Annotated in this window: 51 protein-coding genes, 3 tRNA genes and 1 pseudogene; 33 read left to right on the top strand and 22 right to left on the bottom strand. The window is 71.2% G+C overall.

The genetic code is table 11. The features are described 5' to 3' along the window. The first annotated feature begins 109 nt into the window (after window positions 1–109). Both AB0M08_RS04335 and AB0M08_RS04330 read left to right on the top strand, forming a co-directional pair. The gene (locus AB0M08_RS04335) at window positions 110–868 is read left to right on the top strand and encodes an SDR family NAD(P)-dependent oxidoreductase (protein WP_364488187.1); all 759 of its coding nucleotides are present in this window, start codon (window positions 110–112) and stop codon (window positions 866–868) included. Window positions 869–883: 15 nt separating this feature from the next. Continuing rightward, complete coding sequence (locus AB0M08_RS04330; RefSeq protein WP_364488184.1) at window positions 884–1,669, top strand: SDR family oxidoreductase; 786 nt, start codon at window positions 884–886, stop codon at window positions 1,667–1,669. A gap of 822 nt (window positions 1,670–2,491) precedes the next feature. Here AB0M08_RS04330 and AB0M08_RS04325 read toward each other — a convergent pair. Further along, the gene (locus AB0M08_RS04325; RefSeq protein ID WP_364488181.1) at window positions 2,492–3,799 is read right to left on the bottom strand and encodes an MFS transporter; all 1,308 of its coding nucleotides are present in this window, start codon (window positions 3,797–3,799) and stop codon (window positions 2,492–2,494) included. Window positions 3,800–4,017: 218 nt separating this feature from the next. Between AB0M08_RS04325 and AB0M08_RS04320 the strand changes: the two genes are divergently transcribed. Then, window positions 4,018–5,280 (top strand): amidohydrolase family protein, encoded by a 1,263-nt coding sequence (locus AB0M08_RS04320; protein ID WP_364488178.1) that lies wholly within the window; start codon window positions 4,018–4,020, stop codon window positions 5,278–5,280. Next, complete coding sequence (locus AB0M08_RS04315) at window positions 5,277–6,113, top strand: alpha/beta hydrolase (RefSeq protein ID WP_364488175.1); 837 nt, start codon at window positions 5,277–5,279, stop codon at window positions 6,111–6,113. The genes AB0M08_RS04320 and AB0M08_RS04315 overlap by 4 nt, the downstream gene beginning before the upstream one ends. On the opposite strand, the gene AB0M08_RS04310 is transcribed toward AB0M08_RS04315, so the two are convergent. Together AB0M08_RS04310 and AB0M08_RS04305 are read right to left on the bottom strand one after the other, a co-directional pair. Continuing rightward, a complete protein-coding gene (locus tag AB0M08_RS04310; RefSeq protein ID WP_364488172.1) occupies window positions 6,114–8,561 on the bottom strand; it encodes a glycosyltransferase family 87 protein in 2,448 nt (815 codons plus the stop codon). Between the two features lie 122 nt (window positions 8,562–8,683). Beyond that, entirely contained in the window at window positions 8,684–9,061 is a 378-nt protein-coding gene (locus AB0M08_RS04305) for a hypothetical protein (protein WP_364488170.1), read from the bottom strand. A gap of 81 nt (window positions 9,062–9,142) precedes the next feature. On the opposite strand from AB0M08_RS04305, the gene AB0M08_RS04300 reads away from it, so the two are divergent. The 5 genes from AB0M08_RS04300 (at window position 9,143) to AB0M08_RS04280 (ending at window position 15,830) form a co-directional block, all read left to right on the top strand. Then, window positions 9,143–10,324: an AAA domain-containing protein gene (locus AB0M08_RS04300; RefSeq protein ID WP_364488167.1), complete on the top strand. Its 1,182-nt coding sequence runs from the start codon at window positions 9,143–9,145 to the stop codon at window positions 10,322–10,324. Next, window positions 10,321–11,070 (top strand): hypothetical protein, encoded by a 750-nt coding sequence (locus AB0M08_RS04295; protein ID WP_364488164.1) that lies wholly within the window; start codon window positions 10,321–10,323, stop codon window positions 11,068–11,070. Before AB0M08_RS04300 ends, AB0M08_RS04295 begins: the two co-directional genes overlap by 4 nt. A gap of 64 nt (window positions 11,071–11,134) precedes the next feature. Further along, entirely contained in the window at window positions 11,135–11,689 is a 555-nt protein-coding gene (locus tag AB0M08_RS04290; protein ID WP_364488161.1) for a helix-turn-helix domain-containing protein, read from the top strand. 35 nt (window positions 11,690–11,724) lie between these two features. Continuing rightward, the gene (locus tag AB0M08_RS04285; protein WP_364488158.1) at window positions 11,725–14,070 is read left to right on the top strand and encodes an MMPL family transporter; all 2,346 of its coding nucleotides are present in this window, start codon (window positions 11,725–11,727) and stop codon (window positions 14,068–14,070) included. Between the two features lie 863 nt (window positions 14,071–14,933). After that, the gene (locus AB0M08_RS04280) at window positions 14,934–15,830 is read left to right on the top strand and encodes a hypothetical protein (protein WP_364488155.1); all 897 of its coding nucleotides are present in this window, start codon (window positions 14,934–14,936) and stop codon (window positions 15,828–15,830) included. Window positions 15,831–16,147: 317 nt separating this feature from the next. On the opposite strand, the gene AB0M08_RS04275 is transcribed toward AB0M08_RS04280, so the two are convergent. The 6 genes from AB0M08_RS04275 to AB0M08_RS04250 all read right to left on the bottom strand — a co-directional run bounded on the left by AB0M08_RS04275 (window position 16,148) and on the right by AB0M08_RS04250 (window position 22,719). Further along, window positions 16,148–17,248: a glycosyl hydrolase 53 family protein gene (locus AB0M08_RS04275; RefSeq protein ID WP_364488152.1), complete on the bottom strand. Its 1,101-nt coding sequence runs from the start codon at window positions 17,246–17,248 to the stop codon at window positions 16,148–16,150. Between the two features lie 63 nt (window positions 17,249–17,311). Next, on the bottom strand, window positions 17,312–18,388 hold the full coding sequence (locus AB0M08_RS04270) for a glycosyl hydrolase 53 family protein (RefSeq protein ID WP_364488149.1): 1,077 nt from the start codon (window positions 18,386–18,388) through the stop codon (window positions 17,312–17,314). A gap of 97 nt (window positions 18,389–18,485) precedes the next feature. Beyond that, a complete protein-coding gene (locus AB0M08_RS04265; RefSeq protein WP_364488146.1) occupies window positions 18,486–19,502 on the bottom strand; it encodes a LacI family DNA-binding transcriptional regulator in 1,017 nt (338 codons plus the stop codon). A gap of 27 nt (window positions 19,503–19,529) precedes the next feature. Beyond that, window positions 19,530–20,357, bottom strand: coding sequence for a carbohydrate ABC transporter permease (locus AB0M08_RS04260; RefSeq protein WP_364488143.1), 828 nt, complete (start codon window positions 20,355–20,357; stop codon window positions 19,530–19,532). Next, window positions 20,354–21,337: a sugar ABC transporter permease gene (locus AB0M08_RS04255; RefSeq protein ID WP_364488140.1), complete on the bottom strand. Its 984-nt coding sequence runs from the start codon at window positions 21,335–21,337 to the stop codon at window positions 20,354–20,356. The genes AB0M08_RS04260 and AB0M08_RS04255 overlap by 4 nt, the downstream gene beginning before the upstream one ends. A gap of 68 nt (window positions 21,338–21,405) precedes the next feature. Continuing rightward, window positions 21,406–22,719 carry an extracellular solute-binding protein gene (locus AB0M08_RS04250; RefSeq protein ID WP_364488137.1) on the bottom strand — a complete coding sequence of 438 codons (1,314 nt, stop codon included), beginning with the start codon at window positions 22,717–22,719 and terminating at the stop codon, window positions 21,406–21,408. Window positions 22,720–22,917: 198 nt separating this feature from the next. On the opposite strand from AB0M08_RS04250, the gene AB0M08_RS04245 reads away from it, so the two are divergent. Further along, a complete protein-coding gene (locus tag AB0M08_RS04245; RefSeq protein ID WP_364488134.1) occupies window positions 22,918–25,218 on the top strand; it encodes a beta-galactosidase in 2,301 nt (766 codons plus the stop codon). Window positions 25,219–25,368: 150 nt separating this feature from the next. Here the strand turns inward: AB0M08_RS04245 and AB0M08_RS04240 are convergent, their stop codons facing one another. The 4 genes and pseudogenes from AB0M08_RS04240 to AB0M08_RS04225 all read right to left on the bottom strand — a co-directional run bounded on the left by AB0M08_RS04240 (window position 25,369) and on the right by AB0M08_RS04225 (window position 26,952). Next, on the bottom strand, window positions 25,369–25,569 hold the full coding sequence (locus tag AB0M08_RS04240) for a Txe/YoeB family addiction module toxin (RefSeq protein ID WP_364488937.1): 201 nt from the start codon (window positions 25,567–25,569) through the stop codon (window positions 25,369–25,371). A 62-nt stretch (window positions 25,570–25,631) separates the two neighbouring features. Continuing rightward, window positions 25,632–25,922, bottom strand: a complete 291-nt coding sequence (locus AB0M08_RS04235) for a type II toxin-antitoxin system prevent-host-death family antitoxin (RefSeq protein ID WP_364488131.1) — start codon at window positions 25,920–25,922, stop codon at window positions 25,632–25,634. 163 nt (window positions 25,923–26,085) lie between these two features. Continuing rightward, a pseudogene (locus tag AB0M08_RS04230) lies at window positions 26,086–26,250 on the bottom strand (PIN domain-containing protein); the annotation flags it as partial. A gap of 36 nt (window positions 26,251–26,286) precedes the next feature. After that, entirely contained in the window at window positions 26,287–26,952 is a 666-nt protein-coding gene (locus AB0M08_RS04225) for a TetR family transcriptional regulator (RefSeq protein WP_364488128.1), read from the bottom strand. 108 nt (window positions 26,953–27,060) lie between these two features. Between AB0M08_RS04225 and AB0M08_RS04220 the strand changes: the two genes are divergently transcribed. The 8 genes from AB0M08_RS04220 to AB0M08_RS04185 all read left to right on the top strand — a co-directional run bounded on the left by AB0M08_RS04220 (window position 27,061) and on the right by AB0M08_RS04185 (window position 33,235). Beyond that, window positions 27,061–27,996: an SDR family NAD(P)-dependent oxidoreductase gene (locus AB0M08_RS04220; RefSeq protein WP_364488125.1), complete on the top strand. Its 936-nt coding sequence runs from the start codon at window positions 27,061–27,063 to the stop codon at window positions 27,994–27,996. A gap of 144 nt (window positions 27,997–28,140) precedes the next feature. After that, window positions 28,141–30,135, top strand: a complete 1,995-nt coding sequence (locus AB0M08_RS04215) for a TRAP transporter fused permease subunit (RefSeq protein WP_364488122.1) — start codon at window positions 28,141–28,143, stop codon at window positions 30,133–30,135. After that, a complete protein-coding gene (locus tag AB0M08_RS04210) occupies window positions 30,132–31,127 on the top strand; it encodes a TAXI family TRAP transporter solute-binding subunit (protein ID WP_364488119.1) in 996 nt (331 codons plus the stop codon). The genes AB0M08_RS04215 and AB0M08_RS04210 overlap by 4 nt, the downstream gene beginning before the upstream one ends. Before the next feature lie 47 nt (window positions 31,128–31,174). After that, entirely contained in the window at window positions 31,175–32,542 is a 1,368-nt protein-coding gene (locus tag AB0M08_RS04205; protein ID WP_364488116.1) for an acyltransferase, read from the top strand. Beyond that, window positions 32,514–32,969 carry a sigma factor gene (locus AB0M08_RS04200; RefSeq protein WP_364488113.1) on the top strand — a complete coding sequence of 152 codons (456 nt, stop codon included), beginning with the start codon at window positions 32,514–32,516 and terminating at the stop codon, window positions 32,967–32,969. The genes AB0M08_RS04205 and AB0M08_RS04200 overlap by 29 nt, the downstream gene beginning before the upstream one ends. Continuing rightward, a tRNA-Leu gene (locus AB0M08_RS04195) sits at window positions 32,960–33,033 on the top strand. Before AB0M08_RS04200 ends, AB0M08_RS04195 begins: the two co-directional genes overlap by 10 nt. A 22-nt stretch (window positions 33,034–33,055) precedes the next feature. Continuing rightward, window positions 33,056–33,138: transfer RNA gene (locus AB0M08_RS04190), tRNA-Tyr, on the top strand. A gap of 26 nt (window positions 33,139–33,164) precedes the next feature. Beyond that, window positions 33,165–33,235, top strand: a tRNA-Cys gene (locus AB0M08_RS04185). Between the two features lie 21 nt (window positions 33,236–33,256). Here the strand turns inward: AB0M08_RS04185 and AB0M08_RS04180 are convergent. Next, complete coding sequence (locus AB0M08_RS04180) at window positions 33,257–33,871, bottom strand: hypothetical protein (protein ID WP_364488110.1); 615 nt, start codon at window positions 33,869–33,871, stop codon at window positions 33,257–33,259. Between the two features lie 183 nt (window positions 33,872–34,054). Here AB0M08_RS04180 and AB0M08_RS04175 point away from each other — a divergent pair, with 183 nt between their 5' ends. Next, window positions 34,055–35,347, top strand: coding sequence for a ferredoxin reductase family protein (locus tag AB0M08_RS04175; RefSeq protein WP_364488108.1), 1,293 nt, complete (start codon window positions 34,055–34,057; stop codon window positions 35,345–35,347). 159 nt (window positions 35,348–35,506) lie between these two features. On the opposite strand, the gene AB0M08_RS04170 is transcribed toward AB0M08_RS04175, so the two are convergent. The 4 genes from AB0M08_RS04170 to AB0M08_RS04155 all read right to left on the bottom strand — a co-directional run bounded on the left by AB0M08_RS04170 (window position 35,507) and on the right by AB0M08_RS04155 (window position 37,147). Further along, a complete protein-coding gene (locus tag AB0M08_RS04170) occupies window positions 35,507–35,866 on the bottom strand; it encodes a group 1 truncated hemoglobin (RefSeq protein ID WP_364488105.1) in 360 nt (119 codons plus the stop codon). Between the two features lie 24 nt (window positions 35,867–35,890). Then, window positions 35,891–36,076 carry a hypothetical protein gene (locus AB0M08_RS04165; protein WP_364488102.1) on the bottom strand — a complete coding sequence of 62 codons (186 nt, stop codon included), beginning with the start codon at window positions 36,074–36,076 and terminating at the stop codon, window positions 35,891–35,893. Further along, the gene (locus AB0M08_RS04160) at window positions 36,043–36,318 is read right to left on the bottom strand and encodes a hypothetical protein (protein ID WP_364488099.1); all 276 of its coding nucleotides are present in this window, start codon (window positions 36,316–36,318) and stop codon (window positions 36,043–36,045) included. The genes AB0M08_RS04165 and AB0M08_RS04160 overlap by 34 nt, the downstream gene beginning before the upstream one ends. Window positions 36,319–36,415: 97 nt before the next feature. Then, a complete protein-coding gene (locus AB0M08_RS04155; RefSeq protein ID WP_364488096.1) occupies window positions 36,416–37,147 on the bottom strand; it encodes a hypothetical protein in 732 nt (243 codons plus the stop codon). Between the two features lie 161 nt (window positions 37,148–37,308). On the opposite strand from AB0M08_RS04155, the gene AB0M08_RS04150 reads away from it, so the two are divergent. The 7 genes from AB0M08_RS04150 to AB0M08_RS04120 all read left to right on the top strand — a co-directional run bounded on the left by AB0M08_RS04150 (window position 37,309) and on the right by AB0M08_RS04120 (window position 45,146). Then, window positions 37,309–39,324: a prolyl oligopeptidase family serine peptidase gene (locus AB0M08_RS04150; RefSeq protein WP_364488093.1), complete on the top strand. Its 2,016-nt coding sequence runs from the start codon at window positions 37,309–37,311 to the stop codon at window positions 39,322–39,324. After that, entirely contained in the window at window positions 39,321–40,130 is an 810-nt protein-coding gene (locus AB0M08_RS04145; protein ID WP_364488090.1) for a TIGR02452 family protein, read from the top strand. The genes AB0M08_RS04150 and AB0M08_RS04145 overlap by 4 nt, the downstream gene beginning before the upstream one ends. A 170-nt stretch (window positions 40,131–40,300) precedes the next feature. Further along, window positions 40,301–40,750 carry a hypothetical protein gene (locus AB0M08_RS04140; RefSeq protein WP_364488087.1) on the top strand — a complete coding sequence of 150 codons (450 nt, stop codon included), beginning with the start codon at window positions 40,301–40,303 and terminating at the stop codon, window positions 40,748–40,750. 79 nt (window positions 40,751–40,829) lie between these two features. Further along, a complete protein-coding gene (locus tag AB0M08_RS04135; RefSeq protein ID WP_364488934.1) occupies window positions 40,830–41,018 on the top strand; it encodes a tyrosine-protein phosphatase in 189 nt (62 codons plus the stop codon). Window positions 41,019–41,174: 156 nt separating this feature from the next. Beyond that, the gene (locus tag AB0M08_RS04130) at window positions 41,175–41,624 is read left to right on the top strand and encodes a MarR family transcriptional regulator (protein WP_364488084.1); all 450 of its coding nucleotides are present in this window, start codon (window positions 41,175–41,177) and stop codon (window positions 41,622–41,624) included. A gap of 56 nt (window positions 41,625–41,680) precedes the next feature. Next, entirely contained in the window at window positions 41,681–43,255 is a 1,575-nt protein-coding gene (locus AB0M08_RS04125) for an MFS transporter (RefSeq protein WP_364488081.1), read from the top strand. A 259-nt stretch (window positions 43,256–43,514) separates the two neighbouring features. Further along, entirely contained in the window at window positions 43,515–45,146 is a 1,632-nt protein-coding gene (locus tag AB0M08_RS04120; RefSeq protein WP_364488078.1) for a methyl-accepting chemotaxis protein, read from the top strand. Window positions 45,147–45,166: 20 nt separating this feature from the next. On the opposite strand, the gene AB0M08_RS04115 is transcribed toward AB0M08_RS04120, so the two are convergent. Further along, window positions 45,167–45,625 (bottom strand): hypothetical protein, encoded by a 459-nt coding sequence (locus AB0M08_RS04115; protein WP_364488075.1) that lies wholly within the window; start codon window positions 45,623–45,625, stop codon window positions 45,167–45,169. Between the two features lie 53 nt (window positions 45,626–45,678). Between AB0M08_RS04115 and AB0M08_RS04110 the strand changes: the two genes are divergently transcribed. The 4 genes from AB0M08_RS04110 (at window position 45,679) to AB0M08_RS04095 (ending at window position 49,763) form a co-directional block, all read left to right on the top strand. After that, window positions 45,679–46,353: a hypothetical protein gene (locus AB0M08_RS04110; RefSeq protein ID WP_364488072.1), complete on the top strand. Its 675-nt coding sequence runs from the start codon at window positions 45,679–45,681 to the stop codon at window positions 46,351–46,353. A 164-nt stretch (window positions 46,354–46,517) separates the two neighbouring features. After that, window positions 46,518–47,582 (top strand): PfkB family carbohydrate kinase, encoded by a 1,065-nt coding sequence (locus AB0M08_RS04105; protein ID WP_364488069.1) that lies wholly within the window; start codon window positions 46,518–46,520, stop codon window positions 47,580–47,582. 136 nt (window positions 47,583–47,718) lie between these two features. Then, a complete protein-coding gene (locus AB0M08_RS04100; protein ID WP_364488066.1) occupies window positions 47,719–49,125 on the top strand; it encodes a 6-phospho-beta-glucosidase in 1,407 nt (468 codons plus the stop codon). A 281-nt stretch (window positions 49,126–49,406) separates the two neighbouring features. Next, window positions 49,407–49,763 carry a hypothetical protein gene (locus AB0M08_RS04095; protein ID WP_364488063.1) on the top strand — a complete coding sequence of 119 codons (357 nt, stop codon included), beginning with the start codon at window positions 49,407–49,409 and terminating at the stop codon, window positions 49,761–49,763. Here the strand turns inward: AB0M08_RS04095 and AB0M08_RS04090 are convergent. Then, window positions 49,753–50,907, bottom strand: coding sequence for an acyl-CoA desaturase (locus AB0M08_RS04090; protein WP_364488060.1), 1,155 nt, complete (start codon window positions 50,905–50,907; stop codon window positions 49,753–49,755). The two genes, AB0M08_RS04095 and AB0M08_RS04090, sit on opposite strands and share 11 nt — an antisense overlap. 37 nt (window positions 50,908–50,944) lie before the next feature. Next, the gene (locus AB0M08_RS04085) at window positions 50,945–51,997 is read right to left on the bottom strand and encodes a ferredoxin reductase (RefSeq protein ID WP_364488931.1); all 1,053 of its coding nucleotides are present in this window, start codon (window positions 51,995–51,997) and stop codon (window positions 50,945–50,947) included. A gap of 188 nt (window positions 51,998–52,185) precedes the next feature. Between AB0M08_RS04085 and AB0M08_RS04080 the strand changes: the two genes are divergently transcribed. Both AB0M08_RS04080 and AB0M08_RS04075 read left to right on the top strand, forming a co-directional pair. After that, on the top strand, window positions 52,186–53,325 hold the full coding sequence (locus tag AB0M08_RS04080; protein ID WP_364488928.1) for a helix-turn-helix domain-containing protein: 1,140 nt from the start codon (window positions 52,186–52,188) through the stop codon (window positions 53,323–53,325). Between the two features lie 81 nt (window positions 53,326–53,406). Then, window positions 53,407–53,946 (top strand): hypothetical protein, encoded by a 540-nt coding sequence (locus tag AB0M08_RS04075; RefSeq protein ID WP_364488057.1) that lies wholly within the window; start codon window positions 53,407–53,409, stop codon window positions 53,944–53,946. A 2-nt stretch (window positions 53,947–53,948) separates the two neighbouring features. Here AB0M08_RS04075 and ald read toward each other — a convergent pair whose 3' ends face one another. Continuing rightward, window positions 53,949–55,067 (bottom strand): alanine dehydrogenase, encoded by a 1,119-nt coding sequence (ald, locus tag AB0M08_RS04070; RefSeq protein WP_364488054.1) that lies wholly within the window; start codon window positions 55,065–55,067, stop codon window positions 53,949–53,951. Between the two features lie 156 nt (window positions 55,068–55,223). Here ald and AB0M08_RS04065 point away from each other — a divergent pair, with 156 nt between their 5' ends. Continuing rightward, window positions 55,224–55,691 carry an Lrp/AsnC family transcriptional regulator gene (locus tag AB0M08_RS04065; RefSeq protein ID WP_364488051.1) on the top strand — a complete coding sequence of 156 codons (468 nt, stop codon included), beginning with the start codon at window positions 55,224–55,226 and terminating at the stop codon, window positions 55,689–55,691. The last annotated feature ends 627 nt before the right edge of the window (window positions 55,692–56,318 follow it).

Here is a 56,318-nt window from a genome sequence, read left to right as displayed (position 1 = left end):
GGTCCCTCGGGCGGTCTAGCGTTGTTCCAAGAAACCTACTTTCATCTAGTGAGAGTGCGCAAGCATCTAGTGAAAGTGCGCAAGAGTCAACCGGGATGAGTGAGGGCCGATGACCGACTGGTTGCAACTCCGTGAGCGTCCCACGTTGGTCGTGGGAGCGGGCGGACTCGGCGGTGCCGGTGCGCACGCGCTCGCCCTGGCCGGGGCCCGCGTGCTCCTCGCCGACGTGGACGCGGCGAACCTGGAGACCGTCCGGCTCCGCGCCAAGGAGGCGGGCGCCGAGATCGAGACGATCCAAGCCGACCTGCGCACGCCGGAAGCCTGCCGTGCCCTGGTCGCCGAGGCCGCCGAGAAGCTCGGGGGGATCGAGGTCTTCCTGCACGCGGTCGGCCGCAACGTGCGCAAGCCGCTCGCCGAGCTCGGTGACGACGACTGGGAGTCGGTCGTCAACCTGAACCTGTCCACCGCGTACTGGACCGGGCAGGCGGTCGGCAAGATCATGGTCGAGCGCGGGTACGGCCGGATGGTCTACTGCTCGTCCGTCTCCGGTCTGCTGGCCCACGCCCACCACGCGCCGTACGCGGCCACCAAGGGCGGGCTCAACCAGCTGCTGCGGGTGATGGCGCGGGAGTGGGCCCCGCACGGCGTGACGGTCAACGGGGTGGCACCCGGGTACATCGAGACCAACCTGACCAAGGCGTACCTCGACAAGGACGGCAACCGGGAGAAGCTCGAGTCCCTGGTGCCGGCCGGACGCCTGGGCCGTCCCGACGAGGTCGCGGACACCATCACCTACCTCTCCTCCGACCGGGCCGGGTTCATCACCGGTCAGGTCGTGTACATCGACGGCGGCCGTACTCTCGTTTAAGGGGATCCCTTTCCAATGACCACTCCCGTTATCACCCAGCGCTTCCCCGGCCGGTCCGTCCTGGTCACCGGGGCCGGCACCGGCTTCGGCGCGGAGATCGCGTTCCGGGCCGCGCAGGAGGGCGCCCGGGTCGGCGTGCACTACCGCAGCTCCAAGGACGGCGCCGAGAAGACCGCCGAACGGATCCGCGCGATCGGCGGCGAGGCGGTGCTGATCCAGGGCGACATCACCGACTGGGACGACATCAAGCGGATGGCCGACGAGTCGTTCCGCGCGTTCGGCGGCCTCGACGTCCTGATCAACAACGTCGGCGACGTGGCCCGCGACCAGATGTCCTGGCGCGACATCACCGAGGACTCGATCGACCACGTCCTCGAGGTGGACATCAAGGGCACCCTGCTCTGCGTGCACGAGTTCGGCGCCCGGATGCTCGACCAGGGCCACGGCAACATCGTCAACATCGGCTCCACCGTCGTGGTCCGCGGCTCGGCCCGCGCCCCGCAGTACGCCGCCGCCAAGTACGGCATCATCGGCCTCACCAAGTCCTACGCGGCCGCCTTCGCCCCGACCGTCCGGGTGAACGTCTTCGCCCCCGGCTTCATCGAGACCGAGGCCACCCTGAAGCGCGACGACTGGAAGTCCGGCCGTGGCGACAAGCTCCGCAGCCTCACCCCGATGGCCCGCATCCCCGGCCCGGCCGAGCTCGCCGGTGCCGCCCTCTTCCTGGCCACGGACGACGCGGCACACATGACGGGCGGGTTCATGGTCGCCGACGGGGGCTACAACATGATCGGGGCGTGATGGGGGCGTGATCGGTCGCTGAGCCGCTTGGGGGGTGCGCGACGTAGGCGGTTTTGGGCGGGGCATCACTCACTCCGGGCGGTCAGGCTTGATCCCTGCGTGAGTGATGCCCCGCCCAAAACCTTGCCCTGGTTGCGGTGGGTGCCGCGGCTCACGGCCGGTCACTAGGGGGCTGGGTGGTGGGGGGCGGTGGGAGCGCCGGTTGCGGTTGTGGCTGGCGCTCGCGTGTGTGTCGACGTGGGGCGGGCACCCCTGAGCGCCAGCTGGCCGCGCCCGGCGGCTGGCCGCGCCCGGCGGCTGGCCGCGCCCGGCGGCTGGCCGCGCCCGGCGGCTGGCCGGGGCGTAGTGCGGTTCGGTTTTGGCTGGTTGTCACGGGTCCCTCAAGCCGTCGAGGCAACCGTGACCCTGCTGGTCACATCTGGACCACCCGGGCGGGACGCTGAATCCCGTGACTGGGCGCCCGCCCGAACACTCGCCGCCCGTGGATCGTCGACTCCGCCCGCCAGGGCTCGTTCGTGAACCGGCCGGGCGGCACCCCGCGGTCGGTGAGCTGGCGGCCCAGGCGCCTCGACCGGTCGGCTGGCGATCCGGTGCGCCCACGGCCGGTCGGCTGGTGGTCCGGGGTGTCTCGAGGGCTCGGAGAGAACCGTGAACGCCAGCCGCGCCGGGGGAGCTGGCATCCAGAGGTCACTCGAGACCGTCGAGGCACCCGTGGATGCCGGCGAGGAACGGCTCCGGTGGGGATTGCGCCGGAATGGGGCAGCGGGGTCATACCTGAGCGCCGGTCACAGAGGGGGGACCGGCGCTCAGGGAGGGAGTGGGTCAGCGGATGCGGCGGACGAAGAGGATCGTGATGGCGGAGAGGATGCCGAGGAGGGCGAGGACGGCGAAGAACGCCGGGTAGTTGCTCGATCCGCTGGCGGCCAGGACCGTGACGGCGATGATCGGGGCGCCGACGTTGGGGAGCAGGGTGGCGACCTGGTAGACGCCCATCGCCTTGCCGGCGTGGGCCTGGTCGGGGACCACCTCGGCGGCGATGGCGATGTCGACCGTCAGGTAGATGGCCTGGCCGATGCTGAGGATGATCCAGCCGGCCAGGAAGCCGTTCAGGGACTGGGTGAGGGCGGCAACGAGCAGGCCGGCCGCGAGGATCACCGCGCCGACGCCGACGAACGCCTTGCGACGGCCGAGGCGGTCCGAGAGGAAGCCGCTGAGCAGGAAGAAGACCACCGAGACCGGGGTGGAGACCGCGGTGAAGGTGGCGTACTCGGCGGTGGCGTCGTCGATGTTCAGGCCGACCGTGTCGGTCAGGTAGAACGTCGCGTACGTCTGGACGCCGACGTACGCGAGCCCGACCAGGAAGCGGCTGATCCAGTTCCAGGCGAAGTCCCGGTTCCCGTTCGTGCGGATCCAGTAGCTGCCGAAGAATTCCCGGACCCCGAAGCCCGGGTACGTGGTCTCGACCGGCCGGTCGACCCGGCTGATCACCCGGGCCAGGAACAGGACGGCGAGCACCGCCACCACGCCCGGCAGCGCCAGCATGATCAGCTGCTGGTGGATCAGTTTGCTGCCCAGGAAGACGCCGCTGACCACGGAGATCGCCACCACGAAGCCGATCAGGCCGGAGAGCCGGGCCCGCAGCCGGTCCGGCACGAACTCGGGGATCAGCGGCAGGAACCCGGAGAACGCCGCGCTGGCGCCGAGCGAGCCGAGCGCCCACCCGGCCGCCACGCCGGGGATCGACGGGACGCTGCCCGCCACGATCAGGCCGAGCAGCGCGGTCACGGCGCCGCCGACCAGCCACGGGCGGCGCCGGCCCCAGCGGCTCCGGGTCCGGTCGCTCAGCGCGCCGAAGAGTGGCAGCGAGCCGATCGACATGATCGCGCCGATCAGGATCACCGCGGAGAGCGCCGTGGTCTTGCCCGCCGGGTCGATTTCGTTCACCCGGACGGCCAGCGTGACGATCTGAGGGGTGAGGCTCGCGAAGTAGAGGCCGAACGCCGCGAGTACGAGGGCCGGTACCAGCAGCCGGGAGGACGGTGCGTCGGCGTGCAGGGCGGTCTCCAGATCTGCTTCCGGAGACGACGGGTCGTCGGGCGGAATGACCGAGGCGGGCGACATGTCAGACATCGGAGGACTCCCAGCGCTATTTTCACCAGGTGAAAGTTAGTTTCGATGTGATTGCCGCGACAGTAAGGCCGCCCGAGGCCACGTGTCCACTGGCAATGTCCTAGCGGTCCGAACTGTGGCTACCAAGGCGGTGACGGTTGACACAAGGACGAGGGCCGAGAAACACTCGGGTAACACGAATCAGAAAACGATTCTCGCCTAGTGAAAGTGGCAGTGAGATGGCGCGTACGGTTTTCACCAACGGACTGGTCTTCGACGGGTCGGGCAGCGCTCCCGCCCCCGGTGAGGTGGTCGTCGAGGGCGACCGGGTGGTCGAGGTCCGTACGGGCTGGCGCGACGAGCACGAGCCCACCGACACGGTGGTCGACGCGACCGGTTGCACGGTGATGCCGGGCATGATCGAGTCGCACTGCCACCTGACGTTCCCGTCCGCCGTCGGCCACATCGACCCGTCCTTCAACCCGCCGCTCGACGTGTCGTTCTTCAAGAAGATCGAGGGCCTGGAGTCCGAGCTGGCGCGTGCCGAGCGCAACGCCAAGATCCTGCTCGACCATGGTTTCACCTCGGTGTACTCGGCGGGGTCGATCCTGCCGATGCCGGTCGAGATCATCCTTCGCGACAAGATCAAGGCGGGCGTGATCGCCGGTCCGCGGATGCGCGCCGCCAGCATGGAGCGGGACAACCACCCGGTCCGGCCGGACGGCCACACCGAGCCGGACTGGCAGGGCCCGGACGCCTGCCGCCGCTGGGTGCGCGACATGGCCGCCCAGGGCTACGACAGCGTCAAGTTCCTGCTCAGCAACGACGACGTCTTCATCCCGGGCGGTTCGCAGGTCACGCAGTACTCGGAAGAGGAGGCGATGGCCGCCGGCGAGCAGGCGCGCGAGTCCGGCGTCTGGCTCAACTGCCACGCCCAGTCCGCCGAGTCGGTCAAGATCGCGGTCAAGTCCGGCTTCCGGTCGATCTACCACTGCACGTACGCCGACGAGGAGGCCCTCGACCTGCTGGAGTCGGTCAAGGACACCGTCTTCGTCTCGCCGGCCCCCGGCATCATCTACGCCAACGTGCACGAGGGCGAGGAGTTCGGCATCACCCGCGAGGTGGCCGAGAAGATGGGCTCGGTCGACGCCCTCGAGGGGATGGCCAAGGTCTACCCGGAGATCCGCAAGCGGGGCATCCGCGCGCTCCCCGGCGGCGACTACGGCTTCCCGAACAACCCGATCGGCCGTAACGCCCGCGACCTCCAGCTCTTCGTCGACGTGCTCGGCTACACCCCGCTCGAGATGCTGGTCGCCGCCACCAAGCTCGGCGGCGAACTCGTCGACTTCGGTGACCTCGGCATGCTCAAGCCCGGCTGGATCGCCGACGTCCTGGTCGTCCGCGGCAACCCGGCCGAGGACCTGACGCTCCTGCAGGACACGGCGAACCTGGTCGCCATCATGCAGAGCGGCGCCTTCCACAAGGCCCCGGTGGCGGCGTGACCGCGGTCCACCGTTCCGGTGGCGGCGTGATCGCGGTCCACCGGGAGGTCGTCTTCGCGCGGCGGCCGGGCTTCCGGCCGCTCGCGCTCGACCTGTACGTGCCGGAGAACCCGGCCGCCCTCTGCGTCTACCTGCACGGCGGCGGCTGGCGGGTCGGCTCGCGGACCGAGGGACCGGGCAACGTCAAGGACTGGAACCCCGGCTTCTTCGAGCGGGTGGCGGGGATGGGCCTCGCCGTCGCCAGCGTCGATTACCGCCTGAGCGGCGAGGCGGTCTTCCCGGCCCAGTCCGAGGACGTCGCCGCGGCGGTGGACTACCTCGCGGAGGCCCGTGACGGCTTCGGGATCGGCTCCGACCGTACCCTGATCTGGGGTGTCTCCGCCGGAGGCCACCTGGCCGCACTCGAGGCACTGGCCCGCGCCGGCGCCGCACCGCGCCGCCGGATCGACGCCGCGGTCTGCTGGTATCCGGCGACCGACCTGGACGCGCTCTCCCAGGACATCGAGGAGGCCGGCGGCAAGCCGGAGCGCGGCCCGGATTCGCGGGAGGGCGCGCTGCTCGGCGGGGCGCTGGACGAGCGCTTGGAGCAGGTGGCGGCGGCGAGCCCGGTCAACCACGTGCGGCCGGGCGCGCCACCGTTCCTGTTCCTGCACGGCGACGCGGACGTCGGCGTGCCGGCCCGCCAGAGCTTCCGGTTGGCGGAGGCGCTGCGCTCGGCCGGCGGCTCCGCCGAGGTCGAGCTGGTCCCCGGCGCCGGCCACATGTTCCCGGAGCTGGACGAGCCCGCGACGATGGCGGTCACCGAGCGATCGGTCCGTTTCCTGCTGTCGTAGTCACAGAGGGTTCATGGCATTTGCGGCGGTCCGGCGGGAATCGCCGGACCGGGTGGTGTGCAGCAGCGCCGGCAGCGTGCACAGGCAGAACGCCGCGCCGAGGACCGGTTGGGAGGCCGACGCCGCGAGCAGCGCCGCGTACCCGAGCAGCAGCGCGAGCCGGCGTGTCCCCGCCACCGCGATCATGAGCACGGTGGTGACGGCGACCGGCGCCCAGTAGTACCGCAGCACCACCGGATCGGTCAGTACCCGCAGCAGCGCCGCCGTGGCCGGTGCCGCCGCGACGACCAGCCTGTTCTCCCGGTATCGAGAGGCCACCCACGCCGTCGCGCCGCCCACGACGATCGCCTGCGCCACCCGGATCGGCCAGGTGACGGTGTCGAGCCCGGGCGCTACGAGCCGCAGCAGACTCCCCTCGGTGACCGGCCAGACATGCCCGAACATGCCGAAATCTCCGGCGAGGGCGAAGGGGAGATAGACGGCCGCCCCGAGCACTCCGGCCATGAGCGCGACGCCTACCGTTCCGGTCCATTCCGCGCGGCCGTTCCTCCCCGCGGTCCCGGCGAGCAGGCAGGGGAAGCCGAGCACCGCCCAGGGCGCGATCGCCACCGCCATCCCGAGCGCGATGGTCGCGGCCGCGAGCCGGTCACGCTGGTGGAGCCTTATCGCGTACGCCCACAGCCCCGGCACCAGGATCTCCGTGGGATGCCCGTTCCAGGGCAGCGGTGCCGCGAGCCAGAGCAGGACGAGGGCACCCACCGCCGCCTCGGTCACCGCCCTCCGCCGTCTGTCCTGCTCCCGCCCGGTGCCGGCGGCCGATTGCCCGGCGGCCGATCGCCCGGTGCCGGCGGCCGATCGCCCGGTGCCGGGTGACCGGCAGAGGGCCATCGCTCCGAGCGTCAGCGCGACGTTGATCGCGGCCACGACCGGCGCGGACGGCGTCCCGTCGGACCCGCCGGCCAGGAGAAGGCGGCTGACCACCAGCTGAAGCGGCCCGGCCTGGTTCCACCCGCCCGTGTAGATCCCGTCGAGGTGACCCGCGAGAAGCCGTCTCCCGGCCTCCGCGAAATCCACCAGATCCGGCGGCGACACCGGGATGGCCAGTCCCAGTCCCGCGGCGGCCCCCGCCGCGATCAGCCGGCGTCCGCGTAACGCCCGCTCCACGAGGCGTGCACCGTGTGTCGCCGGCTTGCCGCCTGATCCCGCCCGGCCGGCAGGAGCGCCTGTCTCACTCGCCGGACCACCGCCGTGAGTGCCGGCGGGGGGAGCCGGGAGCGGCGTCGTGGCGGTGGGGGAGGAGGGGGTGGCCAGCAGGGCGGTGAAGAGGAGGAGTTCGGCGAGGACGAACCAGGACTGGGCGGGGGCGCTGCGGCCTACCAGGAGTTCGACGTAGGGGCCCGGGACCGACAGCAGCGTGATCGCGAGGAGGAAGAGGCGCCACACGCGGTCGGGGGCCGGGCGCAGGGCCAGCAGGAGCAGGGTCGCGGCCAGGGCCACCAGCAGGTAGTGGATCTCGGAGATGCCGCCGGCGACCAGTGTCCCGACGAGCAGCGTCGTTCCCAGCCAGACCGGATCGGGGCCGGGACGAGGGCCGGAGAAGGAGGCCGGAAGAGGGCGGGAGAAGGGAACCGGAAGGGGGCGGAAAGCGGAGAACACCCGGAGGAACAGGAGGGCGGCGGCCATTCCGGCGGCTAGGAAACCGGCGGTCGGTGGGAGGGAATGGGCCTCGGACCAGCCGCGCAGGGAGAGGTTGTTGACCGCGTTCTCGCCGTGCAGGTTGGTGCCGGAAAGGGTGTATCGGAATACCGCGGGATAGGACGAGCCGCCCGGGATCAGCCATATTCCGAGGAGCAGTACCGCGGCCGCCGGGAGCATGGTGCGGGTCAGAGCGGACCACCGCCGGTGCAGGAGCGGGACCAGGATCAGCGGGGCCAGCAGCGGTTTGACCAGCAGGGATGCCGCCAGCAGGGCGCAACCCAGGGTCCATCGGCGACGGTGGAAGGCCAGCAGGGTCCCGACGGCCACCGGGGCCAGGAAGACCGTCACGTTGCCCAGGGAGAGCGAGCGCGCGGCCGCGATGCCACCCAGCAGGGCGAGTACCGAGGCGCCGGCGAAGACCGTACGGCGGGCCGGGGGTGCGGAGCGGGCTATCAGGTGGGCGGCGAGCAGGAGCGCCGCCACACCGGCCGCGATGTACCAGCCGAAAGCCGCGTACGGGGAGCCCAGCGCGGTCGGCAGGAGCAGGAGGACGGCGGTCGGCGGGTAGACGAAGAGGGGGTCGCTGAAGACCGGGTCGCCGTGCAGCAGGTCGGTCGCGGCGTTGCGGAGCGGGGCGAAGTCGATGCCCATCGCCAGGACCTGGAGGACCCGGCCGACCTCGCTGGCGGCGAGGATCGCGGCGAGCGTCACCAGCAGCAGGGTGAGCGCGCGGCGGTGAGTGGACTCCACGGGAAATTTATCGGCACATGGTGCGTTTCGTGAAGCCGGGGCATCCGTCCGGGGTCGGCCGATCGGGTGTATTCCGGGGCGCGGCGAGCGGCGCTACTAGTCGCCTGCATGACCGGATCCGATCACCCGGGAATGCGGACTCGGCTGGACAGCGTCGTGATCCGTCCAGAAACGATCATGGGTGCCGCGGTTGGCCGGGCGGGTTTGCGGCAACTAAGGTGAGGCGCATGGCGTCGACCTCCGTCGATCTCGATCGCGATGGCCGCGACCCGAGCCTGCGCCCGCCCGATTCGCCGCAGCATGGGCAGGAACTGTTCTGCGCGGCGATGGATCTGGCGGTTCGCGCCGCCCGGGCGTCGGATGCCGCCCTGGAACGGGAGACGGCGGCCTCCGGGGAGCATCCGGAAAAGCGCGACAAAGGGCTTTCGGATCGGGTCCGGCGCGAGGCCGTCCTCCGGCTGAGAGCCGGCGTGAGTGCCAATCCGGCTCTCCTGCCGCACCTTTCGCAGCGTGCCTTTTTCCTGTACGCCCGACCGGGTTCCCCGTCCACTCAAAAGGCGGCCCCGGAACGCGTACCCGAAATGCTCGTGAAGGAATGCGGGAGTGCCGATCGGAGCCGGACCGTCGCGGAGATCGCGGCCTCCGCGGTGGCGATTGGCGAGCGGGTGCTGGTCGCGGGCGTGGACGGCGCGGCGGTGGACGAGGCGCTGTCCCGGCTCCCGGCGGGACTGATCGTGGTGCGGGAGGACGCGGGCGGCACCGGTCCCCGCACGCCGGCCGGAGTGGCGTCCGACGTCCGGCAGCGGGCGCTGTCCCGCTCGCAGGCGACGGCCCGTGATCTGGAACCGTGGCTCGGCGACCCGTCACCGGCACAGGGCTGGCTGCGGCGGCTGGACGGCGCGCTCGCGGACGCCGACCGGACGGCGGGGGAGGCCGCGCGGATCCGGGCGGAGTGGCAGGCCGCGGCGGAGGCGGCCCGGGAACGGCTGTCCGGGGCGGTCGAGGAGTGCCGGGCGGCCCGGCGTGACCGGGAACGCGACCTGGCGACGGCCACCGCGGAGCGGGAGTGGGCCGCGGCCCACCGGCTGCGGCGCTGGTGGCGAGCGGTGCGCCGGGCGCTGGCCGGTCTCCGCCCGGCCCACGGCGTACCCGGGAAGGGTGTTGAGAAAGAAGGGGCGGCGGTCGAGGCGGCGTGCGAGGAGCTGGCGCGGGTGTCGGAGGTGCTCGCGGTGCGGGAGGCCGAGCGGGACGCGGCGGTGGCGGGCGATGCCGGGGTCAAGCGGGCGCTCGATCGCGCGGAGCTCGCCGACGTGGTGGCGAAACGGGCGCTGGAGGCGGCCGAACGCGCCGCGATGCAGCTGGCGCGGCTGCTGGAGGGCCTGGCCCCGGTCCCGGAGTGGAGTGCCGATCCGGCCGGGCTGGCGGAGTTCGCGAAGCACGGCCGGGACGTGGAGCCGGTGCTGCGGGCCCGGGCGGCGCTGCTCCGGGACTGGCGGCAGCGGATGGCGCGCCCGCCCGAGCAGCTCACCGCCGAGCTGGTGCGGTACGCGGACGTGGTCGGGGCGACCTGCCTCGGCGCCGGCCGGCCGGAGTTCGGGGACGGCGCGTTCGACCTGGTGGTGATCGACGGAGCGGAGTCGGTGCCGGTCGTCGACGCGCTGGTGGCCCTGGTGCGGGGGAGACGCGCGGTGCTGGTCGGCGAGGTGCGGGAGCCGGCCTCGGAGATCGGCACCGCGAGCATCCTGACACTGGTGGCCGGATGACCGTGGTGCCGCACGTGCCGCGCCGGGAGATCGTCGCGCGGGTCCGGGCGCTGCCGGACGTCACGCCGGAGCGGATCACCCCGCTGCTGGTGCCGATGTGGGAGGTCGACGTCGTCGCGACGGTTCGCGAGGCGTACCCGTACGACGTACTGGACCGCTACCTGGCCCGGGCGATCGCGGACGGGGAGCTGACCGGGCCCGAGGAGCTGGCCGGGTTCTACGGTATGGAGACCGGGCTGGTCCGGCGGGTGCTGGCCGGGATGGCGGTGATCGGGCACCTCGACGAGGACGGGCGGCTCACCGCGCTGGGGCGGCGGTCGGTCGCGGACGGGCGGCGCTACCTGCTGAGATCCGGGCGGCGGATGACGTTCCGGTTCGACGGGTTCGAGGGTGGGCCGGTGCCGCGGGTGCACGGGACCGGCTCGGTGTGGCTGCGGCACCCGGAGCTGACCCTGCGGGACGGGACGAGGTTCGCGGCGGTGCCCGGCGTGCCGTTGGCTTCCGGCGCTCTTGATCTGCTGTTGGCTCGCCCGGATCTATCCGACTTCTCGGGACAGGTGGTGCCGGTCTCGGCGGAGATCAGCCGGACTCGACCCGTGTGGCTGCCGGTCTACCTCGTGACATGCCGGGAAGCGCCGCCGCTCGCCTTCGTCAAGGCGGTGGACGGGCCGGACCCGTACCTCGCCGACCTGCTCGGACGGGTTTACCGGGGCACCGCGGGGGAACCGGTCGGTGAACATCAGTGAAGTGTGGGGACCGACACGGTCCCTGACGGACCAGGTTGGTCCATAACGGTCTACGGTGGTCCCCATGCCCCGTCCCACCAGACAGCAGATCGACGACGAGATCCTGGACGCCGCCGCCACGCTCTTCGCGCGGCACGGCTTCAAGGAGACGTCCGTGCAGCGCATCGCCGACGCGGTGGGCTACTCGAAGACCGGGCTGCTGCACCGCTTCCCGACCAAGGAGGCGCTGCAGAGCGCGGTGATCGACCGTTGCGTCACCGGCCTCCGCGAGGTCGCGGCGCTGGTGGAGGGGCAGCCGGTCGGCCCGGCCCGGGACCGAACGGTGATCTCCGGGCTCGCCCGGATGGCGATCGGACAGCCCGGTGTCGTCGCTCTCCTGCTCGCCAGCCTGCTCAGCGAGCCGGAGAGCGAGATCGGCTCGGCGTTCCACGTCATCGGGGAGGCGGTCGGCGAGGCCTTCGGCGACGGATTCCAGTGCGAAGGGGCACGGACGGTCCGGATCACGGGCGCCCTCGGAGCACTGGCCGTCGCCAGCGTGGCCCTGCGCGACCACCTCACCCCGGACGCGGTCGGCGCCCTGGTCGACGTCTCGTACGACGCCCTCGGCCACCGCGACTAGAACCGCCCACCCCTCACTGAACAAGGGAACCCCTCATGGCAACGCTGTTGCATCGCCTCGGACTCGGGTCCGTACGGCATCGCATCATCGTCACCGTCGTGTGGCTGCTCGCCCTGGCGGCCGTGGCCGTCGGCGCGGTCAAGCTCTCCGGCGAGATGGTCAACACCTTCCGGATCCCCGGCCAGGAATCGACGATCGCGCTCGACCTGATGAAGGACAAATTCGGCGCGGCCTCCGCGGGCGCGTCGGTGCAGGTGGTCTTCGCCGCCCCGGACGGGCAGAAGATCACCGACCAGGCGAACGCCGGGCAGCTCGCCCAGGCGGTCGCGTCGTTCGGCACGCTGCCCGGCGTGGTCGCGGTGAGCAACCCGCTCGACCCGCAGGCGCCCGCGGTGTCGCAGGACCAGTCGGCGGCGTACAGCACGGTCACCTACGGGGTGCAGCCGTCCGAGGTCACCGACGAGGAGCGCGAGGCGATCTTCGACGCCCTCGAACAGGCCAAGGCCGGCGGGCTCACCGTCGAGGCCCGGGGTGAGGCGCTGAGCAACGCGGCCGACATCGGCGGTGCCTCCGAGGGCATCGGTGTGATCATCGCGCTGATCGTGCTCGCGCTGACGTACGGCTCCCTCGTCGCGGCCGGGATGAACCTGCTGACCGCGATCGTCGGCGTCGGCATCGGCGTCGCCGGGATCACCACGCTCTCCGGGTTCGTCCAGCTCCAGTCGACCACCCCGATCCTGGCGGTGATGCTGGGCCTGGCCGTCGGCATCGACTACGCGCTCTTCATCGTCACCCGGTTCCGGCACGAGCTCCGGCGCGGCCTTTCGGTGGAGGCCGCCGCCGCGTACGCCGTGGGAACCGCCGGCTCGGCCGTGGTCACCGCCGGACTGACCGTGGTGATCGCGCTGGCCGGCCTGAGCATCGTCGGCATCCCGTTCCTGACCGAGATGGGCCTGGCCGCCTCGGCCACCATCGTGGTCGCCGTCCTCGTCGCGATCACCCTGGTCCCGGCGATCCTCGGCTTCATCGGCAAGCGGGCGCTGCCCCGCAAGCAGCGCGACCTGGCCCCCTCCGCCGGCGACGAGGTCAAGGAGGGCCGCGGCTTCATCCACGGCTGGGCCAACCTGGTCACCCGGCAGCGGACGATCAGCCTGCTGCTCGCCGTGGCCGCGCTCGCCGTGATCGCCATCCCGTTCTTCAGCATGCAGACCACGCTCGCCCAGCGCTCGCCCGAGGGCAGCACCCAGGCCGAGGCGGACGCGCTGATCGACCAGCGCTTCGGCCCCGGCGTCAGCGGACCGCTGCTGATCCTGATCGACGGGAAGAACGCCGTCGCGTACGCGGCGACCGTGCAGCAGCAGGTCCAGAGCCTGCCGGATGTCGCGTACGTCGCGGCGCCCACCCCGAACCAGGACCAGTCGGCCGCGCTCGTCACAGTCATCCCGGCCTCCGGCGCCGAGGACGAGAAGACCCTCGACCTGGTGAACACCATCCGCGATACGGTTGCGGACAGTGACGGCGCCGACGTGTACGTGACCGGCCAGACCGCGATCAGCATCGACGTCTCGCAGAAACTGAACGACGCGCTCCCGGTCTACCTCGGGCTCGTCGTCGGGCTGGCCTTCGTGCTGCTCGTGCTGGTCTTCCGGTCCCTCCTGGTGCCGGTGGTCGGCGTGCTCGGCTTCCTGCTCACCATCGGTTCCGCGTTCGGCGCCACGGTCGCGGTCTTCCAGTGGGGCTGGCTCGCCGACGCGGTCAACGCCGGGTCCACCGGCCCGATCATCAGCCTCGCGCCGATCATCATCGTCGGCATCCTGTTCGGGCTCGCGATGGACTACCAGGTCTTCCTGGTCTCCCGGATGCATGAGGCACACGCTCACGGTGCGTCACCGCGCGACGCGATCGTCAACGGGTTCCGCCAGGCCGCCCCGGTGGTCATCGCCGCCGCCACGATCATGTTCGCGGTCTTCGCCGCCTTCGTCCCGGAGGGCAACGACACGATCAAGCCGATCGCGTTCGCGCTCGCGGTCGGCATCGCCTTCGACGCCTTCGTGATCCGCATGATCGCGGTCCCGGCGGCGCTGGCCCTGCTCGGCCGCTCGGCGTGGTGGCTCCCGTCCTGGCTGCGCTGGCTCCCGGAGCTCGACGTCGAGGGCGCCGCCCTGGAGCGCAAGGCCGCCACGACGTCACCGGCACCGTCATCCGCATCCACGCCCGACTCGGCCGCGGCGGCGCTGGCTGACTCGGCCGCGGCTTCGCCGGCTGACCCGGCTGACCCGGCTGACCCGGCCGCGGCTCCGTCGGCCGACCCGGCCGCGGCTTCGCCGGCTGGTTCGAACGCCGGGCCGTCGGAGGAGGAGTCGGCGTCCACCCGCGCCTGACCCCGCACCCGCGGTCCGCAACCGGCGCGGCCGCCGCCCTTCCCGGGGCGGCGGTCGCGCCGTCTGCTTGCCGGCTGCTTCTCAGGGCTGATCCCGTTGGTCAATTTCGGCCAGGGCCCTCACCCGGTCGTGCTGCCCCGTGTTCGTGCTCTCGCCCCGACACGGCGTTGTCCACAGGCGGCCCGCCTGCGGCCCGGCCCGCGCCGTTCGCGCCGTGCGCCGTGCGCCGCGTCAAGATCGCTGGACCGCGGGGCTGCGGACCACATGAGACGGGCTGATCCGACGGCGAGCCACCCCGGTCTGGGGCGGACTGCCGGTGTGCGCGGTTCACTTCCAGCGGAACCGGGCCCGCCACTTCCTGCGGTTGGGATGGGCCCTGCACGCAGCCGACTCGCCCGGACGGGGCGGGGACGGGCATACGCGCCGAGAGCGGGCCGGCAAGAGCGAGCCGGACTCGGCCGCCACCGACGGCGGCGCGTCGGAGTGGCGTGGCGGCGGCGCGTCGGAGTGGCGTGGCGGCGGCACGGTGGTGTGGAGGTGCGGCGTGGCGGCTGCGTGGTGGTGTCGGGGTGCGGGGGTGCGGCGGCGTGGGGGGTGCGGCGTCGTATGGGTGTGGCGGGTGGGGATGTGGGCGGGCGGGAGGGTGGGGGATGTGTGTGACGGATCGGAGTGGGAAGTGTGTCGATTGGGTGACGGGTTTGAATTTTTCCAGAATTTGGTTAGATCCGGGCTGAGCTGGGCGTTTGCGGTCATGGGAGCGTGATCAACGGGAAGAGGGGCGGGAGGGCGTTGAACCCTGCGGTGGGCGGGGACCGTATGGCCCCGCAACCGGTGAGATAGACGTCCGACTACGAGGAGTGATCATGAGGCCGCGGGCTTACCGACGTAATCAGCAGACGGGGAACCGGCGGAAGACGATCGGCGCGGTGGTGGTCGCGGGCGTACTGGCGGCCACCGGGTTCGCCGGTGTGCAGTTGGCCAACGCCAGCACCGAGGCGAACACCAAGGCCGGCAGCCTGATCAGCGTGGACGGTCAGCAGTTCGACATCTCGCAGTGCGAGGCGGTCGAGGTTCAGGGCACCGTGGTGGTCTGCGACGGCGCGGAGATCCAGCCGGTCGCGGACGACGGTGCGGCCGACGACGCGGCGGGCGACGACGCGGGTGACGCGGTCGCCTCGGCGGCGGCGCTCGAGACGGCGTGTGACACGTTCGCGGCTGATGTCGCGGCGGCGGGTGACGCGGCCGGTGACGAGGCCGCCGATGATGCCGCGGGTGACGACGCGGCCGCGGACGAGGCCGAGGCGGGCTCCGAGGAGGCCGCCAAGGAGAACAAGGTCCTGGCCAAGAAGTACGCCAAGCTGCTCAAGAAGCGGAACAAGGACAAGGGCGACGACGCCGCCGACGAGGCCGACGACGCGGGTGCCGCCGACGAGGCGGATGACGCGGCCGACGACGCGGACGACGCGGGTGCCGCCGATGACGCGGATGCCGCCGACGACGCCGCTGCCGCTGACGCCGCCGCGACCGCGGTGACCTCGGCGCAGACCAGCCTGCTGCAGGCCTGCCTCGCGCTCGCCGACGCCAAGGCCGTCCTGGCCGCGGCCGGTGGCGCCGCCGACGACGGTGCGGCCGACGACGGTGCCGCGGACGACGCGGGTGACGCCGCGGACGACGAGGCCGCGGACGACGGTGCCGCCGACGACCAGCAGGCGGACGACGAGGCGGCCGACGAAACCGCTTCCACGAAGATCAAGAAGTAACGAAGATCAAGAAGTGACGATGTAAGGGCACGGCGAAAGACTGCCCGGCTGGCGGGACCGGAAAACTCTCCAGCCGAGTGGATCCCCCGGGAACGGACGATGGTGCGGAAGCGGCAGCTTCCGCACCATCGCTGTTTCTACGGGCCGACCGGGCCGGGCCGACGGAGCCGGGCCGGGGCGGCCGGGCCGACGGAGCCGGCCGGGGCGGCCGGGCCCTGGGCAGGCGGCCCGGGGGGAGCGGCCCGCGGAGCCGGCGGCGCGGTCACGGCCCGGTGGGTGCGGCCGATCGCGTGCCTACGGCGTACCGGAGAAGGTTCTCAGGCTGTCCACTTCACATAGGAGTTGAACTTGCCGGTCGCGTCGAAGGTGGCCATGTTGTCCCAGCCGTCGCCGGTCCCGTTGATGTTGGCGGGGTCCCAGCCGTTGCCCGCGATCGCATACCAGGTGGGCTCCCAGTAGAAGACGCCGATCGCGCCCGCGTTGCGTGCCGTGTTCTGGATCCAGGTGAACTCGGTGCCCTGGCCGGCCTTGGACGCGGACTGGCCGTCGCAGGTCGTGGTGCCGGGGATCGAGTTCGCCTCGCTGTCGGCGTCGGCCGTCGTGTACATGTACGCCGTCTCGACGATGACGACCGGCTTGCTGTAGCGCGACTTCACGTCGGCGATCACGTTGTAGAGGTTCGCCAGCGTGCCGTGCCACATGCAGTAGTAGGAGAGCGCGGTGATGTCCCAGGAGACACCGGCCGCCTTGATGCCGTCGTAGAACCAGCGCGCGTTGGCGTCGCTGTCCGCGTCGGCCGTGTGGATCATGACCTGGGTGCTGCTGTTGCAGGCCTTGGTCGCGTTGTAGCCCTGCTTGAGCAGGCTGGCGAGCGGGGTGAAGTTGCTGTTCGTCACGTAGCCCTGCGGCCAGAGCATGCCGACGTTGATCTCGTTGCCGATCTGCACGCTGTCCGGGGTGGTGCCCTGCGACTTGAGCGCGGTACAGACCTCGTAGGTCCAGTTGTAGACGTCGGTCTGCAGCTGCGCGAGGGTGTGCGAGCTCCAGGCCGCCGGCGGGTACTGCTTGCCGGGGTCCGCCCAGGTGTCCGAGTAGTGGAAGTCGATCAGCAGCTTCAGGCCCTTGGCCTTGATCGCCGCGGCCTGCTGGAGCACCTTGGCCTTGTTGTTGTAGCCGCTGGCCGGGTTGTTCCAGACGCGCAGCCGCATGTAGTTCGCGCCGGCGCCGGAGAGGATGTCGTAGGGATCCGCGGCGGCACCCGCCGCGGTGTAGTACTTGCCGCCGAGGTCCAGGGTGCGCTGCAGCGACGAGACGTCGGCGCCGAGCATGGTCAGGCTGTTGGCGGCGTGGGCGGGGGCGGGGGCGATGGCCAGCATCAGGAGGACTGCCCCGATGACGGCCGTGATGGATCTCTTCATCGCGCTCCTTGGGGGAGGAGAGGGTCGGTGGCGACCCTTTTTGTCCCGATTTTTTCGGGAAATCTAGCGCTTCCAGACGATGTAGGGATTGATGCGACCGTTGTCGTCGAAGGTCGCCATGTTCTCCCACGCATTGCCGGAATTCTGGATGTCCTCGGTGTCCCAGCCGTTGCCGTCGACGGCGGTCCAGGTGGGCTCCCAGTAGAAGGTGCCGAGTGCGCCGGCGCTCCGCGCGACGTCCTGTACCTGCGCGAACTCCGTCGCCTGGCCCTGCTGCGTGGCGGGGATCCCGTCGCAGGGCGCGGCCGAGGTCATGATGTTCTCGAGGTCGTCGTAGTTGTCGGTGGTGTACGGGTAGGCGGTCTCCGCGATCACCGCGGGCTTCCCGTACCGCTCCTGCACGTCGCTGAGGACGGTCGCCAGGTTGGTCAGGTCACCGTGCCACATGCAGTAGTAGGAGAGCGCGGTGATGTCCCACTTCACGCCCTGCGCGGCGATCCCGTCGTAGAACCAGTGCGCCGCCCCGATGCTCCCGGCGTCCGCGGTGTGGATCATGACCTGGGTCCGCGGGCTGCACGCCTTGGTCGCGTTGTAACCCGCCTTGAGCAGCGACGCGAGCGGGGCGAAGTCACTGTTCACCACCGCGCCGGCGGGCCAGAGCATGCCGGTGTTGATCTCGTTGCCGATCTGCACGCTGTCCGGCTGGGTGGCCTTGCAGACCTCGTACGTGTAGTCGTAGACGTCCTGCTGCAGCTGCGCGAGATCGTGACCGGACCAGGCGGCGGGGATGTACTGCTTGCCGGGATCCGCCCAGGTGTCCGAGTAGTGGAAGTCGATCAGCACCTTGAGCCCGTGCTTACGGGCCTCCCGGGCCTGCGCGATCACGTGCGCCTTGTCGTTGTACCCGCTGGTCGGGTTGTTCCAGACGCGCAGCCGGACGTAGTTGACGCCGGCCTGCTTGAGGATGTCGTAGGGGTTGGCGCGCCGCCCGCGGGCGTCGTAGAACGTCGCGCCGAGGTCGAGCGCGCGGGGCAGGGTGGAGACGTCCGCGCCGCGCATGGGCACCTCTCTGGCGTGCGCGGAAGCGGGTGCGGCGGGGATCAGGAGTAGGCCGGCGGCAAGGATGGCAGTGAACTTCATAACGCTCCTTTGTGGACAAAAAGGACGCATTTGCATAAATCGATATAAGATCAAGACCGTTTTCGGGTACGGGTCGAGCGGGCGATCCGGGTACGGGCTAAGCAGGCGAGGAGGCGCGCAGAACCAGACTGGTCGGCACCGTGATGGAGAGCGGCGTCCGGCCGTTGATCACGTCGACGAGGAGCCGGACCATCTCCTCGCTGATCCGGTCGAGCGGCTGCCGCACCGTGCTCAGCGGCGGCTCGGTCGTGGCGGCCAGCCCCGAATCGTCGAAGCCGACCACCCGTACGTCGGAGGGAACCCGGCGGCCGGCCTCGCGCAGCACCGGCAGGGTGGCCGCCGCGATCGCGTCGGACGCGGCGAAGACCGCGTCCACGTCCGGCACCCGCTTCAGCAGCGTGCGCATCCCGGACGCGCCGTTGTCGCGCCGCCAGTCGCCGTGCACGATGTAGTCCTGGTCGACCGGGAGGCCGTGCGCCATCAGCGCGTCGGTGTAGCCGGCCAGCCGGTCCACGCCGCCGGAGGTGTCCAGCGGCCCGGTGATGGTGGCGATCTTCCGGCAGCCCGCGGCGATCAGGTGCTCGACCGCGGAGCGCGCCCCGGCCCGGTCGTCGGCCGAGACCGAGCTCATCATCTCCTCCAGCCCCAGCACCCGGCCGCAGGCCACGATCGGCACCTGCGCCTGGACCAGCTGATCGAGCAGCGGGTCGCCGGAGTGCGGGGAGACCAGCAGCACGCCGTCGACGTGGCCGCCGTTGAGGAACGCGATCGTCCGGCTGCGCTCCTCCGGGGTGGAGGCGATCATCAGGATCAGGGTCAGCTCCCGGTCGGAGAGCGCCTGGGCCACCCCGCGCAGCAGCACCGAGAAATTCGGATCCTCGAAGAGCAGGTGCTGCGGCTCGGTGAGCAGGAAGGCGATCGACCCGGACCGGCCGGTGGCGAGCGACCGGGCGTGCTGGTTGGTCGTGTACCCGGTCCGCGAGATGGCGTCGCGGACCGCGCGGACGGCCTCCGGGCTCACCCAGTCGCGACCGTTGAGGACCCGCGAGACGGTCGCGTAGGACACCCCGGCCTCGCGCGCGACGTCGCGGATGGTGGGGCGTTTACGCGACACGTTCGGGATCATAGCCGTCACCGTTCGTCAGGCCTTGACGCCACCGGCGGCCAGGTCGACCTGCCAGTAGCGCTGGAGCGTCAGGAAGAGCGCGATCAGCGGGACGATCGAGATCAGCGCCCCGGTCACCACCGAGATGTACATGGCGGGCTGGCTCGCACCCTGGTTGAGCAGGCTGTTCAGGCCCACCGTGAGCGGGTAGAGCTTGTCGGTGCCGAGCATGATGTACGGGAGCATGAAGTTGTTCCAGATCGCCACGAACTGGAACAGGAAGACCGTGACCAGCCCGGTGCGCATCATCGGCAGCACCACCCGCAGGAAGGTCCGCCAGTCGCCGGCGCCGTCGATCCGGGAGGCCTCCAGGATCTCGGTCGGCACCGAGGCGGCCGCGAAGATCCGGGCCAGGTAGATGCCGTACGGGCTGATGAAGCTGGGCAGCAGCACCGCCCAGTAGGTGTTGGTCAGCCCGACCTTGGAGAGCAGCAGGTACTGCGGGATGGCCAGGATGACGCCGGGCACCAGCACGCCGGCCAGGATCACGTTGAAGACGAAGCCCTTGCCCGGGAAGTCGAACTTGGCCAGCGCGAACCCGCTCATCGCGGAGACGAACGTGGAGACCAGCCCGCCGACGCCGGCGTAGATCGCGGTGTTGCCCATCCAGCGCCAGTACAGGCCGCCCCGGTAGGTGGAGAGGTCGACGATGTTGTCCCACAGGTGGGTGCTCGGCGCGAGCGTGAAGGTGGAGAAGAGCTCGCCGGAGCTCTTGGACGAGGCGATCAGCACCCAGATCACCGGGAAGAGGCAGTAGGCCGCGCCCAGGATCAGCAGCGTCGTGGAGATCTTGCTGTTCTTCATGAGTCTTCCTGGTTGAACGCGCGACGGCCGACCAGCTTCAGGAAGCCGAAGGAGAGGATGAACGTCGCCACCGCGATGACCACCGAGGTGGCCGCGGCGGAGTAGATGTCGTTGCGGACGAACGCGTCCCGGTAGACCTTCATCAGCGGGGTCCACGTGTACGAGATGGTGTTACTCAGCGGCTTGAGCGTCATCGGCTCGGCGAAGACCTGCAGGGTGGCGATCAGCGAGAAGACGAACGTCATCACCAGCGAGGGCATCACGATCGGGATCTTGATGCGCCAGGCGATCGCCAGCTCCGAGGCGCCGTCGATCCGGGCCGACTCGTAGAGGCTGGTCGGCACGGCCTTCAGCGCGGTGTAGATGACGATCATGTTGAAGCCGGTGCCGCCCCAGACCGCCACGTTCGCCACCGCGTAGAGCACCCACGAGGAGGAGAGGAACTCCGGCGCGGTGATCCCGAAGACCGACAGCGCGTCGGTGATCGGGCTGACCTTGGGGAGGTAGAGGAAGCCCCAGAGCAGCGAGGCGACCACGGCGGGGACCGCGTACGGCAGGAAGATCGCGATCCGGGCGAAGCCGCTCAGCCCGGGGCGGCTGCGCCCGGCGTCCAGCAGCAGCGCGAAGAGCAGGGCCAGGCCGAGCATGATCGGGACCACGACCAGGCCGTACCCGATGATGCGGTAGACGCTGGGCAGGAACTCGGGGTCGGTCATCGACCGGGTGTAGTTGCTCAGCCCGGCCCAGATCTCGGTGCGGGACTTCGAGCCGAGACCGAGGCCACTGACCTTGACCTTGCGCAGGCTCAGGTAGCCGGCGTAGACGATCGGGGCGGCCAGGAAGAGCGTGAAGAGGATCAGGCCGGGAGCGAGGAAGGCGTACGGGACGCCGGCGCGCCGGCCGCCGGGCCGGGCGGCGCGGGCCGTCGCTGGTCGTGCGGCGGCGATGGTCTTACTGGGAGCTTGGGTAGTCAGCGACATCGCCGAACCTTCCGTGAGGACCGGGACGGGCCTGGTTCATTCAACAACCTGACCCGCCCCGGTGGGCATCAGCCGGCGACGTTGAAGCCGTTGTTCTTCATGTCGTCGACCGTGGCCGACTGGATGGTGGCGAGCGCCGCGGTGAAGTTCGCGGCCTTCTTCGACTCGGCCGCCTTGCCGTACGCGTCGTTGAAGGCGCTGTACGCGGTGTTGACGTTCGGGCCGTACGTGAACGGCTTGGTGGCCTTGGCCGCCTCGGCCGCGATCGTGTAGAAGTCGGCCTGGTCCGAGAAGAAGGCCGGCGGGCTGGTCAGCGCGGTGGCGGTCGCCTCGTTCGCGGCCGGGTACACGTTCGCGGTGTTCGCCAGCAGCTTCAGGGCGGCCGGGTCGCTGTTCAGCCACGCGATGAACTCGGCGGCCTGCTTCGGGTGCTTGCTCTGGCTGGTCACGCTCGTCGCGGAGCCGCCCCAGTTACCGGTGGCCGGGCTGGCGGCGTCCCACTGCGGCATGATCGCCGCCTTCCACTTGCCCTTGGTGTCCTTGGCGCTGCCCTCGAGCACGCCCGGCGCCCAGACCGCGGAGACCCAGCCGACCTGCGAGCCGTCGTTCAGCGCGGCGTTCCACTCCGGGGTGTACATCGGCTTGTTGTCGATGACGCCCTTCTCGACCAGGCCACCCCAGTACGACGCGACCTTCTGGGTCGCGGCGTCGTTGATGTTGACGGTCCACTGGTCGCCGTTCACGCCCCACCAGGACGCGCCGGCCTGCTGGGCGAGCCCGGCGAAGAGCCCGGCGTCGGTGGCGGAGAACGTACCCAGGAACTGCTTGGCATTGGCCTTGTGGATCTTTTCGGCGGCCGCGGCGTAGTCGTCCCAGGTCTTGGGCGCCTCGAGGCCGTTCTTCGCGAAGATGTCGGCGCGGTAGAAGAACATCAGCGGGCCGGAGTCCTGCGGGACGCCGTAGACCGCGTCCGACCCGAGGGTCACGCTGGTCCAGTTGGCCGCGGGGAACTTGTCCTTGAGCGAGCCGACCTCCGAGGAGATGTCGGCGAGCGCGTCGGCGGAGACCAGCGTGGGGATCTTCTGGTACTCGGCCTGCATCACGTCGGGAGCGCCGCTGCCCGCCTTGATCGCGGTGAGCAGCTTGGTGACCGCGGGGTCGCCGCCGTCCTGCTTGTTGACCGTGACCTGGATGTTCGGGTGCGTGCTGTTCCAGCCCTCGACGACCTTGTCCATGTTCGGTGCCCAGCTCCAGTAGGTCAGGCTGACCTTCTCGTCGCTGGTGGAACTGTCGGTCGAGTCGTCGGAGCTGGAGCAGGCGGCGGAAGTAAGAAGCGCTGCGGCGGTCAGAGCCGCCAGCAGCGGGGCGAATTTAGTCTTCATTGATCCTCCTTGATCGGCGTTGCCGAGGAGCGGGCAGCCGGGACCGACGCCATCCGTGGGGACGGTGCCTGTGACCGGTTACAGTGCTGCTGTTACGGCGATGTGTCAAGCCCTTGCTTTCAGTGCGTCCACCTTGTGTATCGTGCGGGCACAGCCGGCTGTGACCGGTTACAGGCAAAAATCTGAGGAGGGGTTCTCGTGCCCACTGACCCATTGATGTGGCCCGAGCCGCTCTCTGTCCGCCACCAGGGCTGGGCGACACCGCTGCGCCGCCCGCGGATGAGCAACGACGAGGACGTCCGGCCGGGCATCGCGCTGACCAACCGGTACCTGAGCCGCGACGGCGTACCGGTCGTCCCGGTCTCCGGGGAGCTGCACTACAGCCGGGTGCCCCGGCACCGCTGGGCCGAGCGCCTGCGCCAGATGAAGGCCGGCGGGGTCACCGTGGTGGCCACGTACCTCTTCTGGCTGCACCACTCCCCGGCCCGCGGCGAGTACGCGTTCGACGGCAACCTGGACGTCGGCGCCTTCGTCGACATGGTGGTCGAAACCGGTCTCGACGTGGTGCTCCGGATCGGCCCGTGGTGCCACGGCGAGAGCCGCAACGGCGGTTTCCCCGACTGGGTCCAGCAGGCCCCGGTCCGGCACCGCACCGACGACCCGGACTACCTCGCGATGGTGGCGGAGTTCTTCGCCGCGATCGGTGGCGCGGTCGGTGACCGATTCGGGAAGGTCCTCGGCATCCAGATCGAGAACGAGCTGTACACCCAGCCCGAGCACATTCGGACACTCAAGCGGATGGCCCGCGAGGCCGGGATGGCCGCGCCGATCTGGACCGCCACCGCCTGGGACAGCGCCGAGCTGCCCGAGGAGGAGGTGCTGCCCCTCTACGGCGGCTACGGCGACGGCTTCTGGGTCGACTCGGACGCCCCGTGGGCCCCGAACTTCCGCGACCACTACTTCTTCTCCCACGTCTGGGACGATCCGGGCATCGGCGCCGACGTCCGCCGGGCGCAGAACATCGAGGCGGCCAAGGGCGGCCCGCGCACCCCGTCGGACCTCTTCCCGGCCGCGACCTGCGAGCTCGCCGGCGGCATGGCGACCGCGTACCACCGCCGCCCGCGCCCCGCCGCCCTCGACGTGGCGACCATCGCGCACTGCAAGATCGGCAACGGCTCCGCCTGGCAGGGCTACTACATGTACGCCGGCGGCACCAACCCGGCGTCCCCCGACGGCATGCAGGAGTCGCACGCCACCGGTTACCCGAACGACATGCCCCGCCTCGGCTACGACTTCCACGCGCCGATCGGCGAGGCCGGCACCCTCGCACCCAGCCACGCCGAGCTGCGCCGCCAGCACGCGTTCCTCCTGGCCTTCGGCGACCGTCTCGCCGAGATGCCGTCCAGCCTGCCCGACGTCCGCCCGTCCGGTGTCGAGGACAGCGAAACCCTGCGCTGGGCCCTGCGCAGCGACGGCGACTCCGGCTTCCTCTTCCTGGCCTGGTACCAGCCGCACTTCCCGCTCGACACCTACCGCGGCGCCCGCTTCCGGGCCACCCTCGACGCCGGGGCGCTGGAGTTCCCCTCCCGGCCGATCGACGTCCCGGCCGGCACGCTGGCCCGCTGGCCGGTCAACCTGACCCTCGGCGGCGTCCGCCTGGCCTGGGCGACCGCATCGGCGCTGACCTGGCTCCCCGGCGACGTCCCCACGCTGGTCCTGGTCGCCGAGCCCGGCATCGAGCCCGAGATCGCCGTCGCCGACGGGGGAGTGGTCAACGTCCAGGGCGTCACCCCGTCACTCACCCCGCTCCGGGTCACCACCGGCGCCGGCACGCTCGACGTCCTGGTCCTGCCCGCCGAGACCGCCGACGCCCTCTGGGTGGTCGACGCCCCGCGGCGCCGCCTCCTGCTCTCCGAGCAGGAGATCCAGTGGTCGGCCGAGGGCGCGGTCTCGCTCAAGGCCGTTTCCCCTTCTCCGGTACGCGAGTACGCCCCTTCCCGGCAGGCCTTCACCGACCTGCCCCTCGCCCCGCCCACCGCCCCCGCTCCGGTGGACGTCCTCGCCACCGAGATCCGCCCCGCTTCCGCGTCGGTCCCGGCCGGTTACGGCAAGCACGACGGCCGTTCGTCGGCCCCGTCCCGCCGGGCCTTCGACGACCACGCCGGGGTCTACCGTCTCGCCCTCCCGGACTGGGCCGCCGACCCGTCCCTGGACCCGCTCCTGACCATCGACTGGTCCGGCGACACCGCCGAGCTCCGGGTGAACGACACCCCGGTGACCGACCGTTTCTGGGACGGTTCCCGCTGGCACGTCAACCTGACCGACGCGGGCTACACCCCGGACGCCACCGTGACCCTGCACATCCTCCCGCTGGCCACGGTCTCCCCGGTCTCCCTCCCGATCGACGCCCGCGACCGCCTGGTGGCCGCCGACACCCAGCTCCTGACCATCGACGCCATCACGCTGACCCCCCGCACCCTCACCCCCGAGTCCCGCTGATCCCCCCGGCCACGGTCCTCTCCAGGCCCACCCCGGCAGCGGCACTCCTCCTGGTCACCCCACCCTCGCGGTCCCGGTGACCTTACGGCGCGGCGGCTTTCCCCCAGCCGCCGCGCCGTCAGCGTCAGCAGCGGCAACGCCATCACCGAGCTACTTCTCGTCGTAGTGGCCGGCGCAGGCGGCGATCTCCAGCGTGTCGCCACGGACGCGATACACGAGTCGATGTTCGTCGTCGATGCGACGGGAGAGCCAGCCGGAGAGCGGGCCTTTGAGGTATTCCGGCTTGCCCAGGCCCGTACCGTCGGGGTCGCGCTGGATGTCGGCGATCAAGCGGTTGATGCGGCGGACGATCGTCGCGTCGCGTCAGGCCGTGTATTCGTCCCAGGCGTGTGGTGTGAATCTGACGCTCAGTCTCACGCCACGGCCTTTGCGGCACCGTCCGTGTCGTCGGGGAGGCCGGTGGGGTTGAGCAGCGCGTGTTCCTGGGTGAGCCCGGCGTCGGCCTGGGCGATGCTCTCCAGCAGACGCCGGGCGCGCTCCGGGCTGCTGAGCAGGTGCAACGTCTCCCGCATCGAGTTCCACTCGTCGAGGGAGACGATCACGACCGCCCGGCCACCGCCGCGGGGGATCACCGTCTCCTCGGCGTCGTCGATCACCGCGTCGACGACGGCGGCGAAGTCCCGCCGCACTTCACTGATCGTCATGACCTTCATGTTGTACCTCCTGCCGTACAACAAAGCGTACTCGTTGTGTGGCATTCACCGGGACAGCGAGGACATGCCATCGAGCGAGACAAGCCGTTCCCTGTCGGTCCACGCGGTCCCGGTGGCCCCTCGGGGCGACGGCTCTCCTCCAGCCGCCGCGCCGTCAGACCTTGAGGAGATCCACGTCGTAAAGGCCCGTCGCCGCGTCGCGGGAGGCCAGCGTGAGACCCTCCGCGAATGCCTGAGCGATGAGCATCCGGTCGAACGGGTCGCGGTGGTGCGGCGGGAGCCGGCCGGCCGCGATCGCGTGAATGTGGGTGACCGGCAACCGTTCCCGCGGTGCCGTAGCCCGGGAAACCGGGAGTCAGGGGCGGGGCAGGGTGCCCAGGAGGGAGGCCGTGAAGGAGATGCGCAGGGCGTCGTGGAGGTTCAGGTCGAAGATGCCGAGGGCCGGGTCCTCGGCGTAGGCGGCCTGGACACTCGGCGGCGGAGGGACGTAGGTCGCCAGGGCGCCGGCCGAGATCAGGCTCATCAGGCAGAAATACGGGGCGCTGTCGCCCAGTTCGGGCACGTGACGGTGGATCAGGTCCGCCATGGACGTCAGGCGGGCGAGGGACGAGCGCTTGTGGTGCTTGGCCACCTCGACCGTGACGTTCTGTTCCAGGACGCCGCCCTGGGCGCCGAAGAGGTCGCAGAGGATCGTGCGGGAGGACAGGGAACGGCTGAGGACCTCGGCCAGCTGGGTCGCCCGGGACTCCGGTGTGGCGGCCGGGTCGACGCCGGTGGCCAGCTCGGTCGCCAGGTCGGCGAGCCAGGACTCCAGGAAGGCGTCGAGGAGTTCGAGCAGGACCGCCTCGCGCGAGGTGAAGTAGCGCAGGACGTTCGACTTGGCCAGGCCGACGCGGCGGCTGAGCTCGTTGAGGCTGATCTCGGCGACCGGCATCTCGGTGAGCATCGCCGCGGCCGTGTCCAGGATCGCCCGGCGGCGGATCTCCCGCTGCTCCTCGCTGCGTGCCCGTTGAAATGTCACGTCCGCAGCCTAGCTTAAAGACCGGCGGTCCCTTGACAGAAGACCGTCGGTCTTTTAAGTTCTCTCTTAACAGACCGACGGTTTGTTAAAGCGGAGAAGGAGAACGTCATGAGTGCGAACTGGACCGGACGGCAGATTCCCGACCAGCGGGGACGGGTGGCGATCGTGACCGGGGCCAACACCGGGCTCGGATTCGAGACCGCCCGGATGCTCGCGGAGCGCGGGGCGACGGTGGTCCTGGCGGTCCGCGACGTCGCGAAGGGCGAACGGGCGGCCGGGCGCATCGGTGGTGACGTCGCCGTCCAGGAGCTCGACCTGACCTCGCTGGCCTCGATCCGGTCCGCGGCGGCCGAGCTGCGCGCGGCCCACCCCCGCGTCGACCTGCTGATCAACAACGCGGGCGTGATGTACACCCCGAAGCAGACCACCGCCGACGGGTTCGAGCTGCAGTTCGGCACCAACCACCTGGGGCACTTCGCGCTGACCGGGCTCCTGCTGGACCGGCTGCTGCCGGTGCCGGGCTCCCGCGTCGTGACGGTGAGCAGCACCGGGCACCGGATCCGGGCCGACATCCACTTCGGCGACCTGCAGTGGGAGCGCTCGTACAGCCGGATCGGTGCGTACGGTCAGGCCAAGCTCGCCAACCTGATGTTCACCTACGAGTTGCAGCGCCGGCTCGCCGCGTACGGCACCACGGTCGCGGTCGCCGCCCACCCCGGGATCTCCGACACCGAGCTCGCCCGCTACACGCCCGCCGCGCTCCGGCTGCCCGTCACCTGGCTCATGCCGCTGCTCGCGCGCACGGTCACCCAGCGGGCCGACATGGGTGCCCTGCCGACGCTGCGCGCCGCCACCGACCCGGGCGTCACCGGCGGGCAGTACTACGGACCCGGCAACCGTACGGAGCTGCGGGGATATCCGAAGCTGGTCACCTCCAGCCCGGCGTCCCACGACCGGGCGGTTCAGCGGCGCCTGTGGGCCGTCTCCGAGGAGCTCACCGGCGTGACGTTTCCGGTGCCGGCTCCGCGTCAGCCGGCGGCGTGAGGCGCTGCCGGGGACGGCGTGCCACGGTGGCGTACCGGTCGGGTCCGGCACCGGTTCGTTCCGGAGGCGGGTGGCCACCCGGGCGAGTGACGATCCGGTTCCGCTTCGTCACCGGGGCGGTGTGGCCGTAGTAGGGTCCGAAGCATGGGCGATGGTCGATCTCTCGAGGTCGAGGGGGCGGTGGCGGCCCACCATGACGAGCAGGAGCGGCCCGCCCGGGTTCTCGGTGGGTGGATCGGGGTGCTGGTCGCGGTCGTCGCCGGGGCGGCCGGAGGGCTCACGCTCTGGCAGGTGTTCCGGCCGCTGGCACAGGGGAGCCAGTTCTACCTGATCGTGTTTCTCGCCGGGACGCTGCCGCTGGTGTTCCTGGCCTATCGGGCGCGCGGTGGCAGAGGGGACGAACCCGGCTGGACGGACGGAGGGCTCGCCGGGCTTGCGTTCGTGGTGTGTCTGTATCCGATCAGCCCGTTCGGTGGTGGGTACGACGGGTTCCTCGATCGGCAGGCGCTGCTGGAACCGGTCGACGTCGTGTTCGGTGCGGTGTTGCTGATCCTCGTCGTGGAGGCGGCCCGGAGAACCACCGGGATGGCGCTGCCGATCGTCTGTTGCGCTTTTCTGGCGTACGGCTATTACGGCGGTCTGCTACCCCAGCACTGGCCGATCGCGCATTCCGGAATGGACTTCGCGCAGATCGTCGATGCGCTCTACAACTCGGCGAGCGGGTTCTACGGGACGCCGCTCGACGTCGCGGCCACCTACATCGTGCTGTTCACCATCTACGGGGCGGTCCTCGACCTGTCGGGGGCGAGCCGGTTCTTCGTCGACCTCTCCGTGTCGGCGTTCCGGAAATCGCGGAGCGCGGCGGGACGGACGGCGGTGGCGGCCGGATTCCTGCTCGGCACCGTCTCCGGGTCGGGGACGGCGACCGCGGTCAGCGTGGGCGCGGTGACCTGGCCGATGCTGAAACGGGCGGGCTATCCGGCGGAGCAGGCGGGCGGCATGCTCGCGGCGGCCGGCGTGGGCGCGATCCTGTCGCCGCCCACGCTGGGTGCCGCCGCGTTCATCGTGGCCGAGTACCTCGACGTCTCGTACCTGACCGTGCTCGGCTGGGCGATGATCCCGACGCTCCTCTACTACCTGGGCATCCTGCTCGCGGTCGAGATCGACGTGCGGCGGTTCGGCGTCCGCGCGGTCGAGATGCCCGCCACCGGCGCGTGGGCCCTGCTGCGGCGCTACGGCTACCACTTCTCCTCGCTCGTGCTGATCGTCGTGCTGCTGGCGCTGGGCGAGAGCGCCACCCGTGCGGTGGTCTACGCGACGCTGCTCGCGATCGCGCTCTCCGTCCTGGACCCGGAGCACCGGCTCACCCCGGGACGGCTGTTCGAGGCGCTCGCGGCCGGGGTCCGCGGCGTGCTGCCGGTGGTCGCCGTGTGCGCGGCCGCCGGGGTGATCACGGCGGTGACCACCAGGACCGGGCTCGGCGCGCAGCTGGCGTCCCTGCTGGTCGGTGGCGCGCGGACGGTCAGCGGTGACCCGGCCGTGGTGCTCGCGCTGACCGTGGTGCTGGCCGCGGTCGCGCTCGCGATCCTCGGGCTCGCCGTGCCGGTCACCGCGAGCTTCATCATCGGCTGGGTGATCATCGGGCCGGCGCTGCTCGGGCTGGGCGTGCCGGCACCGGCGGCGGCGATGTTCGTCTTCTACTACTCGGTACTCTCCGAGGTCACGCCGCCGACCGCGCTGGCCGCGGTGGGCGCGAGCGCGATCACCGGCGGCCGGACCATGCCGACCATGTGGCAGGCCCTCAAGTACGCGCTCCCCGCCTTCCTCGCGCCGATCGCCTTCGTGCTGACCCGGCACGGGGAGTACCTGCTGGCCCGGGGGCCGTGGACCGGGGTGCTCGGGACGAGCGTGGTGGCGGCGGGCGCCGTGTTCGGGCTCGCGGTGGCGACCGGTGGCTGGATACCCGGGGTGGGCCGCGCCGGGACGCCGAGCCGGGTACTGGCCGGGATCGCCGGGGTCCTGCTGCTCTACCTGGAGCCGGGCGCCGTGGCCGCCGGGGTGGCTTCCCTGGCCGTGTCCGTTCTCGTCGCTGGAATCGTACGGGAGAAAACGAAGCAGGAACCGGAGGCAGAAGCATGAGACGCGTCCTGACCGCCGCTGTGATCACCGCACTGACCGTGACCGCCTGTGGTGGGCGGCAGAACACCGCCGCGACCGACACCGGTGGCGAGGTCACCTGCGAGGTCGCGCAGGAGACCCGGGTCGGCATCGCCACCGGCAACGCGACCGGGGTCTACTTCGCGCTCGGGAACGCCTTCGCCGAGCAGGTCAACGCTTCCGGAGGCAGGCTCCAGGCGACCGCCGCCGAGACCGGGGCGTCGGTGCAGAACATCCAGCAGTTGGTCGCGGGAACCTACGACGTCGCGTTCTCGCTGGCGGACACGGCTGCCGACGCGGTGAACGGCACCGGGAGCTTCACCGCGAGGCAGCCGATCGCGGCGCTGGCCCGGATCCACACCAACTACACCCAGGTGATCGTCCGCAAGGCCGCCGGGATCACCGACGTCGCCGGGATGCGCGGCAAGCGGGTCTCCACCGGCTCGCCGAAGTCCGGCACCGAGGTGATCGCGAACCGGGTGCTGACCGCCGCCGGGCTGGATCCGGAGAGTGACGTGAGCGCGCAGAAGCTGGACCTGACGAAGACCGTAGACGGGATGAAGGACGGCACCATCGACGCGCTCTTCTGGTCCGGAGGGCTGCCGACGCCCGGTATCACCGACCTGCTGACGACCGCGAAGGATCAGGTCGCGTTTCTGGACGTCACGCCGCTGCTGCCGGAGATGCAGAAGATCAACCAGGTCTACCAGGAGGGGGACATCCCGGCGGCGACCTACCAGCAGGCCGCCGACGTGAAGACCATCGTGGTGCCCAACTACCTCGTGGTCCGCGAGGACCTCGACCCGAACGTGGCGTGCGTGCTGACCCGGACCCTCTTCACGGGGAAGACCCCGTTGGAGCAGGCCAACGCGGCGGCGAAGGAGATCGGCCTGGACACCGCGCGCCGCTGCGAGCCGGTCCCGCTGCACCGGGGCGCGGTGAAGGCGCTCGATGACCTGGGAGCGCCGCGGTAACCTCGCGCCCGGCGGCGCTTTCGAAGCCGGGCAGGTAGCATCCCCCGATGCCTGCGGCCAGCGATCGACGAGAACCCTCCCTCGCAGTGCGGCGAAATCTGCCGTCGCTCACCGGACTCCGGTGGATGGCGGCATTCTTCGTGTTCGGATATCACCTGAGCATCGTCGAATACTTCCGGCCGGGAAGTGTGGAGCTGCTGCTCGACAAGGTGTTCGGCGCCGGTTCGGTCGGGGTGTCCTTCTTCTTCATCCTCTCCGGATTCGTGCTGATGTGGGCGGCCCCGGCGGACGAGTTCCGGAAGTTCTGGTGGCGCCGTTTCGCCCGCGTCTATCCGCTGCACGCGGTCACCGCGATCGCCGCGCTGATCCTGATCGCGGTGGTGAGCCCGGATCGCCTTCCGGGCGCCGGGGTGCTGGCCGCGAACTTCGCGCTGATCCACACCTGGTTCACCACCGAGCCCTATTTCCAGAGCCTGAACAGCGTCAGCTGGACCCTCGCCTGCGAGGCCTTCTTCTACCTGCTCTTCCCGATTCTGGCGCCATTGACCGTACGGCTGCGACAGCGCGGTCTCGGGGCGCTGATCGTGACGATGTGTGCGATTCCGATCATCGGGCCGCTGATCCTCCGGCCGCTGCTGGGGCACTCCGCGGTGGACTGGTTCTTCCACTGGACGCCGGCCGGGCGGCTCCCCGAGTTCGTGCTCGGCATGGCCCTGGCGTGTCTGGTCAGGATCGGTCACACGGCCTGGCGGGGGCGGATGGTCGTGCTCTGGTGCGCGGTCGCCGTGCTCACCGTCGGCGGATACGTGCTGGCGCAGGAGACCGACGAGCCGTACCGGATCGCCGCGTGGACCATGCCGGGCTTCGGGCTGCTGCTCGCCACCGCGGCGCTCGCCGACGTCCGGTCGTGCTGGACGCCGTGGCGGAGCCGGACGTTCGTGCTGCTCGGCGAGCTCTCCTTCGCGTTCTACCTGGTCCACCTGCTGGTCGTCCGGCTCGGCGAGGCGACCATCGGCTTCCACCCGCGCCTGGACACCCCCGGGGCGGCCGGGCTGGCGCTGCTCGCCTTCCTGCTCTCGCTGGGCCTGGCGTACGCCCTGCACAAGGGCGTCGAGGTCCCGGTCCGCAGACTGCTCCTGCGCGAACGCCGCCGCACCGCCGCGCCCGCGGCCGCCCCTGCTCCCGCCCCCGCTCCGGCTCCCGCCCCTGCCCCCGCTCCGGCTCCCGCCCCCGCTCCGGTGCCGGCTTCCGTGGCGGCGCCCGCTTCCATCGCCGCGCCCGCTTCCGTGGCGGCGGTCGCGGTGTCCCCCGAAACATCGACGGTCGTGCAACCCTCGGTCGAGTCCACCCCGTGTGTACCCCGACAGAGGAACGATGGGGGACTGTATGAGCGACCGGGACGAGGCGTTCGCTGAGTACTTCGCGGCGCGCTCGGGCAGCATGCGGGCGACGGCGTACCTGCTCTGCGGTGACTGGCACCGCGCCGAGGACCTGACACAGAACGCCTTCACCAAACTGTATCTCCGCTGGCATCGGGTCGACCGGCATGAGGCGCTGGATCCGTACCTCAGAAAGGTCCTGATCCGGTCCTTCATCGACGAGGGCTGGTGGCGGCGGGAACGGCCGCAGGACGTGCCGGACGACCGGATCGCGGCGGCGCCGGAGCTCCGTAAATGCGTTGCCGGGTCCGGGGCGCGGATTCTAGGTTGTACGCATGTCGCTGAGCATGTGTCACCACCTCTATCTCGCCCCGGACCGGTGGCGCGGCTGAGCCCGCACGCATCTCTGCGCCGCCGTTCCCACCCTCGGGACGGCGGCTTTCTCATGTTCACGCCCTCGTAGCCCAACTGGCAGAGGCCCGGCGTCGAGAGCGCCGGCAGTGCGCGTTCGACTCGCGCCGAGGGCACGAAATTCCTTTTCCCGTACGAGTGGGCGCGCCGACGCAGGAGAGTCGGGGCCGGCTGTAAACCGGTCGCCGAGCGCTGAGCAGGTTCGAATCCTGTCGCCCGCACTGCCGGTCCTCGGTGACCGGCGCACGATCGCGTGCCCGAGTGGTCAGGGAGCCGCCTGCAAAGCGGATCACGCCGGTTCGAATCCGGCTGCGGTCTCGGAGGAACACCCTGGAGACGTCAGCGGGCGAGGTTCAGTACCCGGTGGTAGCCGATGCGGTGGTAGGTGTCGGCGTCGAGGGTGCCGATCACGCAGCGGTGGTCCAGGGCCAGCAGGGCCGTGTGCAGGGTGTCGGGGCGTTCGGCGCTCTTCAGGCCGGTCATGATGTCGATCTGCCGGACCGTCAGCGGGGCCGTCTCGACCACCGCCATCGGCGACGGCGGGTTCAGCAGGCGGTGGAGTCGCCTGGCGGCGTCGTCGGGTGCGGGTGGATCGGCGGCCAGCCGCAGGTAGGCGAGGGGCGAGACGAGGATCCGGCAGGACTCGTCGGCGGCGGCGTCGATGAGGGCCGCGCCGACCGTGGCGTTGTCCAGCCGGGCGAACGACGTGAGGACGCTGCCGTCGATGACGAAGTCCGGGTGGACTGCCGCCGGATCGTGGTCCCCGGTGAGGCCGAGCCGGTCGATCTCGGCGGCCAGCGGGGCGTGGTCCTCCGGGCGGGGTAGCGTCCGCCGGTTCTCCCGGAGGTGGGTCAGCAGCATCTGGTGGATGCCGTCGAGGCCGAGGCCCGCCCGCTGGTACTCGTCGAGGAGGTGAGCGGCGGCGAAGGGCCGGGCCGGGTGCTGGTGATCCACGACCGAAGACCCTAGCCCGGCGGGCCGTTCGGGGCGGGGTGAAATCCGGCACGGTGGGGTTGAACCCGGGGGTGGGGGTGGGGGTACACCACGGCAACAGCAGTTCCAGCCGGGGAGGCCGGGATGATCGCCGTGACCGAGCCGAGAGTGGTGTCGTTTCGCAGGGCCGTACGGGGCGCTCGCATGGGCGTGTGGGTGTTCCTCGTGGTCAATGTGGTGGTGGTGCTGGGGATGTTCGCGGCGGCCGGGCCCGCCAAGAACGCGCTCGGGACCGTCGGACGGCTGCTCGGGCTCCTTCTGGCGCTCGCCCTGGCGCTGCAGCTGCTGTTGGTGTCACGGCTGCCCATCCTGGACGTGGGGTTCGGGATGGACCGGCTGACCACCTGGCACCGGTGGACCGGTCAGGCGGTGTTCTGGCTGGCGCTGGCGCACCCGGCGTTCGTGCTGCTGGGCTTCGCGAGGTTGGACGGGATCTCGTTCCTCGGCGAGACGGTCAACCTGGCGAAACAGGTGCCGGTGCTGCTCGGGATGATCGCGGTGCTGCTCATCGTGGTCGTGGTGGGTCTCTCGGTACGCATCGTCCGGCGCCGGCTGTCGTACGAGGCGTGGCACGCGGTGCACCTGCTGGTCTACGCGATCGTCGTGCTCGGGATGCTGCACCAGGTCTACGAGGGGAGCGCGTTCCAGGTCAACCTGTTCACCCGGGTCTACTGGTGGGGGCTGTGGGCGTTCGTGCTCGGGTCGCTGCTGGTCTACCGGGTCGTGGTGCCGCTGGTCCGCAACAACCGGCACCGGCTGCGGGTGGCGGCGGTGGTCGCGGAGTCCGCGGACGTGGTGTCGGTGCACGTGACCGGGCGGGACCTGGAGAAGCTCCGGGCGCGGGCCGGGCAGTTCTTCCTCTGGCGGTTCCCGGGGCACAACCCGTGGTGGCAGGTGAACCCGTTCTCGCTCTCGGCGGCGCCGAACGGGCGGTCGCTCCGGCTGACCGCGAAAGGCGTCGGCGCGACCAGTGCGGGGTTGCGGGACCTGCCGATCGGGGCCAAGGTGTTCGCCGAGGGGCCGTACGGGGCGTTCACCACCGTGCACCGGTCGCGCGACGCGTCGCTGCTGATCGCCGGGGGGATCGGGGTGACGCCGATCCGGGCGCTGCTGGAGGACCGCGGGCTGACCGGGCACGTGGTGATCCTCTACCGGGTACGCGATCCCCGCGACGCGGTGCTCCTCGGTGAGCTGCGGAACCTCGCCGAGCTGCGCCGGGCCAGCCTGCACGTGCTGAGCGGGCGGAGCGGGGCGGGCAACCCGCCGTTCCGGCCGTTCGCGCCGGAGCGACTGATGGAGATGGTGCCGGACGTGACGGCGCGGGACGTGTACGTCTGCGGTCCCGAGCCGATGACCGACGCGGTGCTGGCGAGCCTCCGCGCGCTGCGGGTGCCGTCCCGCCAGATCCACGCGGAGCGCTTCCGGCTGGCGGCATAGGAGTTCAGCCGCGGCGGGAGCGGGAACGACCAGAGCTGGGCCGCCCGTCCGATGCCCACGGGGCGGTCCGGCGGATGACCCCGGGAGCTGACTCGGTATGGGGGAGACAGGTCCCGGGGCCACCGTCGTACGGGAGAAGCGGTCTTGGGGTGAGAAGGGCTATTCGATGACGTCGGCGGCGACCGAGGTCAGGACGCCGCGGACCGAGCGCAGCACCTCGTCGTCGACGCCGAGCCCGGCCAGGACGCCGATCAGGTAGGCGCCGACCAGCTCGTAGTGCTCCCCGGTGATCCCGAGTCCGAAGTGGGCGCCCCGCAGATCCTGCCCCGCGTAGTCGGCCGGACCGCCCAGGACCTGGCCCAGCAGCAGGACCATGTGCTGCTTCAAGTGGTCGAGGTCGACGCCGTCGAAGTACTCGGCCAGGCGCTCGTCGCCGAGGATCACGCGGTACAGCGCGTCCACGGCGGCCCTGACGGCGGTCTCGCCGCCGATCCGTGCGTAGAACGAGTCGATGGACACGCGTCGATTGTCGCTCGCCGGGCGTCAGCGGGTCAGACGCCGTTCGGCCATACCGAGCGCGGTGTCGCTGAGCTTGCCGAGCAGCGCGAGCAGGATGATCGCGAGGAGCATCACGTCGGTACGGCCGGTGTTCTGACTGTCGATCAGCAGGAAGCCGAGCCCCATCGAGGACGCGATCAGCTCGGCCGCCACCAGGAAGAGCCAGCCCACCGGGAGCTCCGGCCCTCGGCGTACGCCGGCTCGAACAGGGTGTCGAGGGCGTTCCGGGCGCTCTCCTCGGACTTCACGTTGAGGACGCCATACGAGTTGAACGCCACGTTCCGGTAGATCAGCGTGGAACCGGCCTCCTGCTCGGAGGTGGCCATCAGCGGGTCGAGCCCGGCCCACGCGTCCACGTCACCCCGTTCCAGGGCGGTCTTCCCGTCGGCGTGCTGCAGGTTCACCACGGTCACGTCGCTCGGCTTCAGCCCGGCCTGGTCCAGCGCCTGGAGCAGGAAGAAGTACGGGTCGGTGCCCTTGGTCGCCGATTGATGGGCGTTGAGTCGCCGGTCACCGGATCGACGGCCACAGGGAAGCCGCGACGGCGAGGACGTAGGCGGCGGTGGCCAGCGCGACAGCCCGGCGGCGGCGGGGTTCGGGGTGGCCGAGGTGGCGCAGGAGGACGGCGAGCAGGGGGAGGACCAGGAGGGCGTGCACCGTGACGCCGTGGACGGGCTTGAGGAAACCGGCGGTCCGGTAAGCGGCGTCCGGGCTCTCGGTGCGGAACAGCACGGTGCCCCGGACGATCATCGCGATGCCGGAGAGCAGCGTGAGCATCAGCAGCGCCCAGCCGGCCCGGAGAGCGAGCCGCAGGTCGGACGGGGCCCGGAGACGGCCGCGGAGGGCGAACACGGCGAACCACGTCAGCACCACGATCAGCACGGCGCCGCCGAAGGCCAGGGACATCGCGACCGTACGGGAGAGGGGATCCTCGGTGTTGAAGTGGGACGGCAGCCCGCGCCAGGCCTGGACCGTGATGCCGGCGACCTCGAGGACGCAGTCGGCGGTCAGGACGCCGAGCAGCCACGCCCGGACGCGCGGGCTCATCACCAGGTAGCCCACCACCCAGGCGACGGTGATCAGGGTCAGTCCGAAGGAGAACCCGAACGTGACCGGCTTGCGCCAGGAGACCGGGCCCGCCCAGGGGGTGTCGCCGGCGAGGAAGACGCCGAGGTGCACCACGCCGGAGAGGATCAGCAGGGCGCCGGTGACGACGGCGGCGGCCCGGGACCGGGAAGTCATGGCGCCGATCGTCCCGCCGTTGCATCGTGGTCGTCATCCCGCCTTTTGAGTATCGCGGGTACGGCATCGGGCGTACGGGAAGCGCCGCCGCCGTGGCTGATGCCGACCTTGGCAACGCCCCCTGTTGATGGGATCGTCGGACGGGCGAGAACGACGTGGGGGTGGGTGCGCTGAACGGGGATGGCGACGACCGGTATCTGTGGCTGGAGGCCGTGGACGGGCCGGAGGCGATGCGGTGGGTGCGGGAACGTAGCGCGGAGGCGCTGGAGGCGCTCGGCGGGGACGGGTTCCGGCGGACCAAGGACGCCATCCGGGAGGTGCTCGACAGCAAGGAGCGCATCTCGTATCCGAGCTGGCGGGGGGACGGGTTCTACTACGACTTCTGGCGGGACGCCGAGCATCCGCGCGGGCAGTGGCGGCGCACCACACTGGAGCAGTACCGGAGCGAGAAGCCGGAATGGGACGTGCTGCTCGACGTCGACGCGCTGAACGCGGCCGAGGGAGAGAACTGGACCTGGGGCGGCGCGACCGTGCTCCGGCCCTCCTACGACCGCTGCCTGCTCAGCCTCTCCCGGGGTGGCGCGGACGCCGCCGTGATCCGCGAGTTCGACCTGCGGGACCGCGCGTTCGTGACGGACGGGTTCACGCTGCCGGAGGCGAAGACCGACGTCGGCTGGATCGACGCGGACCACATCTTCGTCGGCACCGACTTCGGCGACGGGTCGCTGACCTCGTCCGGCTATCCGCGCGTGGTCAAGCGGTGGCGGCGCGGCACCCCGCTCGCCGAGGCGGAGACGGTCTTCGAGGGTGAGACCGGCGACGTGACCGTGCGGGTCCACCACGATCCGACGCCCGGGTACACCCGCGACCTGGTCTCCCGGAGCCTGGACTTCTTCCGCAGCGAACAGTTCCTGCTGCGGCCCTCCGGCGAACTCGTGCGCATCGCGATCCCGGAGGACGCGGACGGCGACGTACACCGGGAGTGGTTGCTGATCCGGCTCCGATCGCAGTGGCGCGGCCACCGGGCCGGCACGCTGCTCGTCACCGGCTTCGACGACTTCCTCGGCGGCGGGCGCGACCTGACCGTGCTCTTCGCGCCGGACGAGCACACCTCGCTCAGCGGCTACGCCTGGACGCGGCACCACCTGATCCTGGTGACGATGACCGACGTGCTCTCCCGGGCGGAGATCCTCACCCCGGGCACGCCGGAGTGGGGGCGGGAGCCGCTCCCCGGCGCCGGGGAGTTCGACGACACCCGGATCGTCGACACCGATCCGGAGAACAGCGATGAATACCTCATCGCGGCCGAGGGCTACCTGCAGCCGGCGGCGCTCAGCCTGGGGAGCGTGGGTGGGCCGCTCGAGGTGCTCAAGCGCGAGCCCGCCTTCTTCGATACCGAGAGGATGGCCGTACGGCAGCACTTCGCGGTCTCGGCCGACGGGACGCGGGTGCCGTACTTCGTCACCGGGGACCCGTCGGGGGAGGGGCCGACGCTGCTCTACGGGTACGGCGGGTTCGAGATCGCGCTGACCCCGGGATACAGCGGGGTCATCGGGCGCGGATGGCTGACCCGGGGCGGGACGTACGTGGTCGCCAACATCCGGGGCGGCGGGGAGTACGGGCCGTCCTGGCATCACGCGGCACTGCGGGAGAACCGGGTCAAGGCGTACGAGGACTTCGCGGCCGTGGCGTCGGATCTCGTGGCGCGGGGGATCACCACCCCGTCCCGGCTCGGCATCCTCGGCGGCAGCAACGGCGGCCTGCTGATGGGGGTGATGCTGACCCGGTATCCGTCGCTGTTCGGGGCGGTCGTCATCAAGGTGCCGTTGCTCGACATGCGCCGGTACACCAAACTGCTGGCGGGGGCGTCGTGGATCGCGGAGTACGGGGATCCGGACGTGCCCGCGGACTGGGAGTTCCTCCGGGAGTTCTCGCCCTATCAGAACGTGCGGGCCGGGGAACCGTACCCGCCGGTACTGCTGATCACGTCGACCCGGGACGACCGGGTCCATCCGGGGCACGCGCGCAAGATGATGGCGAGACTGCGGGAGTACGGCTACGACGCGACCTACTACGAGAACGTGGAGGGGGGCCACGGGGCGGCCGCCGACAACGACCAGACGGCGACGATCTGGGGTCTGACCCTCGACTTCCTGTACCGGCGCCTCGCCGCATGAGTGCCAGGTTGCGGGCGTTGGGCCGGGAAGCCGTCGAGATCGCCGAGCGTGGCTCCTACTCCCCGTCGTCCGGCTCGGGTGACGTCCTCATCGGAGAGCGGGTGCGCCGGGCGGTGGACGGGACCAGGCTGCACCTTCCCGGCGACGTCCTCGCCGACGGCGTCGCGGGGACGGTTCCGGTGCGGATCGAGGTCACCGGGGAGACCTCGCTCGCCGCCGCCCGTCGTCTCGGGGACGGGGTGGCCTGTCTCAACTTCGCGTCCGCGCGGAACCCCGGCGGCGGGTTCCTCAAGGGAGCGCAGGCGCAGGAGGAGAGCCTGGCCCGCAGCTCGGCGCTCTACCCGTGCCTGCTGGCGGCCGGGGACTTCTACCGGTTTCACCGGGGCGAGCGGTCGCTGCTCTACACCGACCGGGTCATCTACGCCCCGCAGGTGCCGGTCTTCCGGGACGACCGGGGCGCCCTGATCGAGTCGTACCCGGTCTCGTTCCTGGTCTCGGCCGCGCCGAACCGGGCCGCCATCGCGCGTGAGCAGCCGGGGGAGCTGGAGCTGGTGCCGGCGGCGCTGGCCCGGCGCGCGGACCGGGTGCTGCGGGTGGCCGCCGCGCACGGGCACCGGAGGCTGGTCCTCGGTGCGTGGGGCTGCGGGGTCTTCGGCAACGATCCGGAGCAGGTCGCCGGGGTCTTCCGGGACGCGCTGGCGGGCAATCCGTACTTCGAGCACGTGGTCTTCGCCGTGCTGGACCGCGGCGGGGCGACCCGCGCGGCCTTCGAGCGATCGTTCACCACGGGCGCGACCGCCGGGTGAGAGCCTCGGCGCGGCGTGGCCCGGGCTGCGGCGTGACCGGGCTGTGGCGTGGCCGGGCTGTGGCGTGGCCGGGCTGTGGCGTGGCCGGGTGAGGGCGTGAGCGAGGCGGGGTGGCGGGAACGCCGGTAATCTGAGCACCGGCCGCAACCGCGTGACGGGCTGGAGCGATGATGGCCGATCTCGATGATCCGCTGGTGCGCTTCGGGCGCTGGGCGGTGGCGAAGGCCTGGGTGGGCTGCGTGCTCTCCGGCGGGTACTTCCTGGGGCGGCACTACCACTGGCCGCAGGCGTTCCTCACGATGGCGGCGGTGCTCGGGGCGGTGGCGCTCGCGCTGGCCGCCTCGGTGCTTCCGGTCTGGACCCGGCAGCGGCCCAGCGGCATCCCGGTCGCGGACGTCGGGCTGCGGGTGATCGTGTGGAGCGGGCTCGTGGCCGCGGTGACCGGGCTGCTGATCGGCGCGCCCGGTATCGGGATGATGGCCGCGGCGTTGCTGCTCAGCACGGCCGCGCGTACGTTCAAGGATCCTTTCGCCGCCTTCGCCCGCAGGATCACGAGCCCGGCGCCGGCCTGGCACCCGCCCCGGCACGAAACGATGAATCGGGGCAAACGGGCGGCCTGACGTCATTCGGTAAGCGCCTGTCTACCTCAGCCTGGTTGAACGGCCGTTCACATGACCGCTCGGGCGCTTTCAATCCACCCTGGCCCGGATCCCGGCCGCCTACCAGCCGGGCTACCGGGCGGTCCTGGACGTTCGCGAGGAGTACCTCCAGTCCGGTTTCGACGAGGTCACCGCGGAGTACGGCACCTTCGGCGACTACCTCTCCGGCGCCCTCGGCCTCTCGGCGAAGGACCTTCGCGCGCTGCGCGCCCAGCTCCTGGTCGGCTGATCTCACCGCTTTCCTTCCTGCTCGGGCGCTTTTTCCGGTACGCCGGAAGGAGCGCCCGCCGCGCTCAAGAGGTGCTCGGCGCATCTTGCGCCAGCGAACGTGACGAGGAACCCATCGACTTGAATTAGGTATGAGCACATACCTAATAATGGAGCCGTGACCGAGACCGATCCCGCCGTGCAGCTCATGCTCCTGGCACACCAGCTGCACCGCGCACTCGACCGCCGGGTGCAGGGCGAGTTCGACCATCCCAAGCCGCCCGAGGTGCAGCTCGCCGCGCTCTGGTTCGTGATCGACCACCCGGGCGCCACGGTCCGGGAGCTCGCCGACGAGCTGCAGATCCAGCCGAACAACGCCAGCGCGCTGGTGACCCTGATGGTCAAGAACGGTCTGCTGGTCCGCGAGCCGGATCAGCGGGACCGGCGGGTCGTCCGGCTGCACGCCACCGCCGAGGCCCGGCAGCGCACCGGAGCGGTCCAGGGACTGCTCACCGGGTACCTCTCCGCCGCCCTGGACGCGCTCGACGACGAGGCGCGCACCGCGGTGGCCCGGGCCCTCCCGTACCTGACGGAGGTCACGCGGCACGTCCGCGACGGCGGACGGTGAACGGTCACCGTACGAGAAGAACAAGCGCAACAAGCGCGCAAAGATGGAGTTCCTCAATGTCTTCAGCGACTTCGGTCGAGATCCCCGCTCCCGCGCCCCCGGTGGTCGCGGGCCGGCGCGGAAACCCCTGGCTCTCCCTGATCGCGGTCGCCTTCGGCCTGTTCATGGTGGGCCTGGACGGCAGTGTGGTGTCGATCGCGAACCCGGAGATCGGCCGCGACCTGGGCGCCAGCACCGCCGAACTGCAGTGGGTCACCAACTCCTATCTGCTGGCGCTCGCCGCCGCGCTGATCCTCGGCGGCAAACTCGGTGACCGCTTCGGCCGGCGCACCTACTACCTGATCGGCGTCGCCGGTTTCACGCTCTCCTCGGTCGCCATCGGACTCGCCGGCTCGATCGAGGGCGTCATCGCGTTCCGCGCGGCCCAGGGCTTCTTCGGCGCCCTCCTGATGCCGAACACGCTCGGCATCCTGCGCGCCGTCTTCCCGCCGAAGAGGTTCGGCATGGCGGTCGGCATCTGGGCGATGGTCTCCTCGGTCTCGACCGCGCTCGGCCCGATCGTCGGTGGCCTCCTCGTGCAGCACGTGAACTGGGAATCCGTCTTCTACATCAACGCGCCGGTCGGCGTGATCGCGCTGATCGTGAGCGCGCTGGTCCTCCCGGAGAGCAGGAACTCGACCGGGAAGCACCGGTTCGACGTGCCCGGCGTACTGCTGCTCGCCGTGGGCCTGCTGGTCCTGGTCTTCGCCGTGGTCAAGGGCGAGACCTGGGGCTGGGGCTCCGGCAGCACGCTCGGCAGCATCGCCGCCGGCCTGGTGATCCTCGCCGTCTTCGGCTACTACGAGACGCGGATCGAGCACCCGCTGCTGCCGATGCGCCTGTTCCGCAGCCCGGCGCTGACGATCGGCGCCGTCATCACCGCGATCAACTTCTTCACGCTGCTCGGCTCCATCTTCTACATCATGCTGTACCTGCAGAACGTGCGCGGGTACACGCCGGTGATGGCCGGTGTCCTCACCCTGCCGCTGAGCCTGGCGTCGGTGGTGGCGTCGCCGCTCGGGGCCGCGCTGACCGACCGGTTCGGCCCGCGCCTCACCATGCCGCTGGGCATGGCCCTGCAGGGTGCCGCGTCGTTCGGGCTGCTCCTGCTCGGCACCGACTCCAGCTACAACGTGATGTGGCCGTCCTTCATCGGCCTGGGCCTCGGCGTCGGCATGGTGATGGCCGCGTCGTCCGAGGCGATCGTCGGCAACGCGCCGGTCAAGGACGGCGGGGTCGCGGGCGGACTCCAGGCGACCATGCTGCAGATCGGCGGGGCGCTGGGCACGTCGGTCCTGGTGTCGCTGATCAGCGCCCGGGTGAGCTCGACGCTGGTGCCGTCGCTGGTCTCCGCGGGTGTGCCGTCCCCGCTCGCCTCGGGACTCACCGCGGCGAAGGACGCCGTGGCGATGGGCGTAGCACCGGTGTCATCGGACATGTCGGCGGAGATCCGGGCCGCGGTGGTGGACGGTGCCGGTCAGGCCTTCGTCAACGGGGTGCACACGGCTGCGCTGACCGCGGGGGTTCTCTGCCTGGTGGGCGCGCTGGTCGCCGTGATCGGCATCCGCCGGGGCACCCCGGCCCACCAGTAGCCCCCGCCCCGCCGCCCCGCAGCCCTGGCGCTGCCTTTCCCCGGCCGCCCGCCTGTCCGGCCGGCCGGGGTCGGTCGGGCGGGGTCGGCGGTAGGGCCTGGAATGGGCGGCGGGTTCCGTGGCTGAGTGTCGGCTGGCGGTGGGCCGGCCGGGCCGGCGGTGGGCACTGTTCGGGGACGTGGTGATCGCTTCGGTGCGGGATGTCGGCTCAGGGGTGCGGAAGGGGTGCCGACCAGGTATCTAGAGGAGGCCGACGACGATGAGCGCGATCGCAGCGGTGGATGTGGCGCCACGGAGTGGCGTATGGGGATTCTGGGGCGATCTCAGCGTCCGGGTGAAGATCATGGTGGCGATCTGTGTCGCGGCCGCGGTGGCGCTGATCGTCGGGGTGCTCACGCTGCGGGCGCTGAGCGAGGCCAGTGCGGCGGCGACCAAGATCTACACCAACAACCTGGCCAGCGTGCAGGCGCTCGGGTCGGTGCGCAGCACGATGGTGCAGGCACGGCTGGACCTCTCGCTGCACGCGATCTTCAGCGACGCCACCAACAAGACCAAGTATGCCGCGGCGTTCAGCGCGGACCTCGAGGACGTCGACACCGCGTTCGACGCCTTCACGGCGAGCGGCCCGGCCGGCACCACCCAGACCATCGACGAGCTCAGGGCGAACTGGGACGACTACGTCGACCTGGCCGAGAACGAGATGATCCCGGCGTCGCAGAAGAACGACCTGGTCACGTGGCAGACGGTCCGCACCGAGAAGATAGCGCCGATCATGACGGCCATCGCGGAGGAGCTGACCGAGCTCAACGACGCGGAGACGTCGGACGCTTCCGGGGCGGTCTCCAGCGCGCAGAGCCGGTACACGTCGAACCGTACCGTCTCGGTGATCCTCCTGATCGTCGGCCTGTTCGGGGCGCTCGCGCTCGGCTGGGTGGTGGCGCGGGCGATCGTCCGGTCGCTGCGCCGGGTCAGCGAGGTCTGCGAGGGGCTGGCCGCCGGTGACCTGACCCGGAACACCGGTATCACCACGGACGACGAGCCGGGCCGGATGGGCCGGGCCCTGGACCGCGCGGTGCTGCGGCTGCGCGAGACCGTCACCACGATCGGCGGTTCGGCGGCGACGCTGGCCGGCGCCTCCGAGGAGCTGACCGTGGTCAGCGCCCAGCTGCAGAGCGGCGCGGCCGAGGTGGCGAACCAGGCCACCTCGGCGAGTTCGGCCAGCGACGAGGTGAACCTGGGCGTGCAGTCGATCGCGGCGGGTGCCGAGGAGATGAGCGCCGCGATCACCGAGATCGCCACCAACGCGGCCGAGGCGGCCCGGGTCGCGCAGGAGGGCATGACCGTCGCCGCGCGGACCAACAGCCAGGTGGCCGAGCTCGGCACGGCGAGCGGCGAGATCGGCGCCGTGGTCAAGCTGATCACCAGCATCGCCGAGCAGACGAACCTGCTCGCCCTGAACGCGACGATCGAGGCGGCCCGCGCCGGTGAGCTGGGCAAGGGTTTCGCGGTGGTGGCCGGTGAGGTCAAGGAGCTGGCCCAGCAGACCGCCAAGGCGACCGAGGAGATCACCGCCCGGATCTCGGCGATCCAGGTCTCCAGCGAGTCGGCGACCGTGGCGATCGGCGAGATCACCGACGTCATCCAGCGGATCGGCGACTACACGACGACGATCGCCTCGGCGGTCGAGGAGCAGACCGCGACCACGGGCGAGATGAGCCGGTCGGTGGCGGACGCCGCGTCGAGCAGCAGCCAGGTGGCCCGGACGGTCACCGGTGTCGCCGACGTCGCCTCGGCCACCGCGGAGGGCGCCCGCTCGACCCAGCAGGCCGCCGCGGATCTCACGCGTCTGGCCGGCGACCTGAGCACCCTGGTCGGCGGCTTCAAGCATTGAGATCCTTCCGGGGTACGACCTCAGCCCCGCACGTCCGCATACCAGCGCCACTTGGTCAGCGGGGCGTGGCCCGGCAGCTCCGCGAGGCCGAGCGGGTGGAAACCGCGCTGCTCCGGCGGCGCGACCCGGACCAGCGCGGCGAGCAGCCCGCCGGACGCGTCCAGCACCTGCAGCAGGCCGGGCACGCCCTGATCCGCGTCGGCGTAGACGGTCAGCGCCGGGCCGTCCGGGCGCCGCTTCCACCCGAACGGCACGTAGGCCGTCAGCGCCGGGGTGGCGGGTGCGAGCTGCCCGGCGTACGCGAAAAGGTCGTCGGCCATGTGCTCCACCGTCTCCCAGCAGGACCAGGTCAGCCCGCCGGCCGTGGTCTGCCAGTACTTCCCCTCGGCGTGCCGCAGGGTCGCGATCGCGGCGTCGACCGTCGCGCGGACGTCGTCGGCAGTCACCGGGCCGGGGGATTCCACAGGGGATGAGGTCACCCGGGCGAATCTATCGGAGGTTTTTGTCGTACCCCCGGCGCATCATCGCTGATATGGGAGAAGCAGCCATGCCGATCCGCCGCCGGATCGAGCTTTCCGTCAACGAAGCCCGCCTCCGATTCCAGCAGTTGGTCCGCGTGACCGCCCTGACCGGCCAGGTCACCGTGGTGGTCGACGGCGGCCGCCCGATCGCCGCCATCGTCCCGGCCACCGATCTCGCCGACGCGCCCGCGCCCGCGTCGCCGGGCATCGCACATTCCGCGCCGCCCCCGCAGACCCCGCGGCCGCCCGGTGTCGCGCATTCCTCGGTGCCGCGCTCCTCGCCGCCGCAGGCCCCGCCGTCGGCGCCCCGGCAACCGGCCGACTCGGTGCGGCCGCCGGGCCGGTCCTCGGTGGACCGGGCACCGGGCGCCGGGCATCCGCCCGGGGGTGGGCACCCTCCCGGCGCCGGGCACCCGCTCGATGGTGGGTCTCCGCTCGGTGGTGGGCACCCGTCTGCGGCTCCCGTGGCGGTGGGCAAGCCGTCGGGCGAGAGCAGCGCGGGGTGGCTGCGGCGGATCGAGAAGGTGCGGGAGGACGTCCGGCGCCAGCACGCCGGGCGCATCGACGAGCTGGCCGGCGCGCTGGAGGAGGCCTGGCAGCTGCTCGACGCGGCCCGCCCACCCGGCACCGATCGGCACATCGACGTCGCCCGGGCCGCCCACGCCGACCTCCGCCGCTCCCGCTGACGACCCGCCCCGGCGTCCGCGGAAGGAAGCCGTTCGCCGGCGGAGGGTGTTCGCCGGCGGCGGGCATTCGCCGGAGAGGGCGTTCATGGGCCGGGCACGTGAGCTGCGTCAAGGGTGGTGATCAAATACCAGTTGACCGATGGGGGTGGGGGTAAGATCTGCCAATGGCTCGTGAGCTGGACCTTTTCGTTCCGGGGGCGGTCTTCCTCGACGTGATCTTCACGGGCCTCCGCGAGTTGCCGCGGCCGGGCACCGAGGTGTGGGCCCCCGGGATGGGGTCGTGTCCGGGCGGCGTGGCGAACCTCGCGGTCGCGGCGAGCCGGCTCGGGCTGAGCACCGGGCTCGGGACGGCGCTGAGCACGGATGCGTACGGGGAGTTCTGCCATCAGGTGCTGAGCCGCCAGGAGGGGATCGATCTCTCCGCCTCGCGCCGCGTCGACGACTGGCACTCGCCGGTGACCGTCTCGCTGGCGTACGACCGGGACCGCAGCATGATCACACACGGACACCCGCTGCCGACCGGGGCGGACGGGCTGGTCAACGGGCTGCCCGCGGCGCGCGCCGCCGCGGTGAGCCTGGGCGGGCACAACACGGCCTGGGTACGCGACGCGGGCCGGGCCGGGATGAAGATCTTCGCGGACGTCGGCTGGGACGAGAGCGACGAGTGGTCCTGCGAGGCGCTCGAGGTGCTGCCGGACTGCCACGCCTTCGTGCCGAACGCGGTCGAGGCGATGCGGTACACCCGGACCGACTCGCCGCGCGCCGCGCTGGACAAGCTGACCGGGATGGTCCCGATCGTGGTGGTCACCGACGGCGGCACCGGCGCGCTCGCGGTCGACTCGGCGTCCGGCGAGTCGGTGAGCGTGCCGAGCGTCCCGGTGGACGCACTCGACCCGACCGGCGCGGGCGACGTCTTCACCGCCGGGTTCGTCGCCGGCACCCTGGGCGGCTGGGCGCTCGCCGACCGGGTGGCCTTCGCGAACCTGGTCGCCGCCCTCTCGGTGCAGCACTTCGGCGGTTCCCTCTCGGCGCCGGGCTGGGGCGACATCGCCGACTGGTGGTCCGCGACCCGCCAGGCCGCAGCCGGGCACCACGCCGACTCCGCCGAGGGCGGCCTGGCCCGCCGGTACGCCTTCCTCGACGAGGTGATCCCGCCGGGCCGGGCCGCCGCCGTGCACCGCGCCACCGCGACGATCGCCCGCCTCTCCGACGCCCGTGCCGACCACTGACCCCGTACCGGCCAGTGACCGCTCCGGCCGCTGATCCCCCGGCGTCATCCCCTCGGCCCATCCCATCGACCATCCCCTCGGCCCATCCCATCGACCATCCCCTCGGCCCATCCCATCGACACGGAGACATGAGACGTTGCGCCTGACGATTCTGGGTGGGGGCGGCTTCCGGGTGCCGCTCGTCTACCGGGCCCTGCTCGCCGACCACCGGCACACCGGCATCACCGAGGTCGTCCTCCACGACGTGGACCGGAACCGCCTCGACGGCATCGGCCGGGTGCTCGCCGCCCTGGCCGCGGAGGTGGCCGACGCCCCGGCCGTGCGCACCACCACGGACCTCGACGAGGCCGTCGCCGGGGCCACCTTCGTCTTCTCGGCGATCCGGGTCGGCGGGCTGGCCGGGCGGGTCGCCGACGAGCGGGTCGCGCTCGACCTCGGCGTACTCGGGCAGGAGACGGTCGGTGCGGGCGGGATCGCGTACGGGCTCCGGACCGTACCCGAGGCCACCCGGATCGCGGACCGGATCGCGGCGCTCGCCCCCGACGCCTGGCTGATCAATTTCACCAACCCGGCGGGCCTGATCACCGAGGCGATGGCGGCCCGCCTCGGCGACCGGGTGATCGGCATCTGCGATTCACCGTCCGGTCTGGTCGACCGGGTGCTTCGCACCCTCGGGGCGGATCCGGCCCGGGTACGCGTCGACTACGCCGGCCTGAACCACCTCGGCTGGCTCTACGGCGTCCACGACCTCGAGCCCGGTCTGCCCGGCGCTCCGAGGGCCTCCAGCGTTCCCGCCGGTCCCGGCGTCCACGATGCCGACGGTGGCCGCGACCTGCTCGCCGGTCTGCTCGCCGACGACGGACTGCTGCTCGGCATCGAGGAGGGACGGCTCTTCGGCCCGGACCTCCTGCGGACCCTCGGGGCGATCCCGAACGAGTACCTGCACTACTACTACGACCCGGCCGGGACGTTCGCCGCGGTCCGGGACGCGCCGCAGACCCGGGGCGCGTTCCTCCGGGACCAGCAGGAACGCTGCTACACCGCGCTGCGCGACCAGGAACCCCTGACCGCGTGGCTGGCGGCGTGGCGGGAGCGGGAGGCCACCTACATGGCCGAGAACCGCGAGCTCACCGGTGCCGGCGAGCGCGAGCACGACGAGAGCCGCCCGGCCGGGTACGAGGGCGTCGCCCTGGCCGTGATGCGCGCCCTGGCCCGCGACGAGCCGGCCACCCTGATTCTCAACGTCCGCAACCGGGGAACGCTGGCGGCCCTGGACGACGACGCGGTGGTCGAGGTCCCCTGCGTCGTCGACGCCCGCGGCGCCACCCCGCTCCCGGTCGCGCCGCTGCCCGCACACGGCGTCCCGCTGGTCCGCGCGGTCAAGTCCACCGAGCGCGCGATCCTGGAGGCCGCCACCACGGGCTCCCGCGCCGCCGCCCTCCGCGCGATGACCACCCACCCCTTGATCGACGACGCCGCCCTGGCCGAGCGCCTGCTCTCCGGCTACCAGACCGCCCTCCCCAGCCTGTCCTACCTGCACTGAGGGGTGTGTCGGGCCTTTCGAGGCGCCCCTCAGGGCCAGCCAAGCGCGGTGCTGAGCGATGGGGAGCGCCGGGAGCTCGCCGGGCAACTGGAGCGCCTCGTGCTGGCCCTGGCGCCACCGGGACCGACGCCGTCGATGGGGTGATGCCGTCGATGGGGTGACGCCGTCGATGGGGTGACGCCGAGGAGAGGGCGCGGCTTTCGCCGTACGGGAAAAGAAGCTCTGGTGTTGGGGTGTTACCGCAGAGTAACGTGTGTCGATCTCGACAGGGGGTGGCAGCGATGCCGGAAGTGCAGGCCTCGATACCGGCGGCCATGGCGGTGACCCTGCTCGGCTTCGCCTTCATCCTGGTGCAGCCGGGTGCGATCCCGTTCGCCTACGCGTGGGCGCAGCGGCGCGTGCTGCGGGGACGGGAGCGGGTGCGGGGCGCGACCGTCGTCGGCTACCTGCTCGGCTGCCTGCTGACCGGGGCGGCGCTCGGCGTGCTCGGGCTCTTCTCCGAGATGCCGTTCTACGCCAGCGCGGTGCTCGCCTACCTGATGATGTGGCTGCTCGCGCTGAACCTGCTGCGCGACGGGAGCACGGTCGCGGGGGCGGAGCCGGAAGCCCCGCCCCTCGAGGCGACGACTACGCCGTGACCGGCTCGGCGGCCGGCATCCGCGGCGGGATCGAGTTGTCCGCCTCCGGCATCGGCTTGCGGTTCGGCAGGGACAGGCGGATCACCTTGGCCCAGGCCGAGGCGACCTGCTTGGGCAGCGGGCCGGTGACGTACGGCAGGTCGTACTTCTTGAAGAGCGCCCGCACCTTGACCGCGGTCTCCGCGTAGCGGCTGCTCGGCAGGTCGGGGAAGAGGTGGTGCTCGATCTGGTGGGACAGGTTGCCGGTCATGATGTGCATCAGCTTGCTGCCGGAGATGTTGGCCGAGCCGAGCATCTGGCGCAGGTACCACTCGCCGCGGGTCTCGCCCTTGATCGAGGTGCGCTCGAAGGTGGAGACGCCGTTCGGGAAGTGACCGCACATGATCACCGAGTGGCTCCACAGGTTGCGGACCAGGTTGGCGGTGAAGTTCGCGGCCATGGTGTGGAAGAAGGACGGGCCGGAGATCAGCGGGTGCAGGATGTAGTCCTTCAGCACCTGGCGGCGGATCTTGCGGCCGACCGCCTTGTAGTTCGCCTTGAACTCCGGGTTGTTGCGGCGCTTCTTGGTCTGCAGGTTGCGGCCCAGCTGCAGGTCGTACGCGGCGATGCCGTACTCGAAGAAGCACGCGTTGATGAAGTTCCACAGCGGCTGGAACAGGTAGAACGGGATCCAGCGCTGGTTCTCGTCGACCCGCATGATGCCGTACCCGAGGTCGTTGTCCTTGCCGACCACGTTGGTGTACTTGTGGTGGATCTCGTTGTGCGAGTGCTTCCACTGCTCGGCCGGGGTGACGTGGTCCCACTCCCAGGTCGTCGAGTGGATCTTCGGGTCGCGCATGAAGTCGTACTGGCCGTGCAGGATGTTGTGGCCGATCTCCATGTTCTCCAGGATCTTCGCCACCGAGAGACCGAACGTGCCGACGATCCACGCGGGCGGGAAGAGCGAGAAGAGCAGCACGGCGCGGCTGCCCATCTCCAGGCTCCGCTGGACCTTGATGACCCGGCGGATGTAGGCCGCGTCCTTCTCCCCGCGGACGGCCAGCATCTCGTCCCGGATCGCGTCCAGCTCGCGGCCGATCTCCTCGATGTCCTCGGCGGTGAGGTGCGCGATCGGGTTGACTTCCTGGCGTTGCAGCGTGGTCACGTGAACCTCGTTCTCTCTGGGGGTCCGGTGTAAAAGCTCAGGCGTCCAGCCGGCACGGCCCGGCGGCGGCCGCGATACAGGGCTGGATCAGGACGTTGTCGCCTTCCACGGCGGTGGTGATGGTGCCGTCGCGCATGTCGCGGACGATGCCCTCGCGCATCGGCAGGACGCACGAGTAGCAGATGCCCATCCGGCAGCCGGACTTCATCAGCTTCCCGGCGGCCTCGCCGGCGTCCAGGATCGAGACGCTGCCCGCTGCCTCGACCACGGTGCCGGAACGCTCGAAGGTGACCGTGCCGCCGTCCCCGGCGATCAGCATCGCAGGACGGAACCGCTCGATGTGCAGTTTCTCCGCGGCGCCCGCGTCGCTCCAGTGTTCGGTGAGGGCGTCGAGCATCTCGCCCGGCCCGCAGGCCCAGGTCTCCCGCTCGAAGAGGTCGGGCACCAGCTCGGCGATCTCGGCCGGCTTGAGCCGCCCGTCGCTGCCGGTGTGCCGCTCGATCAGGGTGATCTTCCCCTGCCGGTCGAGCTCACGCAGCTCGGTGCCGAAGACCGCGTCCTCCGGCGTGCGGGCCGAGTGGATCACCACGACGTCCGGCAGCTCGTGCAGGCAGCTGCGCAGCATGCCCATCACCGGCGTGATGCCGCTGCCGGCGGTGAGGAACAGGCTCTTCGGCGGCCGCTGCCGCGGCAGCGTGAAATCACCCGTGGGGAGGTCCAGGTGGATGATCATGCCGCGGGTCGCGTGTTTGTGGAGGTACGCGCTGACCACGCCGTCCTTCACGGCGTTCACGGTGACCGCGATGCGGCCGTCCCGGCGACCGGCGGCGCTGCTCACCGAGTAGGCGCGCCACAGCCGGATGCCGTCGACGTCCACGCCGAGGCGGATGTACTGACCGGGCTCGTGCGGCTGCCAGCCCCGTCCGGGCCGGATCACCAGGCTGACCGCGCTCGCGGTCTCCGGGCGGACCTCCTCGATCCGGCCGCGCAGGATGTTCGCGTTGCGCAGCGGGGCGATGACGTCGAGGTAGTCGGCGGGCACCAGCGGAGTGGTGACCAGCTCGACGACGCGCCACGCGCCGTTGCGCATTGTGTGGGTGACTGGCACCTGACTAAGCCTGCTGTACCGCGGGGGCGAAGTCCTGACCGTGAGAAGTGAATCCGGGGCGGCATAATTGTCTTCTGCGAACAACAGTCGGACCGACAAAAGGGATTCCATTGATAGAACCTCTCCGCGATGTGCGGTCCTATCGATTGCCTGTGGAGGTGGTCGACCCGATGCGGCGTGGCCTGCCCGAGGTCGCGGCCCAGGCCATCGCCGCGATAACCATGGAGGTGCCGGCCTACTCGGTGGCGTTCGCGGGCGCGATGGGCAACAAGATCGAGCGGGCGGTGCAGGCCGCGGTCGGCACCTTCCTGAACCTGGTGTCCCGGCCCGGAGGCGACCCCGGCACCCCGCTCGCGGCGGCGCTCGAGGGGGCGTACGCGCTGGGCCGGGGCGAGGCGCGCACCGGCCGGAGCCTGGACGCGCTGCTCGCGGCGTACCGGGTGGGCGTCCGGGTGGTCTGGCGGGAACTGGCCGCGGTCAGCGTGGGCACCGGGCAGTCGGCGGAGGTGATCGCGGACTTCGCGGAGCTGGTGTTCGCGTACATCGACGAGCTCTCCGCGGCGAGCGTCGCGGGCCACGCCGACGAACTGGCCGCCACCGGCCGGATCCGGCTGCGCTACCTGCAACAGCTCGCCCAGGCCCTGATCGGCGGCGAGCCGGCGCACGTGGTCCAGGCCGCCGCCGAGCGGGCCGAGTGGGCGCCGCCGCAGACCCTGACCGCGATCCTGCTGCCCGACCGATCGGCCCGTTCGCTGATCGACCTGCTCGATCCGCGGACCCTCCAGCTCTCCGGCGCGATCACCGACCTGCCGGGGACCGCCGTGCTGCTGGTCCCCGACCCGCAGGGCGGCTCCCGCGCACACCTCACCCGCCTGCTCACCGGCCACCACGCCGTGATCGGCCCGGCCCGCCCGTGGCTGAGGGCCCAGGCCTCACTGGATCGGGCGGTCCGGGTCCACCAGCTCTGCCCGCCGGACGGCGCCGCCGTCGACACCGAGGAGCACCTGCCCGAGCTGGTCGTCACCGCCGATCAGGGCGCCCTCGCCGACCTGCGGGAACGCGTACTGGCCCCGCTGACCGGGGAGCGTGGACCGGCCGCCGCCAAGCTGGTCGAGACGCTGCGCAGCTGGCTGCTGCACCAGGGCCGCCGGGAGGACGTGGCGGCCGAGCTGTTCGTGCACCCGCAGACGGTCCGGTACCGGATGGCGCGGCTGCGGGAGCTGTACGGCGAGCGCCTCAAGGACCCGCAGTGGGTGCTGGCGCTCTCCATCGCGCTGGCGGTCCCCCCGGCACCTGGCACGATCTTGTGAGGGGCCGTCCTCAGCGGATCCATAGAGTCGTCGACGAGACGGCCCGGGAATGGTGGCCGCGGAGAAGATCAGGGAATCCCCGTGCTGAAGAAGGTCGTTCTGTTCGCGAGTGCCGGTCTGTTCGCCGCGGTCGCCACCGCGTGTTCCGCGCCGACGGCCGCCGCACCCACCACCGCCACCGACCCGGTGTCGATCGCCCCGTCGCCCGCCGCCTCGGCCGACCTCCTCGCCCTGCTGAAGGAGTGCCCGAACGAGGGGCAGAAGGGCCGGATCCAGCAGACCTTCACCCAGGACGTGACCGGCGACGGCACGCCCGAGACGCTGGTGGCGCGGACCTGCGAGGCGAGCACGTCGTACATCCCGAGCACGGTCGAGGTCTTCCAGGGCACGAAGCGGATCGGCACCCTGATGGAGGAGGCCGGGCCGACCGACCTGCCCTGGTTCGTCTCGCTCACGGCAGCCGGCACCGAGGTCACCGTGACGGCGAACGGCGTCGCCGAGGACGGCACGCAGGCCTGCCCGGAGCTGGAGATCACCTATAGGTACGCCTACGCGGACGGCGCCTTCAAGCGCACCGCCCGCGAGGCGACCACCGCGTCCGACTGCCTGCCGGTCGGCTGACCTCAGGCGGCGAGGACGGCGGCGATGCTCTCGGTGGGGAGACCGAGGGCGGTGCCGACCGAGTCGTTGGTGAGGGTGCCGTCGTGCACGTTCAGGCCCAGGGCCAGGGCCGGGTCGGCGCGCAGCGCGTCCTTCCAGCCCAGGTCGGCCAGGCGCAGGGCGTACGGGAGGGTGGCGTTGGTCAGGGCGTACGTCGAGGTGTTCGGGACGGCGCCGGGCATGTTCGCCACGCAGTAGAAGACCGACTCGTGCACCTGGTAGACCGGGTCCTGGTGGGTGGTGGCGTGCGAGTCCTCGAAGCAGCCGCCCTGGTCGATCGCGATGTCGACCAGCACCGAGCCGGGCTTCATCCGCTTCACCAGGTCGTTGCTGACCAGCGTCGGGGCCTTCGCCCCGGGGACCAGCACGGCGCCGATCACCAGGTCGGCCTCGATGACCGACTGCTCGATGGCGTACGCGCTGGAGACCAGGGTCTTCACCCGGCCGCCGAACTGGGCGTCGATCTGGCGCAGGCGCGGAATGCTCAGGTCCAGCACGGTCACGTCGGCACCGAGGCCGAGCGCGATGGTCGCCGCGTTCACGCCGGAGACGCCGCCGCCGATCACGGTGATCTTCGCCGGGGCCACACCGGGCACGCCGCCGGGCAGCACGCCCCGGCCGCCGCTGTTGCGCATCAGGCTGTACGCGCCGACCTGCGGGGCGAGGCGGCCGGCCACCTCGGACATCGGGGCGAGCAGCGGCAGCGAGCCGTCGGCGAGCTGGACCGTCTCGTACGCGATGGCGGTGGTGCCGCTCTCCAGCAGCGCCTTGGTGCCCTCGGGGTCGGCGGCGAGGTGCAGGTAGGTGAAGACCACCTGACCGGCGCGGAGACGGTGGTACTCCTCGGCGATCGGCTCCTTGACCTTGAGGATCATGTCGGCGGCGTCCCAGACCGCGTCCGCGTCCGGCAGGATCCGGGCACCGGCGGCCACGTAGTCCTCGTCGCTGATCGCCGAACCGGCGCCCGCACCGGCCTGCACGCTCACCACGTGCCCGTGACGCACGGCCTCCACCACGCCCGCCGGGGTGATCGCGACACGGTACTCGTGGTTCTTGACCTCTTTCGGTACGCCGATGTGCATGGGATGTCCTTTCGCCCGGCGCCGTTGTCGAGCTGACGGAGGGGGAGGCGCCTGATGCCGTTAGAGTGGAACGATGTGCAGCAGGCAGGCAAGACGAGCGAACATGATTCTGTTCGTAACCACCAGAGCGCAGATCCTGCGGGTGGGTGGCGTTCGGTGAGCGACCTGCCGAAGGATGTTCGAGGCCTCGACCACATCGATCTGGAGCTGCTGAGCCTGCTCCGGGTGGACGGTCGGATGCCGAACAACGCCCTCGCCGACCGGGTCGGGATCGCGCCCTCCACCTGCCTGACCCGGATCCGGCGGCTCCGCGAGATCGGGGCGATCCGCGGCTTCCACGCCGACGTCGACCCGGCCTGGCTGGGGCGGCCCATCCAGGCGATGATCGCGGTCCGGATCCGCTCCGACGCCCGCGAGTCGATCGGCCGGTTCACCGAGGCCCTCGCCGGCATCCCCGCGGTCCGCGACGTCTACTTCGTCTCCGGCAACTACGACTTCCTGCTGCACGTGGCCGCCGAGGACGTCGACGATCTGCGCACCGTCATCACCGAGCGCCTCAGCGGGACCCGCCTTGTCTCCGGCACCGAGACCTACCTGATCTTCGAGCACCGCCGTGGGAATTGAATGGAATGGTCACCCTGGGACGGTTGGGGCGGTGGGTGGGCATGCAGGGCGGTGAACCATCTATGCCCTGCATGCCCACCCACCGCCCCAACCTTGCATGGGTTTTCGCATTCGCCACGTGGTGGCTTGCTCATCGCTGGGTGCATGGCCGGGCTTCGACTCCACCTCCAGCTGCCCGGTCTGGCTGCCGCGCGGTGGTCACCCTGCGACAGCTCTCCCACCCGGGCCCGGGTTGCTGCCGGCTGAAGCGAATAGACCGCGCCGCTTGCGCTTGTCCGGCGCGCGGCTTGCGCTTGGCGGTGGCTTGGCGGGCTTTGCGAGCGCGTGAGCTGGGTGAGGCCGCGGCCCCCCGACCCACCCAGGGTGACCCCGTGGGTTTGGGTGGTCGGTGGGTGAGCGGCGCGGTCTGTTCGCCTGACCCGGCAGCTACCCGGGCCTGGGTGACATGTCGTCCTGGCATGCGGGCCGCGCGGTAGCCAGACCACCTTGCTGGAGGTGAAGTCGCAGCTCAGTCGGGCAGCCAGCAATGGGCGAGCCGCCACCTGGCTGACGCCGATCACCATGCAAGGTCGGGGCGGTGGGTGGGCATGCAGGGCATAGACGCTTCACCGCCCTGCATGCCCACCC

It is taken from the genome of Actinoplanes sp. NPDC051851 (assembly GCF_040681165.1).
In the GTDB taxonomy this organism is placed as follows: Bacteria; Actinomycetota; Actinomycetes; order Mycobacteriales; family Micromonosporaceae; genus Actinoplanes.
This window is presented reverse-complemented; position numbering and strand designations above follow the sequence as displayed.

Bases quoted from the DNA above. Each gene is read 5' to 3' on its own strand.
- AB0M08_RS04335 (WP_364488187.1), top strand. From the start codon at position 110: ATGACCGACTGGTTGCAACTCCGTGAGCGTCCCACGTTGGTCGTGGGA.
- AB0M08_RS04330 (WP_364488184.1), top strand. From the start codon at position 884: ATGACCACTCCCGTTATCACCCAGCGCTTCCCCGGCCGGTCCGTCCTG.
- AB0M08_RS04325 (WP_364488181.1), bottom strand. From the start codon at position 3,799: ATGTCTGACATGTCGCCCGCCTCGGTCATTCCGCCCGACGACCCGTCG.
- AB0M08_RS04320 (WP_364488178.1), top strand. From the start codon at position 4,018: ATGGCGCGTACGGTTTTCACCAACGGACTGGTCTTCGACGGGTCGGGC.
- AB0M08_RS04300 (WP_364488167.1), top strand. From the start codon at position 9,143: ATGCTCGTGAAGGAATGCGGGAGTGCCGATCGGAGCCGGACCGTCGCG.
- AB0M08_RS04295 (WP_364488164.1), top strand. From the start codon at position 10,321: ATGACCGTGGTGCCGCACGTGCCGCGCCGGGAGATCGTCGCGCGGGTC.
- AB0M08_RS04290 (WP_364488161.1), top strand. From the start codon at position 11,135: ATGCCCCGTCCCACCAGACAGCAGATCGACGACGAGATCCTGGACGCC.
- AB0M08_RS04285 (WP_364488158.1), top strand. From the start codon at position 11,725: ATGGCAACGCTGTTGCATCGCCTCGGACTCGGGTCCGTACGGCATCGC.
- AB0M08_RS04280 (WP_364488155.1), top strand. From the start codon at position 14,934: ATGAGGCCGCGGGCTTACCGACGTAATCAGCAGACGGGGAACCGGCGG.
- AB0M08_RS04275 (WP_364488152.1), bottom strand. From the start codon at position 17,248: ATGAAGAGATCCATCACGGCCGTCATCGGGGCAGTCCTCCTGATGCTG.
- AB0M08_RS04270 (WP_364488149.1), bottom strand. From the start codon at position 18,388: ATGAAGTTCACTGCCATCCTTGCCGCCGGCCTACTCCTGATCCCCGCC.
- AB0M08_RS04260 (WP_364488143.1), bottom strand. From the start codon at position 20,357: ATGAAGAACAGCAAGATCTCCACGACGCTGCTGATCCTGGGCGCGGCC.
- AB0M08_RS04255 (WP_364488140.1), bottom strand. From the start codon at position 21,337: ATGTCGCTGACTACCCAAGCTCCCAGTAAGACCATCGCCGCCGCACGA.
- AB0M08_RS04250 (WP_364488137.1), bottom strand. From the start codon at position 22,719: ATGAAGACTAAATTCGCCCCGCTGCTGGCGGCTCTGACCGCCGCAGCG.
- AB0M08_RS04235 (WP_364488131.1), bottom strand. From the start codon at position 25,922: ATGACGATCAGTGAAGTGCGGCGGGACTTCGCCGCCGTCGTCGACGCG.
- AB0M08_RS04220 (WP_364488125.1), top strand. From the start codon at position 27,061: ATGAGTGCGAACTGGACCGGACGGCAGATTCCCGACCAGCGGGGACGG.
- AB0M08_RS04215 (WP_364488122.1), top strand. From the start codon at position 28,141: ATGGGCGATGGTCGATCTCTCGAGGTCGAGGGGGCGGTGGCGGCCCAC.
- AB0M08_RS04210 (WP_364488119.1), top strand. From the start codon at position 30,132: ATGAGACGCGTCCTGACCGCCGCTGTGATCACCGCACTGACCGTGACC.
- AB0M08_RS04205 (WP_364488116.1), top strand. From the start codon at position 31,175: ATGCCTGCGGCCAGCGATCGACGAGAACCCTCCCTCGCAGTGCGGCGA.
- AB0M08_RS04200 (WP_364488113.1), top strand. From the start codon at position 32,514: ATGAGCGACCGGGACGAGGCGTTCGCTGAGTACTTCGCGGCGCGCTCG.
- AB0M08_RS04175 (WP_364488108.1), top strand. From the start codon at position 34,055: ATGGGCGTGTGGGTGTTCCTCGTGGTCAATGTGGTGGTGGTGCTGGGG.
- AB0M08_RS04155 (WP_364488096.1), bottom strand. From the start codon at position 37,147: ATGACTTCCCGGTCCCGGGCCGCCGCCGTCGTCACCGGCGCCCTGCTG.
- AB0M08_RS04145 (WP_364488090.1), top strand. From the start codon at position 39,321: ATGAGTGCCAGGTTGCGGGCGTTGGGCCGGGAAGCCGTCGAGATCGCC.
- AB0M08_RS04140 (WP_364488087.1), top strand. From the start codon at position 40,301: ATGGCCGATCTCGATGATCCGCTGGTGCGCTTCGGGCGCTGGGCGGTG.
- AB0M08_RS04125 (WP_364488081.1), top strand. From the start codon at position 41,681: ATGTCTTCAGCGACTTCGGTCGAGATCCCCGCTCCCGCGCCCCCGGTG.
- AB0M08_RS04120 (WP_364488078.1), top strand. From the start codon at position 43,515: ATGAGCGCGATCGCAGCGGTGGATGTGGCGCCACGGAGTGGCGTATGG.
- AB0M08_RS04110 (WP_364488072.1), top strand. From the start codon at position 45,679: ATGGGAGAAGCAGCCATGCCGATCCGCCGCCGGATCGAGCTTTCCGTC.
- AB0M08_RS04105 (WP_364488069.1), top strand. From the start codon at position 46,518: ATGGCTCGTGAGCTGGACCTTTTCGTTCCGGGGGCGGTCTTCCTCGAC.
- AB0M08_RS04095 (WP_364488063.1), top strand. From the start codon at position 49,407: ATGCCGGAAGTGCAGGCCTCGATACCGGCGGCCATGGCGGTGACCCTG.
- AB0M08_RS04085 (WP_364488931.1), bottom strand. From the start codon at position 51,997: ATGCGCAACGGCGCGTGGCGCGTCGTCGAGCTGGTCACCACTCCGCTG.
- AB0M08_RS04080 (WP_364488928.1), top strand. From the start codon at position 52,186: ATGCGGCGTGGCCTGCCCGAGGTCGCGGCCCAGGCCATCGCCGCGATA.
- ald (WP_364488054.1), bottom strand. From the start codon at position 55,067: ATGCACATCGGCGTACCGAAAGAGGTCAAGAACCACGAGTACCGTGTC.